General features: G+C 63.1%; 48 protein-coding genes, 2 tRNA genes and 1 pseudogene (1 of these 51 running past the window's edge). 20 read left to right on the top strand and 31 right to left on the bottom strand.

Annotated features, from left to right (window positions below):
* From araD1 to chvE, 4 genes are all read right to left on the bottom strand, one after another.
* Nucleotides 1-506, bottom strand: the 5' portion of a protein-coding gene (araD1, locus tag EOB80_RS27155) for an AraD1 family protein (RefSeq protein ID WP_127319683.1). 487 nt of this gene lie to the left of the window's left edge; 506 of the gene's 993 nt are visible here — the first part of the coding sequence; the start codon lies at nucleotides 504-506; its stop codon lies beyond the left edge, outside the window.
* Between the two features lie 304 nt (nucleotides 507-810).
* Nucleotides 811-2,097: a multiple monosaccharide ABC transporter permease gene (gene mmsB, locus EOB80_RS27150; RefSeq protein ID WP_127330896.1), complete on the bottom strand. Its 1,287-nt coding sequence runs from the start codon at nucleotides 2,095-2,097 to the stop codon at nucleotides 811-813.
* Nucleotides 2,094-3,626: a multiple monosaccharide ABC transporter ATP-binding protein gene (gene mmsA, locus EOB80_RS27145; protein ID WP_127330894.1), complete on the bottom strand. Its 1,533-nt coding sequence runs from the start codon at nucleotides 3,624-3,626 to the stop codon at nucleotides 2,094-2,096. Before mmsA ends, mmsB begins: the two co-directional genes overlap by 4 nt.
* A gap of 120 nt (nucleotides 3,627-3,746) precedes the next feature.
* Nucleotides 3,747-4,817: a multiple monosaccharide ABC transporter substrate-binding protein gene (chvE, locus tag EOB80_RS27140; RefSeq protein ID WP_127266709.1), complete on the bottom strand. Its 1,071-nt coding sequence runs from the start codon at nucleotides 4,815-4,817 to the stop codon at nucleotides 3,747-3,749.
* 313 nt (nucleotides 4,818-5,130) lie between these two features.
* Between chvE and EOB80_RS27135 the strand changes: the two genes are divergently transcribed.
* On the top strand, nucleotides 5,131-6,120 hold the full coding sequence (locus EOB80_RS27135) for a LysR family transcriptional regulator (protein WP_127330892.1): 990 nt from the start codon (nucleotides 5,131-5,133) through the stop codon (nucleotides 6,118-6,120).
* Nucleotides 6,121-6,250: 130 nt separating this feature from the next.
* Nucleotides 6,251-6,487 (top strand): hypothetical protein, encoded by a 237-nt coding sequence (locus tag EOB80_RS27130; RefSeq protein ID WP_127266711.1) that lies wholly within the window; start codon nucleotides 6,251-6,253, stop codon nucleotides 6,485-6,487.
* Nucleotides 6,488-6,489: 2 nt separating this feature from the next.
* Here EOB80_RS27130 and EOB80_RS27125 read toward each other — a convergent pair.
* From EOB80_RS27125 to EOB80_RS27100, 6 genes are all read right to left on the bottom strand, one after another.
* Nucleotides 6,490-6,563, bottom strand: a tRNA-Gly gene (locus EOB80_RS27125).
* Nucleotides 6,564-6,640: 77 nt separating this feature from the next.
* Nucleotides 6,641-8,554: an acyltransferase family protein gene (locus tag EOB80_RS27120; RefSeq protein WP_127330890.1), complete on the bottom strand. Its 1,914-nt coding sequence runs from the start codon at nucleotides 8,552-8,554 to the stop codon at nucleotides 6,641-6,643.
* A gap of 196 nt (nucleotides 8,555-8,750) precedes the next feature.
* The gene (locus EOB80_RS27115; protein ID WP_127330888.1) at nucleotides 8,751-10,232 is read right to left on the bottom strand and encodes a hypothetical protein; all 1,482 of its coding nucleotides are present in this window, start codon (nucleotides 10,230-10,232) and stop codon (nucleotides 8,751-8,753) included.
* Between the two features lie 38 nt (nucleotides 10,233-10,270).
* Nucleotides 10,271-10,705, bottom strand: coding sequence for a GtrA family protein (locus EOB80_RS27110; protein WP_281058096.1), 435 nt, complete (start codon nucleotides 10,703-10,705; stop codon nucleotides 10,271-10,273).
* A 10-nt stretch (nucleotides 10,706-10,715) separates the two neighbouring features.
* Nucleotides 10,716-11,417 (bottom strand): class I SAM-dependent methyltransferase, encoded by a 702-nt coding sequence (locus tag EOB80_RS27105; RefSeq protein WP_127330884.1) that lies wholly within the window; start codon nucleotides 11,415-11,417, stop codon nucleotides 10,716-10,718.
* Complete coding sequence (locus EOB80_RS27100) at nucleotides 11,410-12,399, bottom strand: glycosyltransferase family 2 protein (RefSeq protein WP_174800334.1); 990 nt, start codon at nucleotides 12,397-12,399, stop codon at nucleotides 11,410-11,412. Before EOB80_RS27100 ends, EOB80_RS27105 begins: the two co-directional genes overlap by 8 nt.
* Nucleotides 12,400-12,672: 273 nt before the next feature.
* Here EOB80_RS27100 and EOB80_RS27095 point away from each other — a divergent pair, with 273 nt between their 5' ends.
* Nucleotides 12,673-12,936, top strand: a complete 264-nt coding sequence (locus EOB80_RS27095; protein WP_013533620.1) for a DUF6460 domain-containing protein — start codon at nucleotides 12,673-12,675, stop codon at nucleotides 12,934-12,936.
* 66 nt (nucleotides 12,937-13,002) lie between these two features.
* Here EOB80_RS27095 and EOB80_RS27090 read toward each other — a convergent pair whose 3' ends face one another.
* The gene (locus tag EOB80_RS27090; RefSeq protein ID WP_127330880.1) at nucleotides 13,003-13,908 is read right to left on the bottom strand and encodes a histone deacetylase; all 906 of its coding nucleotides are present in this window, start codon (nucleotides 13,906-13,908) and stop codon (nucleotides 13,003-13,005) included.
* A 246-nt stretch (nucleotides 13,909-14,154) separates the two neighbouring features.
* Here EOB80_RS27090 and EOB80_RS27085 point away from each other — a divergent pair.
* Together EOB80_RS27085 and EOB80_RS34645 are read left to right on the top strand one after the other, a co-directional pair.
* A pseudogene (locus EOB80_RS27085) lies at nucleotides 14,155-15,414 on the top strand (MATE family efflux transporter).
* Nucleotides 15,415-15,714: 300 nt separating this feature from the next.
* Nucleotides 15,715-15,888 (top strand): hypothetical protein, encoded by a 174-nt coding sequence (locus EOB80_RS34645; RefSeq protein ID WP_164748943.1) that lies wholly within the window; start codon nucleotides 15,715-15,717, stop codon nucleotides 15,886-15,888.
* A gap of 8 nt (nucleotides 15,889-15,896) precedes the next feature.
* On the opposite strand, the gene EOB80_RS27080 is transcribed toward EOB80_RS34645, so the two are convergent.
* Together EOB80_RS27080 and EOB80_RS27075 are read right to left on the bottom strand one after the other, a co-directional pair.
* Nucleotides 15,897-16,973 (bottom strand): quinone-dependent dihydroorotate dehydrogenase, encoded by a 1,077-nt coding sequence (locus tag EOB80_RS27080; RefSeq protein ID WP_127330878.1) that lies wholly within the window; start codon nucleotides 16,971-16,973, stop codon nucleotides 15,897-15,899.
* Nucleotides 16,970-17,320, bottom strand: coding sequence for a DUF952 domain-containing protein (locus EOB80_RS27075; RefSeq protein ID WP_164762736.1), 351 nt, complete (start codon nucleotides 17,318-17,320; stop codon nucleotides 16,970-16,972). Before EOB80_RS27075 ends, EOB80_RS27080 begins: the two co-directional genes overlap by 4 nt.
* 187 nt (nucleotides 17,321-17,507) lie before the next feature.
* Between EOB80_RS27075 and EOB80_RS27070 the strand changes: the two genes are divergently transcribed.
* Together EOB80_RS27070 and EOB80_RS27065 are read left to right on the top strand one after the other, a co-directional pair.
* Nucleotides 17,508-17,924 carry a hypothetical protein gene (locus EOB80_RS27070; protein WP_127330874.1) on the top strand — a complete coding sequence of 139 codons (417 nt, stop codon included), beginning with the start codon at nucleotides 17,508-17,510 and terminating at the stop codon, nucleotides 17,922-17,924.
* Between the two features lie 120 nt (nucleotides 17,925-18,044).
* Nucleotides 18,045-18,704, top strand: a complete 660-nt coding sequence (locus EOB80_RS27065) for a response regulator transcription factor (RefSeq protein ID WP_023813893.1) — start codon at nucleotides 18,045-18,047, stop codon at nucleotides 18,702-18,704.
* A 32-nt stretch (nucleotides 18,705-18,736) separates the two neighbouring features.
* Here EOB80_RS27065 and EOB80_RS27060 read toward each other — a convergent pair whose 3' ends face one another.
* Nucleotides 18,737-20,248 carry an MFS transporter gene (locus EOB80_RS27060; RefSeq protein WP_127330872.1) on the bottom strand — a complete coding sequence of 504 codons (1,512 nt, stop codon included), beginning with the start codon at nucleotides 20,246-20,248 and terminating at the stop codon, nucleotides 18,737-18,739.
* 146 nt (nucleotides 20,249-20,394) lie between these two features.
* On the opposite strand from EOB80_RS27060, the gene EOB80_RS27055 reads away from it, so the two are divergent.
* On the top strand, nucleotides 20,395-21,303 hold the full coding sequence (locus EOB80_RS27055) for a LysR family transcriptional regulator (RefSeq protein WP_164762733.1): 909 nt from the start codon (nucleotides 20,395-20,397) through the stop codon (nucleotides 21,301-21,303).
* A gap of 146 nt (nucleotides 21,304-21,449) precedes the next feature.
* Here EOB80_RS27055 and EOB80_RS27050 read toward each other — a convergent pair whose 3' ends face one another.
* The 3 genes from EOB80_RS27050 to EOB80_RS27040 form a co-directional block, all read right to left on the bottom strand.
* Nucleotides 21,450-24,959, bottom strand: a complete 3,510-nt coding sequence (locus tag EOB80_RS27050) for a PAS domain-containing hybrid sensor histidine kinase/response regulator (protein WP_127330870.1) — start codon at nucleotides 24,957-24,959, stop codon at nucleotides 21,450-21,452.
* Nucleotides 24,960-25,085: 126 nt separating this feature from the next.
* Nucleotides 25,086-25,361, bottom strand: coding sequence for a type II toxin-antitoxin system RelE/ParE family toxin (locus EOB80_RS27045; RefSeq protein ID WP_127330868.1), 276 nt, complete (start codon nucleotides 25,359-25,361; stop codon nucleotides 25,086-25,088).
* The gene (locus EOB80_RS27040; RefSeq protein WP_127330866.1) at nucleotides 25,351-25,665 is read right to left on the bottom strand and encodes a hypothetical protein; all 315 of its coding nucleotides are present in this window, start codon (nucleotides 25,663-25,665) and stop codon (nucleotides 25,351-25,353) included. Before EOB80_RS27040 ends, EOB80_RS27045 begins: the two co-directional genes overlap by 11 nt.
* A 142-nt stretch (nucleotides 25,666-25,807) precedes the next feature.
* Between EOB80_RS27040 and mscL the strand changes: the two genes are divergently transcribed.
* Entirely contained in the window at nucleotides 25,808-26,230 is a 423-nt protein-coding gene (gene mscL, locus EOB80_RS27035; protein ID WP_027038576.1) for a large conductance mechanosensitive channel protein MscL, read from the top strand.
* A 112-nt stretch (nucleotides 26,231-26,342) separates the two neighbouring features.
* A complete protein-coding gene (locus EOB80_RS27030) occupies nucleotides 26,343-27,509 on the top strand; it encodes a pyridoxal phosphate-dependent aminotransferase (RefSeq protein WP_127330864.1) in 1,167 nt (388 codons plus the stop codon).
* 335 nt (nucleotides 27,510-27,844) lie between these two features.
* On the opposite strand, the gene hemA is transcribed toward EOB80_RS27030, so the two are convergent.
* Nucleotides 27,845-29,122: a 5-aminolevulinate synthase gene (gene hemA, locus EOB80_RS27025; RefSeq protein WP_127330862.1), complete on the bottom strand. Its 1,278-nt coding sequence runs from the start codon at nucleotides 29,120-29,122 to the stop codon at nucleotides 27,845-27,847.
* A gap of 268 nt (nucleotides 29,123-29,390) precedes the next feature.
* Between hemA and galE the strand changes: the two genes are divergently transcribed.
* The 3 genes from galE to EOB80_RS27010 all read left to right on the top strand — a co-directional run bounded on the left by galE (nucleotide 29,391) and on the right by EOB80_RS27010 (nucleotide 33,569).
* Nucleotides 29,391-30,386 (top strand): UDP-glucose 4-epimerase GalE, encoded by a 996-nt coding sequence (galE, locus tag EOB80_RS27020; RefSeq protein ID WP_127330860.1) that lies wholly within the window; start codon nucleotides 29,391-29,393, stop codon nucleotides 30,384-30,386.
* A 103-nt stretch (nucleotides 30,387-30,489) separates the two neighbouring features.
* A complete protein-coding gene (locus EOB80_RS27015; protein ID WP_127330858.1) occupies nucleotides 30,490-31,740 on the top strand; it encodes a D-amino acid dehydrogenase in 1,251 nt (416 codons plus the stop codon).
* A 2-nt stretch (nucleotides 31,741-31,742) separates the two neighbouring features.
* Entirely contained in the window at nucleotides 31,743-33,569 is a 1,827-nt protein-coding gene (locus EOB80_RS27010) for an alanine racemase (RefSeq protein WP_127330856.1), read from the top strand.
* Here EOB80_RS27010 and EOB80_RS27005 read toward each other — a convergent pair whose 3' ends face one another.
* From EOB80_RS27005 to EOB80_RS26975, 7 genes are all read right to left on the bottom strand, one after another.
* Nucleotides 33,570-34,946, bottom strand: coding sequence for an FGGY-family carbohydrate kinase (locus EOB80_RS27005; RefSeq protein WP_127330854.1), 1,377 nt, complete (start codon nucleotides 34,944-34,946; stop codon nucleotides 33,570-33,572).
* On the bottom strand, nucleotides 34,943-35,260 hold the full coding sequence (gene rhaM, locus EOB80_RS27000; protein WP_127330852.1) for an L-rhamnose mutarotase: 318 nt from the start codon (nucleotides 35,258-35,260) through the stop codon (nucleotides 34,943-34,945). Before rhaM ends, EOB80_RS27005 begins: the two co-directional genes overlap by 4 nt.
* Nucleotides 35,260-36,255, bottom strand: a complete 996-nt coding sequence (locus EOB80_RS26995) for an ABC transporter permease (protein ID WP_127330850.1) — start codon at nucleotides 36,253-36,255, stop codon at nucleotides 35,260-35,262. Before EOB80_RS26995 ends, rhaM begins: the two co-directional genes overlap by 1 nt.
* Nucleotides 36,252-37,226, bottom strand: a complete 975-nt coding sequence (locus EOB80_RS26990; protein WP_127330848.1) for an ABC transporter permease — start codon at nucleotides 37,224-37,226, stop codon at nucleotides 36,252-36,254. The genes EOB80_RS26995 and EOB80_RS26990 overlap by 4 nt, the downstream gene beginning before the upstream one ends.
* Nucleotides 37,223-38,764: a sugar ABC transporter ATP-binding protein gene (locus tag EOB80_RS26985; RefSeq protein ID WP_127330846.1), complete on the bottom strand. Its 1,542-nt coding sequence runs from the start codon at nucleotides 38,762-38,764 to the stop codon at nucleotides 37,223-37,225. Before EOB80_RS26985 ends, EOB80_RS26990 begins: the two co-directional genes overlap by 4 nt.
* Nucleotides 38,765-38,848: 84 nt before the next feature.
* A complete protein-coding gene (rhaS, locus tag EOB80_RS26980; RefSeq protein ID WP_013533599.1) occupies nucleotides 38,849-39,844 on the bottom strand; it encodes a rhamnose ABC transporter substrate-binding protein in 996 nt (331 codons plus the stop codon).
* Nucleotides 39,845-39,899: 55 nt separating this feature from the next.
* Nucleotides 39,900-40,709, bottom strand: coding sequence for a DeoR/GlpR family DNA-binding transcription regulator (locus tag EOB80_RS26975; RefSeq protein ID WP_127330844.1), 810 nt, complete (start codon nucleotides 40,707-40,709; stop codon nucleotides 39,900-39,902).
* Nucleotides 40,710-40,894: 185 nt separating this feature from the next.
* Between EOB80_RS26975 and EOB80_RS26970 the strand changes: the two genes are divergently transcribed.
* The 3 genes from EOB80_RS26970 (at nucleotide 40,895) to ggt (ending at nucleotide 46,436) form a co-directional block, all read left to right on the top strand.
* A complete protein-coding gene (locus EOB80_RS26970) occupies nucleotides 40,895-42,997 on the top strand; it encodes a bifunctional rhamnulose-1-phosphate aldolase/short-chain dehydrogenase (RefSeq protein WP_127330842.1) in 2,103 nt (700 codons plus the stop codon).
* Nucleotides 42,998-43,094: 97 nt separating this feature from the next.
* Entirely contained in the window at nucleotides 43,095-44,387 is a 1,293-nt protein-coding gene (rhaI, locus tag EOB80_RS26965) for an L-rhamnose catabolism isomerase (RefSeq protein WP_164762732.1), read from the top strand.
* Nucleotides 44,388-44,696: 309 nt separating this feature from the next.
* A complete protein-coding gene (ggt, locus tag EOB80_RS26960) occupies nucleotides 44,697-46,436 on the top strand; it encodes a gamma-glutamyltransferase (protein ID WP_127330838.1) in 1,740 nt (579 codons plus the stop codon).
* An 86-nt stretch (nucleotides 46,437-46,522) separates the two neighbouring features.
* Here ggt and EOB80_RS26955 read toward each other — a convergent pair whose 3' ends face one another.
* Entirely contained in the window at nucleotides 46,523-46,870 is a 348-nt protein-coding gene (locus EOB80_RS26955) for a hypothetical protein (RefSeq protein ID WP_032808338.1), read from the bottom strand.
* Between the two features lie 433 nt (nucleotides 46,871-47,303).
* Nucleotides 47,304-49,409 carry a TonB-dependent siderophore receptor gene (locus tag EOB80_RS26950; protein ID WP_164762731.1) on the bottom strand — a complete coding sequence of 702 codons (2,106 nt, stop codon included), beginning with the start codon at nucleotides 49,407-49,409 and terminating at the stop codon, nucleotides 47,304-47,306.
* Between the two features lie 401 nt (nucleotides 49,410-49,810).
* On the opposite strand from EOB80_RS26950, the gene EOB80_RS26945 reads away from it, so the two are divergent.
* The 3 genes from EOB80_RS26945 to EOB80_RS26935 are packed head-to-tail and all read left to right on the top strand — an operon-like array spanning nucleotide 49,811 to nucleotide 53,578.
* Nucleotides 49,811-50,608, top strand: a complete 798-nt coding sequence (locus tag EOB80_RS26945; protein ID WP_245466451.1) for an ABC transporter substrate-binding protein — start codon at nucleotides 49,811-49,813, stop codon at nucleotides 50,606-50,608.
* Nucleotides 50,601-52,652 carry a Fe(3+)-hydroxamate ABC transporter permease FhuB gene (fhuB, locus tag EOB80_RS26940; RefSeq protein WP_127330834.1) on the top strand — a complete coding sequence of 684 codons (2,052 nt, stop codon included), beginning with the start codon at nucleotides 50,601-50,603 and terminating at the stop codon, nucleotides 52,650-52,652. The genes EOB80_RS26945 and fhuB overlap by 8 nt, the downstream gene beginning before the upstream one ends.
* Nucleotides 52,653-52,675: 23 nt before the next feature.
* Complete coding sequence (locus EOB80_RS26935) at nucleotides 52,676-53,578, top strand: alpha/beta hydrolase-fold protein (protein WP_127330832.1); 903 nt, start codon at nucleotides 52,676-52,678, stop codon at nucleotides 53,576-53,578.
* A gap of 26 nt (nucleotides 53,579-53,604) precedes the next feature.
* On the opposite strand, the gene EOB80_RS35570 is transcribed toward EOB80_RS26935, so the two are convergent.
* From EOB80_RS35570 to EOB80_RS26915, 4 genes are all read right to left on the bottom strand, one after another.
* Entirely contained in the window at nucleotides 53,605-53,868 is a 264-nt protein-coding gene (locus EOB80_RS35570) for a hypothetical protein (RefSeq protein ID WP_245466450.1), read from the bottom strand.
* A gap of 453 nt (nucleotides 53,869-54,321) precedes the next feature.
* On the bottom strand, nucleotides 54,322-54,762 hold the full coding sequence (locus EOB80_RS26925; RefSeq protein WP_127330830.1) for a hypothetical protein: 441 nt from the start codon (nucleotides 54,760-54,762) through the stop codon (nucleotides 54,322-54,324).
* Between the two features lie 151 nt (nucleotides 54,763-54,913).
* Nucleotides 54,914-54,989, bottom strand: a tRNA-Phe gene (locus EOB80_RS26920).
* Nucleotides 54,990-55,309: 320 nt separating this feature from the next.
* Nucleotides 55,310-56,203, bottom strand: coding sequence for a helix-turn-helix domain-containing protein (locus tag EOB80_RS26915; protein ID WP_206516848.1), 894 nt, complete (start codon nucleotides 56,201-56,203; stop codon nucleotides 55,310-55,312).
* An 85-nt stretch (nucleotides 56,204-56,288) separates the two neighbouring features.
* On the opposite strand from EOB80_RS26915, the gene EOB80_RS26910 reads away from it, so the two are divergent.
* Nucleotides 56,289-57,560 carry an extracellular solute-binding protein gene (locus EOB80_RS26910; protein WP_127330826.1) on the top strand — a complete coding sequence of 424 codons (1,272 nt, stop codon included), beginning with the start codon at nucleotides 56,289-56,291 and terminating at the stop codon, nucleotides 57,558-57,560.
* Nucleotides 57,561-57,671: the final 111 nt, after the last annotated feature.

The following is a 57,671-nucleotide window of genomic DNA, read 5'->3' as shown; positions in this document are numbered from 1 at the left end:
GGCTCTTCGCCGGCGTCCTTGGCAAAGGCCGGTGACAGGAGTGCGGCGCCTGGCGCCACCGCCATCGTGCCGTTGCCCTTGTAGAACCATTCCGGCTGCACGCCGATCTGGCCATTTGCTGGCTTGCCGCCCTCCAGCCCCATGCGAAACATCTTCATGGAATCGGTGAGCTGCTCCTCGCCGTCGGCGCTCAGCTTCTTGTGCATGGAATCGCGCGTCGCGGCGGAGCCGAGATGCGTCAGCCCGGTGCCGGTCAGGTGCAGATGCGCCGGATCAGGGTGATTGATCGGCGACAGCAGCCGCCCCTTCTTGTAAGCGGCCTCGAGATCGACCGTCTCGCCAAGCCCCTTGCGTTCGATTAGCGCGACGAGGCCGACGCCGGTGCGGGCGGCCTCCATCGCCAGCGAATAGACGCTGCGGGCGCCATTGATGATCCGGGTCTTGCCGCCATTGCGGGCGACGACGCGGATGGTCTCGGCGTCGTCGAGGATCTGGGAGATCAGCATGATGAATCCTCTCTCATTTGCCTTGGCAGGACTGCCAAAACGGCAGACCTTACTCAGCGCGGCCGGGACCTCGTCCATGCCACGGTTTAAATTCTCAGTTCGGATTGCGCTCGCGGGCCTGGTCCCTCAGGGACTTCTGTTACCGGCGGGTTGCCGGCAGCGCCGCGATCGTATGCCTCCTGCTTGCCTCGCCTAGAGCAGTTCACCGTTTCACGGAAACGGCGAACCGCTCTAACTCATTGTCTTGGCGCAATTCCAGGCGGAAAACCGTTTCACATTTTCCTGGAATTGCTCTTAAGCCCGTTCAAGCCTTGTTCTTGTTGTAGACGTCGAAGATCACGGCACCGAGCAGCACCAGGCCTTTGACCACCTGCTGCCAGTCGACATTGACGCCCATGATCGACATGCCGTTGTTCATCACGCCCATGATGAAGCCGCCGACCACCGCGCCGATGACCTGACCGACGCCGCCCATCGCCGAGGCGCCGCCGATGAAGACGGCGGCGATGACGTCGAGCTCGCTGCCGAGGCCCGCGGCCGGCACCGCCTGTCCCAGTCGCGCCGCGATGATCAGGCCGCCGAGCGCCGACAGCACGCCCATATTGATGAACACCATCAGCGTCAGCCGCTCGGTGTTGATGCCTGACAGCTGCGCGGCCTTGGAATTGCCGCCCATGGCATAGATGCGGCGGCCGATGGTCATGCGCTTGGTGACGAAGACGAACAGCGAGATCAGCACGCCCATGACGAGCAGCACCACCGGCAGGCCCCTGTAGCTGGCGAACTGGTAGACTAGGAACAGCGCCAGCGCGCTGCCGACCAGCGTCTTGACGACGAACAGGGCAAAGGGCTCGGCCTCATAGCCATGGCGTTCGCGCTTGCGGCGCGTCCTCACCCCGAAATAGGCGTAGGCCAGCACAGCGATCAGGCCTAGCACGATCGTCGTCATGTGCAGCGTCAGGCCGCTGCCCATGATGGTCTTGCCGGCCGCGTTCACCGTGGGCGGGATCAGCGTCAGCGGGCCGATGACATCCGGGATGAAGCCGGAGCTGAGCGCCTTGAAGCCATCGGGTAGCGGCCCCACCGAGGATCCGCCGCCCAGCAGGGCCTGGCAGATGCCGCGGAAGATCAGCATGCCGGCCAGCGTGACGATGAAGCTCGGTATTCGGTGATAGGCGATCCAATAGCCTTGCGCGGCGCCGATCGCGCCGCCCCCGATCAGGCAGATGATCGAGACCACCAGCGGGTTGCTGAACGGACCGAGCGGCCAGATGACCATCATCATCGCCGCCAGCGCGCCGATGAAGCCCGCCACCGATCCGACACTCAGGTCGATATGGCCGGAGACGATCACCAGCAGCATGCCCAGCGCCATCACGATGATGAACGAGTTCTGCTGTACCAGGTTGCTCAGGTTCACCGGCTTGAACAGCGTTCCGTTCGTGGTGAACTGGAAGAACACCATGATGGCGATCAGCGCCAGGATCAGGCCGTATTCGCGCAGGTTCGTCGTCAGCGCCGAGACGGCGATGCGTGGGCGCTGCTCTTCGGCGACGTTGCCCTGCGGGGCGGGGGCGCTTTCGGTGCTCATGCTGCTTTTCCTTCTCCACGAACGATGGCGCGCATTATTTTTTCCTGGCTTGCTTCCGCGGCGGGCATTTCGCCCACGATGCGCCCTTCGTTCATGACGTAGATGCGGTCGGTGATGCCAAGCAATTCCGGCATTTCCGACGAGATGACGACGATCGCCTTACCCTCAGCCGCGAGACGGGCGATGATCGTATAGATTTCGTACTTGGCGCCGACATCGATGCCGCGCGTCGGCTCGTCGAGGATCAGCACGTCCGGGTCGGCGAACAGCCATTTCGACAACACCACTTTCTGCTGGTTGCCGCCGGAGAGATTGCCGGTCATCTGATAGACGCTGGAAGCGCGGATATTGGTCTTCTTGCGATAGTCGTTGGCAACGGCGAGCTCGCGCATGTCGTCGATCACGCTGTGGCGCGAGACGCCGCCAAGATTGGCCAGCGTGATGTTGTGCTTGATATGGTCGATGAGGTTGAGACCGTAGGTCTTGCGGTCCTCTGTGACGTAGGCGATGCCGTGTTGGACCGCCTTGCTCACCGAGGAAACGTCGACCGGCTTGCCCTTGAGCAGCACCTCGCCGGAGATGCGGCGGCCGTAGGAGCGGCCGAACAGGCTCATGGCGAATTCGGTGCGGCCAGCGCCCATCAGCCCGGCAATGCCCACCACTTCGCCCTTGCGCACGTTGATGTCGATGCCCTTGATCACCTGCCGCTCGGCATGGATCGGGTGATAGACCGACCAGTTCTTCACTTCGAACACGACCTCGCCGATGTCAGGCTCGCGCGGCGGATAGCGGTCGTCGAGTGAGCGGCCGACCATCGAAGTGATGATGCGGTCTTCAGAGATGTCCTTCTTGGCCAGCGTCTCGATGGTGCGCCCGTCACGAATGACCGTGACCTTGTCGGCGACCCGGTTCACCTCGTTGAGCTTATGCGAGATCAGGATCGAGGTCATGCCCTGCCGCTTGAATTCGAGCAGAAGGTCGAGCAGCGCCTGGCTGTCCTTTTCGCTGAGCGACGCCGTCGGCTCGTCGAGGATCAGGAGCTTGACTTCCTTGCTCAACGCCTTGGCGATCTCGACCAGCTGCTGCTTGCCGACGCCGATATTGGTGATCAGCGTCTTGGGGTCCTCCTTGAGGCCCACCTTCTTCAACAGGGCGCTGGTGCGCGCCTCGTTGGAATTCCAGTCGATGATGCCGTATCTGGCGTGCTCGTTGCCGAGGAAGATGTTTTCGGCGATCGACAGCATCGGCACCAGCGCAAGTTCCTGGTGGATGATGACGATGCCCTTGCGCTCGCTGTCATGGATGCCTTTGAACTGGCATTCCTCGCCGTTAAAGATGATCTGGCCGTCATAGGTTCCTGAGGGATAGACGCCCGACAGCACCTTCATCAGCGTCGACTTGCCGGCGCCGTTCTCGCCGACCACGGCATGAATCTCGCCTTCCTCGACGCTGAGGTTGACGTTCGACAGCGCCTTCACGCCGGGGAACGTCTTGGTGATGTCGCGCATCTCCAAAATCGTCGGGGCCATGGGACAACCGCTCCTTGAGAGGTCGGCAAACATTGCCGGCGAGGTCGGCGACAATACCGGGCTCGCTGGTGAACGAAAAGGGGCCCTGCGTTGCGCAGGACCCCTGACTTTGTAACCGGGTTACTTCAGTTCGTCGGCCTTGATGTAGCCGGAGTCGACGACCAGCGCCTGGTAGTTCGACTTGTCGACCTCATGCGGCGTCAACAGGATCGAGGGGACGACCTTGACGTCGTTGTTGTAGGTCTTTTCATCGAGGCCGTCCGGCTTGCCGCCCGAGAGCACCTTGTCGACGAGCTCGACGGTGGCCTTGGCCAGTTCGCGGGTGTCCTTGAACACGGTCGAGTACTGCTCGCCCGTGATGATCAGCTTGACCGAGGCGGTCTCGGCATCCTGGCCAGTCACGATCGGCCAGGGCTGTGCGTCCGTGCCGTAACCGACGGCGCGCAGCGAGGCGGTGATGCCGCGCGACAGGCCGTCATAGGGCGACAGAACGCCATCGACGCGGCTGCCGTCCGAATAGTTGGCCGACAGCAGATTGTCCATGCGCGCCTGGGCGGTGGCGGCGAGCCAACGCAGCGTGCCGACCTTGTCCATGCCGGTCTGGCCGGACTTGATCTTGATCGAGCCGTCGTCGATCAGTGGCTGCAGGACGGAGATCGCACCGTCGTAGAAGAAGAAGGCGTTGTTGTCGTCGGGCGAGCCGCCGAACAGTTCGACGTTCCACGGCTTGGTGTTCGGGAAGCGCTCCTTGAGGCCCTTGACCAGCGAATTCGCCTGGATCACGCCGACGCCGAAATTGTCGAAGGTGGTGTAGTAGTCGACATTGGCGGTCTTCTTGATCAGGCGGTCATAGGCGACGACGACGACGCCCGCGTCAGCGGCCTTCTGCAGAGCATCCGACAGGGTGGTGCCGTCGATCGAAGCAATGATCAGCGCCTTCGGGCCTTTGGTGATTTCGTTTTCCAGCTGGCTGAGCTGGTTGGGGATGTCGTCCTGCGCGTATTGCAGGTCGACGGTGTAGCCGAGAGCCTCGAGCTGGGACTTGACGGCGTCGCCGTCATTGATCCAGCGCTGCGAGGTCTTGGTCGGCATCAGCACGCCGACAAGACCCTTGTCGGCTGCGTGCGCCGAGTAGGTCATGGCAGCGATGCCAAGGGCCGCGACGGCGGCCAGTGTCTTGATGATTTTCACTTTAACTCTCCCTGTTTGATGGACGCGGCACCCCGGGGGTCGCGGGCCGCGCAATCGTGCAGAAGCGCCAAGGGCACTGCTGCCGTCATATCGATCTCCGGTATCCTCCCATGGCCCCGAGACGCTGATTCAATCGATACGATTTTTCTCGTCAGCGACCGTCACGTCTTGGAACGCGCGGAGGGTGTGGGTCTTTGCCATAACTGTCAAATGCGATCTTTGATGGTTGCTATATCATGGTTGGTATATGTATTGGGACGTGACGGGCTGACTCCAAGGTCGGCCTTACACGAGCAGAAGGCAGGGAAAAGCGATGGCGCGGCCCGGGAATCCGACAACAGCTTCAAATGGTCACAGAGGAGCACCGGGCGATGGCGAAACCCTGCTGCGCAGCGGTCTCAGTCTGCGTCACATGCGCATGATCGTCGCGCTAGACGACCACAGCCGGGTCAGCGCGGCAGCCCAGGTTCTGAACATTTCGCAGCCGGCGGCCTCGCGCATGATCGCAGAGATGGAGGCGGTGCTGGAGGTCAAGCTGTGCGAGAGGCTGCCGCGCGGTATCACCTTGACGCCATACGGCAAGGCTTTGGCCAGGCGGGCGCGCTCGATCCTGCTGGAGATGCGCGAGGTGGACCGCGAGATTTCCGAGCTCAAGGCGGGCAAGGGTGGTTCGGTTTTCCTGGGTGCCGTGACCGCGCCGGCAATCGAGCTGGCGGTGCCGGCAATTCGTGAAATCCGCCGCATCTATCCGCGCATCGAGATCACCATGCAGGTCGAGACCTCCAATGTGCTGGCACGCGAGCTGATCGCCACGCGCCATGACTTCATCATCGCCCGCATCCCCGACGATCTCAATCCGCGGCTGTTCGAGTCGCGCGTCATCGGCGTCGAGAAGGCCTGCCTGATCGTGCGCCGGGGCCATCCGCTCACCAAGGGCGAGGCGGTGCGGCTGGAAGAGACCGCCGCCTATGACTGGGTCTTCCAGTCTGGCGGCTCGCCCTTGCGCCAGGCCATGGAGAGCAACTTCCTCAACCGCAACATCGCTTTGCCGGACCGTATCCTGAACACCAGTTCGCTGCTCCTGACCCTGGTCATGGTCGCGCAATCCGATGCCATCGCACCGGTCTCTGTCCAGGTGGCGAAATTCATCCAGAACCCTGACGGGCTGGCCGGCGCCATCGACGTCGTCCAGACCGAATTCGACATCGAGGTCAGGCCCTACAGCCTGATCACGGTCAGGAATCGCGCACTGTCGCCGGCCGCCAAGATGCTGCACGACTTCATTCTGAGGGAAGTGGGATGATGGCTCGCTCGGGTAAGGTTGTCCGGCGAAAGCACCGCCAGGCCGAGGCTGGCGAAAGCGAGCTGGGAACATTATTTCCCGCCGATGCGTTCATGATCTTGCAAGGGACGATTTCTTCTGGAGGCTGAACATGCGCAGCTTCGAAATCATCGATCTGCTTTGCGTGATCGAGGCCTGCAAGCACGATCGATCGGTCGGGAATTTCGTTTCCATGGCTGAAGGCGTTGAAGAATTGCGGGTGTTGACCGGCGATTTCGTTTCATCGGATGACGTGGCAGCAAACGCCCTCGCAACGGTGGCGCTTGCGCGAGGCTGCTCGGTTGTGTTCGACGAACAGGCAGGCGCTGAAATGGTTCTGACGCCTTAGACTGGAGCGGGTAGAGGGAATCGAACCCTCGCGTTCAGCTTGGGAAGCTGACAAGCTACCATTACATCATACCCGCGTGCGCCCTCGTTACCATGAGGGTTAGCCTTCGGGCAATCGCAAAGCGGTCTGTTCTCACGACGGTCGTGCTGCGGATCACGGCGCGCCCGCGGCCGTGAATTGCCGTTTTGCCTCCGCGACCTCATTGCTGGTGGCGAAGCTTGGCCAGTATTTCGAGATGGCCAGCGTCGCGCCGGCGGAAGAGAAGTGGCCATAGTCGAAGTAGAGAAATTCATTGGTCGTGGCATCGGCGTATGAACAACCGGCCGAGTCGCACAGATACGTCAGCGGATCTATGAAATCGGCCCCTTTGGTGAACGGCAGAACCCGTGCGTTGATGTCCGGATCCATAGCCATCGGCCAGGATGTGGTTCCGGCATGCTCCCGTCTCACCAAGAAAGCGATCTTCTGGACGTCGGCGATGAATTCCGGAGACTGGCCGACGGTATAGACCTTGACCCCCATCCCGCGAAGCCGATCGATCGTCTTCTGCAGGCCGTCGAAGCCCCTGGCCTGGTAGTCGGTCCATCGGCCGCTCAGGATCACCGCCTGGATGTTGGCGTCGCGAATGATCGACAAGGCCCGTTCGTTGAAGCGGGTGCAGGCGGGCCGAGCATAGGAAAAATAGGTCAGGTCGGGCGGACAGCCGGCATAGGTGTATTGGATGACATTGGCCTGGATTTTCTGGGCGTTGGGCTCAAGTCCCGGAACATAGTGGGCAGCGAAAGAATCGCCCCACAGCAGCACATTGGTGGCAAAGCCCGTTGTCCGGGTGCAGTCGGCAAGGTTCCAGTCTTCGATGCGGGTCCCGTTTTCGTTGAAACAGATGCCGTTGCGCCAGTCGCCGACCCGGATACGTTCTGTCGAGAAATCCGGAAACCGTTGCGGGAAACCGTTGCCCAGTGCGCCGGCCAAACCACCGGCGCACAGCAGCACGATTGCCGTCGCCGAAAAGGCGAAGATGGGCAGCGGGGCGGTATAGGCTCGTTTGTGGCGGAAGGGTTGCTCGACGTATTTCCAGGAGAATGCCGCCAAGGCGAAACTGGCAACCGTCATCGCGATAATCGTTGGCACACCGACAGTCTTCAGGGAGAGATAATGGACGAAGGAGTTGATTGGCCAGTGGACGAGGTAAAGCGAATAGGAAATGAGGCCGACCCAGACCAGCGGCGCCAACCGAAGCACGCGAGTGGCGACAGGTGCCGGCCTGTCGGCGCTATCCTGGCCAGCATAGATCAGCAGAGCTGTTCCGATGCAGGGGAATAGGGCATTGTAGCCGGGAAACGGATCGCTGTCCGAAATCATCACAAAGCCAAATGCAATGAGGGCAAAGCCGGCGAGGCCGATCAGGTCCGCCGCCAGCCGACTGGCTAGGACCGGAGGCTTCCGCAACATCAGCATGGCGCCCAGCGCCAGCTCCCATATGCGCGTCGGCAAGAGATAGAACCCTGCCGTCGGTGCCAGCGAGGTTGCTATGACTGCCAGGGCAAAGCTGCCGATGGCCATCGGCAGAAGTACGGTCAGCCAGCGCTTCGAGACGTATCGGTAGATCAGATAAAGGAGGATCGGCGCGAAGATATAATACTGCTCTTCCACCGAAAGCGACCATGTGTGCAGGAGCGGCCGCAGTTCGGCGTCGATGGAGAAATAGTTCGTCGTTTTCCAGAAATAGATGTTCGACCAGAAGGTCGAGGCGGCGATCACGCTGAGGCTGAATTCGTGGAGATCCGAAGGCAGAAGGATGAACCAGGCGGCAATGCTCGCGAGCAGGATGACGAAGGTCAGCGCCGGCAGGATGCGCCGTGCGCGGCGCCAGTAGAAGCGGCCGATCGAGAATTGGCCCCGCTCAAGATCATCGAGCAGGCTGCCGCTGATCAGATAGCCCGATATGACGAAGAAGATGTCGACACCGGTGAAGCCGCCGGGAATGGCAGACACGCCGAAATGGAAGAGCACGACAGGCAGCACCGCAACGGCCCGCAGGCCGTCGATGTCGCGCCGGTAGTTCATCCGGCCGGCCCGCGCGCGACCACCAGGATCCGTGCGGCCGCACCCGACACGCTCATGCGGCGATGTCGTCGATCGTGCTGAAAATCCCGGCTCGTCGATCTCACAGGCTTACCCTCAGGCAGCAATTTTGCTGCGCTGCAACATGGGTGTCAAGGCATATATTGCTGTCGCGAAATTCGCCAGGAACGCACCGGGATCAGGCGCCGGGCAGATAGATTACCGCGTAGTCGTCCGAATAGGCCCGTTTCCAGCCCAACTGGTCGAAGAAGGGAATGCGGCTGTCGTCGGCCGATAGCAGCGCCCAATCTATTGCGTATTTCTTCAGGCGGGCTTCGAGGAGCGGCTTGCCGTCGCCGCGTCCGGTGTCGTTATCGCTCTTTGTGAAACCGCCGAGGAACAGCTGGTCCGTCCGTCCGTCGATATAGGTCTTGAACCCGTGGAAAATCAGCGTGCCGCCGAAATTGTAGGAATTCAGCACGTTGCCGGATAGATGATGGCTTTGCGCGAATGCCAGCGCCCCGCTGGCCGATGTCTTCGGACTTGGCGCTACCTGATAGACGCTGCCGAGCACAGCGACCCCGCCAATCAGCAGAACGGCTGCCGTGCCGCAGATTGCGTAGAACCGTCTGGCTAAGAATCTCTCCAGCCCGTCGCGCTTTTCGGCCAGCCACGCGGTGGCTGAAAGCGAGGGATATTGCTGTGCGACCTCTGCCGCCATCACCAGCGGAATCAGCAGGAAGAACAGATACATGAAGCGCACATGGGCGAGATAGACATGCAAGGTGAAGACGACGAACAACGCCTTGGCCCAGCCAATTCGCAATCGGCACACCAATAGCCCGAAAAGCGCCAGCAGCATCACCGCTTCCTGGACGGGACTGTCCGGCGGATTGAACGGTTTCCATTCCATGATCAGCGACACTGCCTCATTGCCGTAAGCCACGGCGAGCGTCGCCAGGATGGCCTGGACCCCGTACGGGTGGATCAGGCTGACCAGCGGGCAAAGCAGGCCGAACGCGATCCACTTCGCCAGCAGGGCCGGTTTTGACAGGCCCGTGCGCGCCAGCAGATCGAGACCGGCGAAAGCCGCGATGACGAAGCTCAAGGTGAAGGTGGCATGCAGGTTCGCCCACAATACGACCAGCACAAGCAGCCACCAGGGCGGCGCCCGTTCTTCCCTTGCCGCACCGAAGAGCACCGCCGTCCAGATGACGATGATCGGGAAGGTGAAGACATGCGGACGCGCCGTGAAGATCGGGTTGATCAGGAACACCGCCGCGAAGGCCAGTGTAATCGCCAGGATCGGTTTCAGCCATGCGCTGAGAAACCACCCCATGAGGAAAACCGTCAGGGAGATCGAGGCGATGATCGCGGTGACGACCCCGTTCCAGCCGCCCGCCCGGTAGGCAAGAGCCAGCAGGACCTGCCCCAGCCATTCCTTGGCAATCCAGGGCTGGCCGGCAAACGTGTAGGAGTAAGAATCGACCGTCGGAAATGTCCGGTTTGTCAGGAAATCGAGACCGACTTTCACTTGCCACCAGCTGTCGGGATCCTGCAGGGTGGCGCCTGCCTGGGCAGCCAACGCACCCGCCATCGCCAAGGCCGCGAGTAGGCAGAAGATCAGCCTGTTCCGCTCGTTGTATGTCGCGGCCGCCACACTGGCCTGAGCGTCGTTCATGATGCGCCGCCTCTGATCGGTTCCGGTGACAGTTGGGTTCAAGGTGTTGGACTGGCGGGCTGCCGCCGAGGCTTGTCGGCCACCCGAACTGTGCGGTTGGTGCTGTCGTCCCCACGTCCCACAAACACGAAGCGGGCCGAGCCAAGATAGAAAACCACCGAATAGACGCAGATTCCCGCGAGGTGGACCAGCGGGTTTTCGACGATGCCTGCCGAACGGGCGGCGATCACGACGGCCAGATTGATGCTGTAGGCGACCAGAAAGACACCCCCGTAGCGCAGCGCGGTTCCGGGCTGGAAGCCATCGGCTCTGCTGAAGGTCCATTGGCGGTTGAGGAAGAAGCCGAGGACAAGGCCGGCGGCATAACCCGTGGCGTTGGCAAGGATGTCGCCCAGACCAAGCGCAAGCCCGGCCAGGATGACCGCGTATCCCAGCGCCGTGTTCAACAGACCGACGGCGCCAAATCGCAGCATCCTCGGGAAGTCAAACGGCAGGCTTGACCACATGCGCAAAATATTGGGCTCCGACAGGTACCTTGGTGAGGAAGCGCTCGAACGGCCTCAGTCTCGCAAGCATCCGAGGAAAGAAGATCCGGTAGACGATCCTCGTATCGGCAAGGCCCGCCTCGGCCATGCGCCTGCGCATCTCGCGCGAATTTATCAAAACCGCGTTTTCGTCGAAGGCACAGTTTCTCACCGCGTGCGTGGTCAGCGGGTTCCAGGGATTGTGTTCGAAGACGAAGAAGCTGCCGCCATCGGCCAGCACCCTGCCGATCTCGGCGAACAGTCCGATCTGCAGGCCCTCGGGAATATGGTGGAAGACGCAGGCCGCGAAGGCCAGGTCGAAGCTGCCGTCGGCAAAGGGAATTGTCTTGCCGTCGAAATGCGTGAAGGCGGCCTGGCCGGGAAAGCGCTTGCTGGCGATGTCGAGCGATTCCCGCGAAGGATCGAGCAAGGTGATCTCCGCATCGGGAAACGCGTTGCGCATATGGCCGAGCGAATTGCCGACGCCGGCGCCGAAATCCAGTATTCGTCGCGGTTTGACACCGGCCCGCAGCAGCGTCGCGGCGACGTCGTCGATCTTGTATCTGGCGAAGAAATCCGGGTTTTCGCCGCTCAGCCTTATGCTTGCGGCATGCTGCTCCTGATATTCCCGCGCAAACTGGTCGAACTCCGCCTCAAGCACGTGCGGCCCTCTTTGCCATCTCCTGCAGGCGATGGACCGGCAATTCGCCGTCCTCCACCGCCTGGCTGCGCGAAACGATCTCGTTGACGAAGTAGAGCGGCCGCCGCTTTGTCTCCATGTACATGCGCCCGAGATACTCGCCGAAGATTCCGAGCACCATAAGCTGGACGCTGCCGAGGATCAGCACGATCGCGGCAAGGCTGGTCCAGCCGGGCAACACGTTTCCGACCGACCATTCGAGCAGCGTGTAGCCGAGCACGACCAGGCCCAGAAGCCCGAACATCATTCCGAGCAGCGAGGCGAACCGCAACGGCACGATGGAGAAGCTGGTCATCGCGTCGACCGCCAGAAGAACCATTTTCTTCAGCGGATAATGGGTGGTTCCGGCAAAGCGGCGGTGCCGCTCATAGGGAAAGGCCACCTGTTTCAGCCCGATCCAGCTCACCATGCCGCGAATGAACCTGTAACGCTCTGGCATCGCGTTCAGATGGTCGAGCGCGCGACGGTTCATCAGCCGGAAATCTCCGGTATTGGGGGCTATGTCGACGTCGACCATCCGGCGCAGCAAGCGATAGAACATGGACGCGGAGGCGAGCTTGAACCAGCTTTCGCCATCGCGCGTCAGCCTCTGGCCGTAGACCACATCGAAGCCTTCGTTCATCTTCGTCATCATCGCGCCGAGCAGTTCAGGCGGATCCTGCAGGTCGGCATCGAGAATGAGAATGCGCTGGCCGCGACAGAATTCGAGCCCGGCGCTCAACGCGATCTGATGGCCGTAATTGCGGGCAAGGTCGATGGCAACGACATGGTCGTCCTTTTCAGCCAGCTGGAGAATGGCTTCGCGTGTACCGTCGGTCGCGCCATCGATGACAAGGACGATCTCGTAGGAAGGGCCTTGTTCAAGGCATGCGGCCGTTACCCGCCGATGCAGTTCGGCCACGCCATCCAGCTCGTTGTAGCATGGGATGACCACCGACAGCATGACGCCGCGTCGCGCGGTGTTTCTCTCCGTCTCCACCAAAGCCTTGCTCCCGCTATTCGATTGGGAATAGCGGCAATTGGTTAGAAAACAGATAAGCCAGCGGGATCGCTGCGGCAGTAGCCGGCAGTCTGCCATGCGCCTGGGCTCGGCTTGCGGCCACACTATGCTCGGTGTCTCGCTATCCCGCAAAACTCCCGGCTTGAAGCGGACAAGCCAAGTGCGTATGTCTGGCTGACGCCCTCTAGCCTGGGTACCTCAATCTGGAGACGGGCCTTGTCCGCATTGACGCGCTTTCTTGGCGACTCGCCGCTCAAGGTGATCCTGAAACTGCTGGTGGTGTCTTTCCTCGTCGGCCTGGTCATGAACGCCTTCGGCTGGTCGCCGATGGATGTGCTCTACGGCATCCGCAAATTCTTCATGGACCTGTGGAATCTTGGCTTCCACGCCATCGACCGTTTCCTCGGCTATATCCTGCTGGGCGCGGCTATCGTCGTGCCGGCCTTCATCCTGTTGAGGCTCGCCAACTACCGGAAGTAGAGCATGATCCCGAACCGCAGGTCCGCGTCAGCGAACCCTGGCACCCGGTTTTTGGACAAGATCGTGCTATCGGGCGTGGCCCGAGGCCACCTCGAACAGGATGGCGTGGCGCGCGGCAAGCGTGGGCACGTCAGTTGAATAGCCACCGCCGATGACGCCACACACCGGAACGCCCCGCGTGCGAAAGTGGCTGATCACCATGTCGTCGCGGGCGCGCAGGCCGTCATCCGATAGCGACAGCCTGCCAAGCCGGTCCTCAGCATGGACGTCGACGCCGGCATTGTAGAACACGATGTCCCAATGGGCTTGGGCGGAGAGCTCCGGCAGGATGGCGGCGAGCCTCTTCATGTAAGCGGCGTCACCCGTGCCGTCGGGCAGCGCGACATCGAGGTCGGAGGCGATCTTGCGCACGGGGTAGTTGCGGTCGCCATGCATGGAAAAGGTGAACACGCGCGGATCATCAGCGAGAATATCCGCCGTGCCGTCACCCTGATGCACGTCGAGATCGACGACCAGGATGTTGCGTGCCGCGCCTTCGGCGAGCAGGACCAGCGCGGCGACGGCGACATCGTTGAAGGTGCAGAAGCCCGCACCTTGCGCGCGCCGAGCATGATGGCTGCCGCCGGCGGTGTTGCAGGCAATGCCGTGGCGCAAGGCCAGCCGCGCCGCCAGCACGGTGCCGCCGGTGGCAAGCTGCGCGCGCAGCGAGACGCGGGGTCCGATCGGAAAACCGATCTCGCGCTCGATCTTCTCGGGCACGCGGCAGTTGACGACCTGGTCGACATAGTCCGTCGCATGGGCAAGCTCCAGCCATGATGCCGGTGCCGGTTCGGCGGTGCTGAGCGCGTCGGGGCCGGCGAAGCCGCGTGTACGCAGCGCCTCCATCAGCAAGGGATATTTGCTCATCGGAAAGCGGTGGTTGACGGCGAAGCCGGCGTCGTAGTCGGGATGATGGACGATCTGCAGAGGCATGAAATCGTATCCGGCTGGCTCACGCCAGACCGGGATTTCGGTTGGCCGTCAAGGGATAGGTGATTGCGCGGTGGCCGGAAAATGGGGCACATCGACGGTTCTATCAAGCCGCAATCAGCAAGGCAGCAATCCTTGGACAAAGGTGCAACACCAGCCGACGCCGGATCCCCTTTCCACGCGGGATCCCCGATTCACGCCGGATCATTTGTCGTCACCAATCGTTCCGTGCTCGCCATCGCCGTGCCGATGACGCTTGCCTATTTGACGACGCCGATGCTCGGCTTGGTCGACACGGCTGTCATCGGCCAGTTCGGCGATGCCGCCTTGCTTGGCGGCCTGGCGGCCGGCGCATTGATATTCGACGTCGTCTTCACCTCTTTCAATTTCCTGCGCTCGGGCACCACCGGCCTTGTCGCACAGGCGTTTGGGCGTGGCGATGCCCTGGAGGAGCAGGCGGTGTTCTGGCGCGCCGTGCTGATCGCGGTTATCGCCGGCATCGTGCTCGCTGCCCTTGCGCCGCTGGTCGCCATCGCCGGGCAAGAGTTCATGGGTGCCGAACCGCGCGTCAGCGAGGCGATGGGCGTCTACATCAGGATCAGGCTGCTCGCGGCGCCGTTCTCGCTGATCAACTACGCCATCCTCGGCTATGTGCTGGGGCGCGGCGAGGGCGGGCTTGGGCTGATGCTGCAATTGGTGCTGAACGGCATCAACATCGCGCTCTGCTTCCTGCTTGGGTTGGAACTTGGCTGGGGTGTCGCCGGCGTTGCCTGGGCGACCGTCACCGGTGAGTTCCTGGCCATGCTGCTCGGCCTGGCGATCGTGATCCGCCGGTTCCGGGCCGCCCCATCCTTGCCGCGCCACCGCCTGCTCGACATGGCCGCCTTCCTGCGCATGATGTCGCTCAACCGCGACATCATGATCCGCTCGTTCTCGCTGCTCGCCGCCTTCGCATTGTTCACCCGCCAGGGCGCGCAGTTCGGCACGGTGACGCTGGCCGCCAACGCCGTGCTGATGAACTTCTTCCTCGTCGCCGGCTATTTCCTCGACGGCTTTGCCACCGCCGCCGAACAGCTGGCGGGCCGTGCCGTCGGCGCACGTGCCGCCGCACCGTTCCGCCAGGCCGTGCGGCTGACGCTGCTCTGGGGTTTCGGACTGGCGGGAGCCGCGACGCTGGTAATGCTGTCTGGTGGCGCCAATCTGGTCGCTCTTGTGACGACATCGTAGGAAGTCCGTTCGGTGGCCGACATCTACCTGCCGTGGGCGGCATTCACCGCGCTGAGCGGTGTGCTGGCGTTCCAGATGGATGGCGTCTTCATCGGCGCGACCTGGTCCCGCGACATGCGCAACATGATGCTGCTGTCGTTCCTGGTTTTCGCGGCCGCGCTGCTGACCCTTGCGCCCGCCTTCGGCAACAATGGACTTTGGGCGGCGCTGCACGTCTTCCTGCTGGTGCGAGGCTTCAGCCTGCTGACGATCCTGCGGCTCAGGGTGCGGACGGCGTTTTAGACGGTGCCCTCCGGGAGGCCCTGCGCCGTCCAGGCAGCGAACGGCACCTGTTCGCGATAGGAATTTTTTCTTGACTCGGTGATCTCAGCTATGGTACATTTTTGGCCATGGTGCTGATTTGCGCCAGTGACCCGCCGCACAGGCGGGTTTTTCGTTTGATGCTCCGTCAGCCAATGCGCCGGCGAGGCTCCGAAGCAACCCGTTAAACCGAGTTCGTTGCCCTGCTGTGCGGTCGGATGCACTTGCACTTTCAGTCGATTTCCAACAGACTTGATGCACCAATTGTTCCAGGGCGAGCTTATGCGAAGCTACCTGCCATATGTCTTGGGCGCGGCGCTGGGATTGCTCGCTGCGTTCATTCTCTCCGCGGTTTCTGGCATCGGCGGCACCGCGCAGTTGCTTCTCTTCGGCGTGTTGCCTGCCATCGGCGGCGCCATTTGCGAGCGGGCCGTCAGTCGCAATCTACGCTCATGAGAGCAGGTTCAGAGTTGCCTGGACGCCCAGAAGTCGAGGCGGCTGCCGCGCAATTCGCAAATCGACTTCAGCCCTTCCTTTTCGACGAAACGGACCATTCCGGAAAGAATACGGCCTGGCAGTGAAGGCCCGGCATAGATCATACCGGTGTAGAGCTGGACCAGATCAGCGCCCGCACGGATCTTGTCCAGCGCCGTATCGGCGGAATCGACGCCGCCGACGCCGATGATGGCGCGGTCCGGTCCGAGCAGTTTGCGCATCTTCGCCAGCACGATGGTCGAACGCTCGAACAGCGGCTTGCCGGAGAGTCCCCCGGTCTCGCGCGCGGTGTCGCTACTGCGCAACGGCGGTCGGGAGATGGTGGTGTTGGAGACGATGACGCCGTCCACCTGCTTTTCGGTGACTTCGGCGGCGATGTCCTCCAGCTCTGCCTCGACCAGATCCGGCGCGATCTTCAGGAACACCGGCGGCTGCGCCGTTGCCGCGGCGCGCGCGGCCATGACCCGCGACAAGAGCTCGCCAAGCTGCTCGCGCGCCTGCATGTTGCGCAGGCCCGGCGTGTTGGGTGAGGAGATGTTGACGGTGAGATAGCTGGCGTATTGCGCAAACCGGGCGACACCGCGCTCATAGTCGCCGATGCGGTCGCTGCTGTCCTTGTTGGCGCCGATGTTGACGCCGACGATGCCGGAGCGGCCCTTACGTGTGGCAAGGCGCTTTTCGGCCGCTGCATGGCCTTCATTGTTGAAGCCCAATCGGTTGATCACCGCATCGTCGGCCGTCAGCCGGAAGATACGCGGCTTCGGATTGCCGGCCTGCGCTAGCGGCGTGATCGTGCCGACCTCGGCGAAACCGAAGCCCAGGCCAAGCAACGCGTCCGGAACCTCGGCGTTCTTGTCATAGCCGGCCGCCATGCCGATCGGATTGGGGAAATCGAGGCCGCAGACGCTGACCTTCAGCCGCGCGTCGAGCGTCGTCCGCGCACCGACCGGCAGGCCGCATCGCAGCGCCGCAATCGACATGCCATGCGCGGTTTCCGGATCGAAGGCGAACAGCAGCTTCTGGCCGAGCCGGTCGAGCACGCTCATTGCCCCTCCAGTGCCGGGAACTGGTGCACACCGTCGGCGCCAAGCGGCAGTGGCCGGACCCACAGCACTGCTTTCAGGTCCAGCACGCCATGCAGATGCGGAAACAGCGCGCCGCCGCGCGAGACCTCGTATCTCAGCGCAGAGCCCAGGCTGGCGCCGTCGATGGCGACCAGCAAAAGGTCCGTCTGGCCGGCAAAGTGCTTTGCCGCCGTTTCCCTGACCTGTGCTGCCGTGGAGAAGTGGATGAAGCCGTCGGCGACATCGATCGGCGCGCCGGTGAAGCGGCCATGCGTTTCGGCCTCGCGCCATGGCGCTTGCGGGGTTATCTTGTAGATAATCTGAGACATGGTTGCGCTATAGAGCAGTTCCAGGAAAAGTGTGAAACGGTTTTCCCGGGAAAAGCGCATAGCGCTTTCCCTTGGGAATTGCGTCAAAAAGATTCCGAACCAGCCATTCGGGAAAGGCCACGCCAAGGGTCTTCCCCATTTCCGGCGCAAACATGCGATATCTGAGGCCTTGGCCATGGAGGACAACATGCGTCTGCAGCACATCTTGATCCCCGCCGCGCTCGTTTCGCTGGTCGCGGCTTCAGCCTATTCGGAAGAGACCGACCGCTACCGCCTGGAAAAGTCCAATAACGGCTTTGTCCGTATCGATACGCAGACCGGCGCCATGTCGATCTGCGAGGAACGCTCCGGCCAACTCGTCTGCAAGATGGCGGCCGACGAACGCGCTGCTTTCCAGGACGAGGTCGACCGTCTCCAGACCTCGATGAAGGCGATGGACGAGCGCGTCACCAAGCTCGAGAATTCGCTCTCCGCCCGCCTCGAATCGAAACTGCCGAGCGAGGAGGATTTCAACAAGACCATGAGCTACATGGAGCGCTTCCTGCGCGGCTTCATGGGCATCGTCAAGGATATGGACAAGGACGACGGCGCTCAGAAGACCTGAGCGCTTCAACCAGGGGAGGCGGCGCGCTGGCTTTGCCGCTTGAAAACAGCGCGCAGCCCCTCATAATCGTCCAATTGAACCCGAAAAGCCAAAAATCATCGGGGATTTGGGGAGGGACATTTGCCGGCAGGCTATTCTTTCGTCATCGCCGACGATCACCCGCTGTTTCGCGGTGCGCTGCGCGAAGCGCTCGCCGGCATCGGCAACGTCGCCGCCATCCATGAAGCCGGCGATTTCGAGAGCGCCAAGGCGCTGGTCGTGGCCAACGAGGACGTCGATCTGGTGCTGCTCGACCTGTCGATGCCGGGCGCCAGCGGCCTGTCCGGCCTGGTCTCGCTGCGTGGCATCCATCCGGCGGTGCCGTTGGTCGTGGTGTCGGCGCATGACGATCCGGCGACCATCAGGCGGGCGCTCGATCTCGGCGCTTCCGGCTTTATCTCCAAGTCGGCCAGCATGGAGGAGATCCGCAGTGCGGTGCAATCGGTGCTTGCCGGCGACATCGCAGCACCAGCCGGCGTCGATCTCGGCATCGAGCGCGATCCCGAAATATCGGACCTCATCAAGCGGCTGCAGGCTCTGACGCCGCAGCAGACACGGGTGCTGGGCATGCTGGCCGAGGGCCTGCTCAACAAGCAGATCGCCTATGAACTCGGTGTATCGGAGGCTACCATCAAGGCGCATGTCTCCGCCATCCTGCAGAAGCTCGGCGTCGACAGCCGCACGCAGGCGGTGATCCTGTTGTCCAAGATCGGCAGCGACCCGCTGCAGCCGGCGGGTTGATCGCCAGGGCGCCTGTTCAATCAGAATAGTGTTCAATCAGAGCACTGAACCTCCGTCCGCCGCACCGGCCGGCCGTTGAAGCTTGCGAAACTGATGGCGGCCATGATCCAGACGCCGATCCCGCCATAGAGCATGACCCAGCCAAAGCCGTTGCGCAGCGCATCCTGGGCGACGGTCCCGGCGAGCCCGGAGATGGGGTTTCCAGCAGCGATAGCTTCGGCGAGAAGACGCAATTGGGCAGCGTCGAGGTCGGGCAGCGCATGCCCGAGATGCGCCAGCACACCGCTGGCCAGGATGAAGCCCATCACCGCGATGTTCAACGCCAATGAAACCATGCGCGCGCTCATGTCGATGCCGGAGGCCATGCCGGCGCGATCGCTCGAAACGGAACCCGTCGTCGTGTTGGTGACAGGTGTGTTGGTTATTCCCAGACCCATCCCCGCGATCAGGCAGCCGGGCAGCATCGTCAGCCAGTCCGGTTGCGCGGCGGCGCTGCCGAATTTCATCAGGATGAACCCGACGCCGATGATGACGAGGCCCGCCGGAATGATGATGCCGGGCCGATAACGCAGCGAAAAGCGCTCTGCCAACGGCGGCAGCACAAGCGTCGGCAGCGTGTAGGCAAGCAGGGCAAGGCCGGTGGAGACGGTGTCATAGCCGAGCCCGGCGTGGAACCAGATCGGCAGGTAGATCATGAAAGGCCAATAGCTGAGGTTCATCGCGGCAGAGCCGACGACGGCGCCCGAAAAGGGCCGGATTCGGAAGACCGAGAAATCGAACATCGGCCGCTGGCTGACCTTCTCGGCAATGAGGAAGGCGATGAAGCTCACTATCGAGATACCGAGGATCGCCAGCGCGGCAGGGCTGGAGAAACCCAGATCCGGCCCCTGGATGATGTAGAAAACGAGGCAGAAAACCGACGGCGACAGCGTCAGGATGCCTGCTACGTCGAGCTTGCCCGCCTGTGGATCCTTCGATTCGTGGACGCCCATCAGAGCGAGGGCGAACGCCAGCGCCGCAACCGGCACGTGGACAAGAAACACCCATTGCCAGCTCGATACCGCGACGATGCCGCCGCCGATGATGGGGCCGAAGCCGAGGCCGGTGCCGAAGATGACGCCCCACCAGCCCCATGCGACGGCGCGTTCGCGCCCTTCCCGGAATTCATGCGACAGCACGGCAAGCTGGCAGATCAGCATCGCACCGCCGCTCAGGCCCTGCAGAAACCGGGCGACGATGAGCGTGGAGACGCTTTCGGCGACGCCGCAGATCAGTGATGTCAGGCCGAAGGCGGCGATGGCGACCAGAAAGACACGCTTGCGCCCGTAACGATCGGCGATCGTGCCGACCGCCATCAGCACCGTCGTGACCGCAATCGTATAGGCGTTCATCACCCATTGCAGTTGCTTGAAGTCGGCGTGCAGCACCTGCTCCAGTGTCGGCAGGATCGCGGGAACGCTTGAAATCTCCAGGCCGAACATCAGGCACGCCAGGCAGGCGGCAAACAGAACGACGATGCCTCGGCGGGTCACTACAGTGGGCATGATTCAACCTTTCGAACGTATTTGTCGGCAATCGGCGAATCCATTGCAGCTCGCCCGGTGCGCGTATGGCCCAGGGTAGGCGAGGCTTGATCATATTAGAATTGCATGGTTGGCTATTTCAGAGACAACAAGTGCGGATAGCTGACATGACGCTGGACGTAGACGCTGTGAAAACATTCGTCGCCATCGCCGATCTTCAGAGCTTTACGCGTGCGGCCGAGGCTCTTGGCAGCACGCAAGGGGCAATCAGCGTGAAGCTGAAGCGGCTGGAAGAGCGCGTCGGCCAGAAATTGATCGAGCGCACGCCCCGGCTGGTGCGCTTGTCGGCGCAGGGCGCGGTGTTTCTCCAGCCCGCACGCGACTTCCTCGCGGCACACGATCGCGCCATTGCCAGCCTGTCTTCGGTGCGCCGCCGCTTCACACTGGGCATCGCCACCCATGTCGGAGGCGCGGAAGTCCCGACATTGCTGGCGCGGCTCAATGCGCATGACCCGGCGCTCACCATCGAAGTGCGGCTCGATGATTCGCGCGACCTGCTGGACGCTTTCGATCGCGGTGAGATCGACGCGGCGATCATCCGCCGGGAGGACGACCGGCGCGATGGTGAAGTGCTGGCGCCCGAACATTTCGGCTGGTACGCCGCGCCCGGCTTCGTCCACCAGGCCGACGAGCCGCTGCGCCTGGCGGCATCCTCGCCATCCTGCGGTATTCGTAACATCACCACCCGCGCGCTCGACGCTGTCGGAATACCATGGACGGAGGTGTTCCTCGGCTGCGGCTCCTTCGCCGTTGCCGAAGCCGTCTCGGCCGGCCTCGCAGCCTCGGTATTTTCCTGCCGGCTTGCCCCGTCCGGCACCATCGAGGTCAGCCGGAAATTCGGGCTGCCGGCGCTGCCGCCTTCCGAGATCGTGCTGCTTTCGACGCTGACGGACGCCAAGTCCCGCGAGGCGCTGAGGTCGCTTGCAATGGCCTTTCGCGAGCATCGTCCGCCTGTGGCTGGCAATGCCGGACGGCTCCGGTTCCGCAGTTCCCAGATGGTCGACGGCCCGGCCTAGAGCAATTCTTGGAAAAGTGTGAAGCGGTTTTCCGTCTAGAATTGCGTTAAAACAAAGAGTTAGAGCAGATCGCCGTTCCGTGAAACGGTGAAATGCTCTAGGACTTCCCCTCGGACACCAAGGGCTGAGACCGAGCGCCTTTGATGCTATTCGGCCGCCGGTGCCAGCGGCCTGACCCTGGCCATCATCGAGCGCAGCACCGCTGGTTTGAGCGGTTTGTTGATCACCGCAATCTCGAGCCCGCCGGCGGCCGTGCGCACCTCATTGGAGCGGTCTGCGGTGACCAGCACGGCCGGCAGGGTGTCGCCATGGAGCGCGCGCAGCCTGACGATGATATCAAGACCGGTTTCGCCGTCGAGATGGTAGTCGGCAAGGACGATGTCCGGGCGGTGTGTCACCACGCTTTCCAGATCCTTTGAACCGGACACGGTGTCGACATTGCAACCCCAGCCTTCGAGCAGGAGCCGCATGCCTTCGAGGATGCGGGCGTCGTTGTCGATGCACAGCACGTGCAGCCCGGCCAGCGAAGCCGTCGCGCGGGCAGGAACCCTGGCGTCGATTTCGCGCCGCGGCTCCTGCACGGCCGCCACGGGCAGGATGACGGAGAAGCGCGTGCCCTTGCCAGGGTTGGAAAAGATCCGGATCTCCAGCCGCAGCACTCGGGCGATGCGGTCGACGATGGAGAGGCCGAGACCGAGGCCCTCGGCCTCGCGCGCGCCCTCGTCGAGCCGGGTGAATTCGCGAAAGACGGTGTTCAGCTTGTCGCCGGCGATGCCGATGCCGGTGTCGATCACCTGGATTTCGGCCATATCGCCGCGCCGCCTGACGCCAACCAGCACGCGGCCGCGGCGCGTGTATTTGATGGCGTTGGATACGAGATTCTGGATCAGGCGGCGCAGCAGATTGCGGTCCGTCGTCACTGTCAGCGATGACGGCATGATGGTCAGCGCGAGCTTCTTCTCGGCGGCCAGCGGCCGGAAGTCGTTGCCGATCTGGCGCAGCAATCCGTCGAGGTTGAAGGCGGTATCGTCCGGCTTCATCGCGCCGGCGTCGAGGCGGGAGATGTCGAGCACGGCGCCGAGAATCGTCTCGACCGATTCCAGCGAGGATTCGATGTTCACGGCGGCCTTGCCGGCAGGCCCTTTGCCGGCCTTTTCGATCAGCGAGGAGCAATAGAGCCGGGCGGCGTTGAGCGGCTGCAGGATGTCGTGGCCGGCGGCGGCGAGAAAGCGCGTCTTGCCGAGATTGGCCTCCTCGGCCAGCATCTGCGCCTGCGCCAGCTCCTCATTGACCCGGGTCAACTCCTCGTTGACCCGGGTCAGTTCGATGGTGCGGGTCTTGACGCGCTGCTCCAGCGATTCATTGGCACGCTTCAGCGCCAGATCCTGTTCCACGCGCCCGGAAATGTCGGCATAGGTGGCGACGATGCCGCCGTCCGGCATCGGGTTGGAGCGCAGTTCCAGGATGCGGCCCGAGGTTTTCAGTTCCATCTGCCATGGGCTGACGAAACTGGTCAGCCGGTTGAGCATGGCCACACGCTGATCGGCGGGGATGTCGCCGCGTTCGGCGAGATGGCGCAGGATGCGGTCGAGCGAGACGCCGACCTGGCCCATCTCGTCGGGCAGGTCGAACAGCGCTCGGTACTGGCGGTTCCAGCAGATCAGGCGGAAATCGCGGTCGAAGACGGTGATGCCCTGTTCCATCTGGTCGAGCGCGATCTGCAACAGGTCGCGGTTGTGCTGCAGCGCCTCGGTGGCGTCGTCGAGCAAGCGGAAGGCATCTCGGGATTCGCGGTCGTGGCGCCGAAACAGCAGCGACAGGATCAGCCGCGCCGACGAGGAGCCGACGGCGCTGGCGAGCAATTGCTCGGAGAAGCGGATGACGTCCATGCTCGCCTGCTCATTGCCGTGCAGCGAGGTTCCGTTGGTTTTTTCGAACGACTGGAAGGAGCGCTCGGTGCGCTCCACGCCGAGATAGCGCCCGATCGTGTCCTTGAGGTCGTTGACGGTGATGGCGGTGCGGAAGCGGCGCAGGCTTGGCATCGGGCCGGCATCGCGCGGCACGAAGATCGACGCCTGGATGCGTTCCAGCGGCACCGATGCCCGCGACAGCGAACCGAGCACGAAGAACACCGCGTTGAGCGACAGGCTCCACAGCACGCCGTGGTTCAGCGGTTCGGCGACGGTGCCGAACAGGGCCTGCGGCCGCAAGGCCTCGAAGCCGAACAGCCCATGCACGATGATGCCGGTATCAGGGGCGGCAAGCGACGGAAACAGCAGCGTATAGCCCCAGACGAGGATGCCGGCGACCATGCCGAGTGCCGCACCCCGGCCGTTGGCGCCGCGCCAGATCAGCCCGCCGATCAGGGCGGGCGCGAACTGGGCGATGGCCGCGAACGACATCAGGCCGATCGACGATAGTCGCGCGCTGTCGGTGCTCTCGCGGTAGTAGAGGAAGGCGATGAACAAGAGGATGAAGATCGCCCCGCGCCGCACATTGAGGATGAGCGTCGACCAGTCCTCGGTCTCGGAGGTCGAGGTCTTGAGCAGGCGGCGCACGAACAATGGAATGACGAGGTCGTTGGAGATCATGATCGACAGCGCCACGCTTTCGACGATCACCATCGCCGTCGCCGCCGACAGGCCGCCGATGAAAGCCGCCATCGCCAGCACATCATGGCCGCTGAACAGGGGCAGCGACAGCACGTAGAGATCGCTGCTGGTTCCGGTGCCGACCAGCGAAAGGCCGGCGAAGGCGATCGGCAGCACGAACAGGTTGATCGCCACGAGGTAGAGCGGGAACACCCATGTCGCGGTGCGCAGTTCGGCCTCGCCGCGGTTCTCGACGATGGTGACGTAGAACTGCCGCGGCAGCATGATGATGGCAAAGCCGCTGAGGCACGTCAGCACCAGCCAGGTGGCGAGCGAAGTGTTGTAGCTCATCGCCTGGCGGACCTGCGCGTTCTCAGCGAGCTTGTCGAACATGTCGGCCGGGCCGCCGAAGATCAGGAAGGTGACCATCAGACCGATCGCCAGGAAGGCGGCGAGCTTGACCACGGTTTCGACCGCCACCGCCAGCACCAGCCCGTCCTGGTGTTCGGTGGCGTCGGCGTGACGGGTTCCAAACAGCACCGCAAACAGCGCCAGGAGCATGGCGACGACCAGCGAGATGTCGCTGACGAAGGGATCGAACGAAGGCGGCGATCCCGTATAGTGCTCGACCATCAGGCTGACCGAACCGGAGATCGCCTTCAACTGCAGCGCGATATAGGGGACCGCGCCGATGGTGGCGATCAGCGTGGCGATCGCCGCGACGGTGAAACTCTTGCCGTAGCGCGCGCCGAGGAAATCCGCGATTGAGGTGATCTTCTCGGTCTTGGCCAGCCGCACGATGCGGTTGAGCAGCGGGAAGCCGAACACGAAGACGAGCACCGGGCCCGTATAGATGCCGAGGAATTCGAGGCCGCGTTCGGAAGAGAGACCGACCGAGCCGAAGAAAGTCCAGGATGTGCAGTAGATAGCGAGGCTGAGTGCGTAGATGAAAGGCCGCCCCCGGCTCGGCTCGGAGATGGCCGAGCGGCGGTCGCCGAGGCTGGCGATGGCAAACAGCAGCGTCACATAGGCGACCGCGATGATGACGATGAACAAGCCCTGCACGCTTGGACTTTCCTCCTCTGCCGTCTTTCTATCCGGCTTGCCCGGACGCAATCACAGCTTGGCGTCCGAGTCCATTGCAGAGCTGCATAGGACGGTTCTCAGGCCGGCGCGTCGGTGTCGATGTCGTTATGGTGAAGATCGCCGCTGGGCGCCGTGGAAGATGCGGCCGACAATGATCTCCTCCGAACCCATACGATAGAGGATGATGTGCTTGCCATGGACGAACTGATGGGTCCTGCCTTCATAGAGCCTGCCCATATTCGGGTAATCGCCGAGCAATTCAAACACCGCGTCGAGTTCACGCAGATACTTTTCGGCCTGAGTGTGGCCGAAGTTTTCGAAGATGTGTCGGTAAATGTCTTTCAGATCGCGTTCGGCGCGATGCGTTATCCTATGGCGCATGCGGGAATTCGGCACGCGCTTCCCGAATAATGTCGTCGATAGACTTGTCGCTGACGGGGCTCTCAAAACCTTCGTCGATGGCCGCCTGAATCGCTTTCCGCTTCTCATCGGGCGAAAGCGCGTCGAACCAATCGCGCTGCTCCTTTGTCGGAGCCGCCCACGGGTAAACGTCAATGCTGATGGTTTCGAGCATGTTCATGAGAATATTATAGGCGAAAACGCCTATGATTGCCAGAAATTCAACGCTGCTCCTGCCGAACCGTGGGTCTCGAACAACTGGACCGGGGTCGGTCTTGGCGAGCAACCTAGCCGGCTCCCGGTAAGGAGAAACCGGTTGCTTTCTCCTTTTTGCCGATGTTGCGTCAGGAGGTTTTTGTTATGTTGTCTCAGGTCGATGTCGCAAGGACGGAAACGGCAGCTCGGCCAGTCACGACAAGGAGGGTCGAATGCTGAAAGAATTCCAGGAATTCATTTCCAAGGGTAATGTGATGGACCTTGCGGTCGGCGTCATCATCGGCGCGGCCTTCGGCAAGATCGTCGATTCCCTTGTCAACGACATCATCATGCCGATCGTCGGTGCGATTTTCGGCGGATTGGACTTCAACAACTATTTCTTCGGATTGTCCTCAGCCGTCAACGCGACCTCGCTGGCCGATGCCAAGAAGCAGGGCGCGGTCTTTGCCTATGGCAGCTTCATCACCGTGGCGCTGAACTTCCTCATCCTCGCTTTCATCATCTTCCTGATGGTCAAGGCGGTGAACAACATGCGCAAGCGGCTTGAGCGCGAGAAGCCCGCTGCGCCGGCCGCTCCGCCGCCCGCCGACGTCGCGCTGCTCACTGAAATTCGCGATCTGCTCGCCAGGCGCTGACCACGGGCGGCATTTGCTGGACCAAAACCCCGGTCGTTCGCGGCCGGGGTTTTCTGTTTTCGCATCTGGTAAGGACCGCTGACGAAAACCGCAGACCAAAACGGACCCGCCAATGACCCTGATCGACAGCTTGCGCACCGAGGCCCGTGCGGCACCCGAAAGCGGCATCGTCGCCGTCGTCAATTACGGCCGCCTGCGCGAAGGCATGATTCCGCTCTGGGCCGGCGAGGGCGACCTGCCGACGCCAGCCTTCATCACCGATGCCGCGTCGAAGGCGCTGGCCGGCGGCGAGACATTCTACACCTGGCAAAGGGGCATCCCCGATCTCAGGCAGGCGCTCTCCCGCTACTATGCCAGGCATTTCGGCAAGACCTTCCCGGAGGAAGAATTCATCGTCACCGGCTCCGGCATGCATGCCATCCAGCTGGCGCTCGACGCGCTCGCCGGCGCGGGCGACGAGGTGGTTTATCTGTCGCCGGCCTGGCCGAATTTCGATGCCGCGGCAGCGATAGCGGGAGCCGTTCCGGTGGCGGTCACGCTCGATCATTCCGGCAATGGCTGGTCCTGCGACGTCGAGAAGATCGCGGCGGCGATCACGCCGCGCACAAAGGCGCTGTTCATCAACACGCCGTCGAACCCGACCGGCTGGACCGCCGATCATGAGACCTTGCAGGCCATCCTCGATCTGGCGCGCGCGAAAAATCTGTGGATCATCGCGGACGAGATCTATTCGCTTTTCCACTATGGCCATGGCCGCGCGCCGTCCTTCCTCGACATCGCGTCGGCGGAAGACTGCATCCTGTACGTCAATTCCTTCTCCAAGAACTGGGCGATGACCGGCTGGCGTGTCGGCTGGATCAAGACGCATCCGAGCTTGCAGCAGGTGTTCGAGAACCTGATCCAGTATTCGAACTCCGGCGTCGCCCAGTTCATGCAGCGCGGCGCGGCCGCCGCCCTTGACGGGGGCGATGCCTTCGTTGCCGAACAGGTGGAGCGGGCGCGCAAGGCGCGCGACCTTGTCTGCGGCATCCTCGGCGCCACCGGCCGCGCTGAGTTTACGGTGCCGCAGGGCGCGTTCTATCTGTTTTTCACTGTCGACGGCATCACCGATTCACGCACCGCTGCCTTCGACATTGTCGACAAGGCCAATGTCGGCCTGGCGCCAGGCACGGCTTTCGGCCCCGGCGGCGAGGCGTTTTTGCGGTTGTGTTTCCACCGCCGCCTCGACCAGGTCGAGGAAGCGGCGCACCGGCTGGCAAATTGGATGAAGGCAGTTTGAGGATTGGGCTGGACAGGAAAGCCGCGCGTTTGAAGATTCTGGACCGCCTCACTCTTCGGCCGCAGTAACGGCATGGATCCTAGGGTCTGCGCCGCGTCGCTTCGCTCCTTGCTCCGCCCTAGGATGACGAAGAGAAAGATGCCTCGGCCAACCTCGAAGGTCGGCCATTGCTACGATGCCAGACTCCAACTCTGTGACTAGCCAGAAGCCCCCACGCTTCGTCATCCTAGGGCGTAGCAGTCGCGAAGCGACGTCGCGGAGACCCTAGGATCCATGCCGTGACGTCGGAGCGTCGCGGCGTTGGAAGCAATCGACAGGCGCAACCAGCAACGGCTTCAGCCGCCTGACTTGGGGACCAGCAGGGGAATGATGCGGTCGCTTTTGGCCACCGAAGGCCGCCCGGCGGAGCCATAGGGGATGCCGAGCGCATCCCAGGTCTCGACCAGCGCATCCTGCAATTCGGCGATCAGCGCATCGGAATGGAACGGCGTCGGCGTGATGCGCAGCCGCTCGGTGCCGCGCGGCACGGTCGGGTAGTTGATCGGCTGGATGTAGATGCCGTGCACGCCGAGCAGGCGGTCGCTGGCCATCTTGCAGGCCTCGGGATCGCCGACCAGAAGCGGCACGATGTGGGTCGGCGAGTCCATCACCGGCAGGCCGGCGGCCGACAGGATCTGCTTGGTTCGGCTCGCCTGCTGCTGCTGGGCGTCGCGCTCGGCCTGCGAGCGCTTGAGATGGCGGATCGACGCGGTCGCGGCAGCCGCGATCGCCGGCGGCAGTGCCGTGGTGAAGATGAAGCCCGGCGCATAGGAACGCACGGCGTCGATCACGGCGCTGGTGCCGGTGATATAGCCGCCCAGCGTGCCGAATGCCTTGGCCAGCGTGCCTTCGATGATGTCGATGCGGTCGGCCAGGCCTTCGCGCTCGGTGATGCCGCCGCCGCGCGGCCCGTACATGCCGACGGCATGGACCTCGTCGATATAGGTCATGGCGTTGTAGCGCTCGGCGAGCTCGACGATCTCTTTGATCGGCGCGATGTCGCCATCCATCGAATAGACGCTTTCGAAGACGATCAGTTTGGCGCGTTCGCGCCCCGCCGCCTGCAAAAGGCCTTCCAGATGCGCGACATCATTGTGGCGGAAGATCTTCTTCTCGGCGCCGGAACGCCGTACGCCTTCGATCATCGAGGCGTGGTTCAATTCGTCCGAGATGATCAGGCAGTTGGGCAAAAGCTTCGCGATGGTCGAGATCGAGGCCTCGTTGGAGACGAAACCGGAGGTGAAGACCAGTGCCGCTTCCTTGTCGTGCAGGTCGGCAAGCTCCACCTCGAGTTCGACCAGCGGGTTCGAGGTGCCGGAAATGTTGCGGGTGCCGCCGGCGCCCGAACCCATCTTGCCAGCGGTATTCTGGAACGCGGCGATGACGTCGGGATGCTGGCCCATGCCGAGATAGTCGTTGGAGCACCAGACGGTGATTTCCTCGGCGCGGCCATTGGAACGCCAGATGGCGCGCGGGAACTTGCCCGCGATCCGCTCCAGGTCGGCGAAAACGCGGTAGCGACGCTCGGCATGGAGCTGGTCGATCGCTTCCTCGAAGAACCGCTGATAGTTCATATAGGCTTCCCAATTTTTGCGCGGGATCATAATCATTGGCCTGTTGGTCGTCCACCTGGCCTTTTTGGTCAAAATGCCACGCCCCGGACCTGTTCCTAACGATCACGGATCGTGGCCTATTCCCTTGATGTGGATCAACTTTGTTTCAGGACGATGCCACTGGCCGGCGATGCCGGTTACCACGGGTTTCAATGGTCATGCGGCGGGCTTTCCAGTAGAGCGGGGGTTGAGACAGTTTCCGATAAATCTTGGATAAGCGAGGACGCGGATGACGGTTTTGGTTACAGGCGGCGCCGGTTACATCGGCAGCCACATGGTCTGGGAGTTGCTTGATGCCGGCGAGGGCGTGGTCGTCCTCGATCGCCTTTCCACCGGTTTCGAATGGGCGGTGGCGCCCGAGGCAAGGCTGGTCGTCGGCGACGTTGCCGACCGGGAATTGGTCGGCTCGGTCATCAGGGAGAACAAGGTCGACGCGATCATTCATTTCGCCGGCTCGATCGTGGTTCCGGAATCGGTCGCCGACCCCCTCAGCTACTACGAGAACAACACCTCGAAGACGCGCACGCTGATCGAAACCGCGGTGCGCGAAGGCGTGCCCAATTTCATTTTTTCATCGACCGCCGCCGTCTATGGCGGGGCCGGGCTGGAGCCGGTGCGCGAGGACGCCCGCCTGTCGCCGGAATCGCCATATGGCCTGTCCAAGCTGATGAGTGAGTGGATGCTGCGCGACGCGTCGATCGCGCATGGCCTGCGCTATACCGCGCTGCGCTACTTCAACGTCGCCGGCGCCGACCCGAAGGGCCGCACCGGCCAGTCGACGCCGGGCGCAACCCATCTGATCAAGGTCGCCTGCGAGACGGCACTTGGCAAGCGGCCGTTCATGCAGGTGTTCGGCACCGATTATCCGACGCCGGACGGCACCTGCATGCGCGACTACATCCATGTCAGCGACCTGGCGGCGGCGCATCGCCTGGCCTTGCAGCGGCTGCGTGCCGGGGGACAAAGCCTCGTCGCCAATTGCGGCTACAGCCATGGCTACTCGGTGCTCGAGGTCATCGACAGCGTGCGCCGCGCCTTCGGCCATGATTTCGAGGTGAAGATGGGCGACCGTCGTCCTGGCGATGCCGCGGCGGTGGTTGCCAATTCGGATCTCGCCCGCGCCGAGCTCGGCTGGACCCCGCAACGCGACGATCTCGACCAGATCGTCGCCGACGCGCTCGCCTGGGAGCGCATCCTGACCGGCAAGAACTCCGCGCGCGGCTGAGCCGGGTTCTCCCAAGGGCTCGCAAGGCGGGCAGCGAAGCGCTATTGAAGGCGTTCGCGGCAAGGCGCGGAGGCGTCGCCGCGAGGAGATCTTGGGGGATGGCATGAAAATAACGGTGCTCGGGGCCGGTGTCGTCGGTACGGCGGCCGCCTATTATCTGGCCAGCGACGGCCATGAGGTGACAGTGATCGAGCGCCATCCGGCGGCGGCACAAGGCACCAGCCAGTCCAATGCCGGCCTGGTGTCACCGGGTGATGCCACCGCCTGGGCCTCGCCGGCGGCTTTGAAGACCTTCCTGCGCGGGCTCTACAACCATGATCTCGGCATCAAGGTCAGGCTGCGCCTCGATCCCTATTTCCTCGCCTGGAGTCTGCGTTTCCTGCGCCAGTGCACGGTGGCGCGCCTGCGCGCCAACACCGACGTCAAGCTCAGGCTCGCGCTCTATTCGCGCGACTGCATCAATGCGCTTTCGGAAGCGACCGGCATCCACTACGACGAGCGCAAGAAGGGCATCCTCTATTTCTTCCGCTCGCAAAAGAGCCTCGACACCGGTACCGACAATTACCGTTATCTTGCCAGGCACGGCCTGCCGATCGAAATCGTCGGCCGCGACCGACTGGTCGAACTGGAACCAGGCCTTGCCGGCGTCAAGGACAAGATTGCCGGAGGCGTCTATTCGCCAACCGACCAGACCGGAGATTCCAAGCAGTTTGTCGACAGGCTGGCCGCCTATGCTGCCGAGAAGCTCGGCGTCAAATTCCTGTTCGGCACGACAGTCGAAGGCCTCGACATCGAGGGCGATCATGTGCGCGCGGTGATGACGTCGGCCGGCCCGGTCGCCGGCGATGCCGTGGTCATCTCGATGGGACCGGAGAGCGGCCTGCTCGGGCGCCGTTACGGCATCGACCTGCCTGTCTATCCGGTAAAGGGCTATACCGCGACGATTCCCCTGGAGGACGAAAGCAAGGGACCGACCATGGGCGGCGCCGACGAGGACCGGCTGATCGGCTATTCCAGGCTGGGCAACCGCTTGCGAATGTCCTCGACGGCCGAATTCACCGGCTTCGACCGAACTTTCAAGCCCGCCGATTTCAAGACGATCATCAGCACCGGCAAGGATCTTTTCCCGGGTGCCGTCGACGAGAAGAAGGCTGTGTTCTGGGCCGGTCTGCGGCCGATGATGCCGAACTCGGTGCCGGTCATCGGCCAGGCTCGCTACAAGAATCTCTATCTCGACACCGGCCACGGCCATGTCGGCTGGACCATGGCCTGCGGCTCGGGGAAATTCCTTGCCGACCTCGTTTCCGGCCGCAAGCCGGAGATCGACCCGCAGGGGCTGGTCTACGGGAGCTAGCGATGTCGGGACCGCAAGTCGCCATCGACCTTGGCCGCATCGAGCGCAATGCGCGCACGATCGTCGAGCGCTGCGCGCTGTCGGGCATAAAAGTGTTCGGCGTCACCAAGGGCACTTGCGGCATGCCGCAAGTGGCGCGCGCCATGTTGCGCGGCGGTGTCGCCGGCATCGCCGAATCGCGTTTCGAGAACATCCGCCGGCTGCGCGACAGCGGCATCAACGCGCCGATCATGCTGTTGCGCAGCCCGCCGATGGCGCGGGTCGAGGAGGTGGTGCGCACCGTCGACATCAGCCTGCAATCGGAACTCGCCACCATCCGCGAGATATCGCGCATCGCCGAACGCATGGGCCGCGTCCACGACATCATGCTGATGATCGATCTCGGCGATCTGCGAGAAGGCATCTGGCCGAACGACCTGATCCCGACCGTCGAGCAGATACTGCAGTTCAAGGGCGTTCGCATTGCCGGCATCGGCACCAATCTCGGCTGCTTCGGCGCCATCATGCCGACGCCGGAAAATCTCGGCCAGCTCGTTGCCCACGCCTACAAGACCGAGCGCCTGTCCGGCAGAAGCCTCGACGTGATCTCCGGCGGCGCCTCGTCGTCGCTGCCGCTGCTGCTCGAAGGCAGGTTGCCGGCCGGCATCAACAACCTGCGGGTCGGCGAGGCGATCCTGCAGGGTGGTGTCGAGACCTTCCGCGACACGCCGTGGGCGGAGCTCGAACCCGATGCCTGCCGGCTGACAAGCGACATCATCGAGGTCAAGCTCAAGCCGTCACGGCCGATCGGCCAATCGGGTTACGACGCCTTCGGCAACCAGCCGGTCTTCCCCGACGAAGGCGACAGGCTGCGCGCCATCGCCAATATCGGCCGTGAGGATGTGCTGGTCGAGGGACTGACGCCGATCGCCAGGGGGATAAGGGTGCTCGGCGCCTCCAGCGACCATCTGCTTTTGGATGTCGCCGATGCCGACCCGAGGCCCTCCGTCGGCGACCGCGTCGCCTTCCGCATGAGCTATGGCGCCATGCTTTTGGCGATGACCTCGGAATATGTCGAGAAGGCCCCGATGCATGATGTCGAGGATTTTTCCGGCCGCAAGATGGTGCAGATCACGGCCGGGCAGGGGGCCGCCGGCATCCTGGCCCGGGAAAGCACCGGCGCCCGGCTGGAAGCGATGAACTTCGACGTGGTGGAACTCGCCGATGTCGAGCGGCCGCCATCGGGGCTGGTCCGGCTGATTGCCGGCGTCGATCGTCGCATCGCCCACAAGGCGCTGACCGCGACGGCGCGCGCGACGCATTCTTTCGGCCTGATCTGGATCGATTCCATCGCCGCCCTGATGCCAGAGGACGAGGAGGGCATCGACCTGCCGGAATGTTCGGTCCTGGCGCGATCGCTCGGGCTCGATCACAAGGCCGGCGCGCTGCAGCCGCAGCTGTCGCCGGAAAATGTCGTCATCGTCGGCCTGCGCCACGCCGATCCGGCCGAGGCGCGGGTGCTGAAGGATTCGCGGGTGTCGGCTTTCACCATGACCGACATCGACGCCATGGGCATGCGCGACCTGATGCATGAAGCGATCCGCATCGCCACCTCAGGCACGCAAGGCTTTCATGTCAGCTATTCGCCGACCGCGACCGAATTCGCCGGCTGGGCTGCGGGCTCCGGCGGGCTGACCGTGCGCGAGACGCATCAGGCGATGGAGGCGATCGCGCTCTCCGGTGGCTTGCTGTCGATGGATGTTTCGGGCCTGACGGCGGATCTGGAGCCGCGGATCGGCACCGACGCGGTCAACTTCGTCATGTCGGCTTTCGGCAAACGGATTCTCTGATCAGCCCTGCGCTTCGACTGCCCCCCGCCATGCGCTGACATAGTCGGCCCAGGCCGAGTCTACAGGCGGTTCTATTCTTTCGCCCTTGCCGTGCGTCGCCGGCCGATCGGATGCCAGCAGCGCGGCGCCGATGCTGGTGCCGGTGGCGGCCTCGGACGCAACAACGGCGCGCGCCGTGGCTGCCGCCAGCATGCCGACAAAGAGCCGGTTGCGGGCAAAGGGGCCTTCGACCGTGGTCGGGCCGTCCGCGCCGATCAACTCGAGGCAGGTTGCCGTCATCAATGCCAGGTAGAACGAGATGGCGGCAAAGCGCTGGCCGCTGTTCAGGCCGTCGGCGTTGACCCATGCCGCGGCATGGTGCGGGAATGGCCCCGAGCCTTGCTGGGTCGACGGCAGCAGCAGCATTTTTCGCGCCAGCACGGCGCCGACATCACCCTCGGTCCACTGCTCCGGCTGATCCTTTGTCAGCACGGAAAACTCGCGGCCGCCCATGAAGCGCGCCGAGGGAACGGGATCGCCGATTGCGTTGACATTGACCAGCGTGTCGCGCGCGGCATCCAGCGCAATCTGTTTGCCGCCGACCGCCATCGACACCACCCAGGTGCCGGTCGAGACGACGGAGAAAGGCGGTTTGTCGGAGAGAAGATGCGGCAGAAGCGAGGCGTTGGAATCATGCAGGCCGCAGAACACCGGCGTTTGCGGATCGAGTCCGGTTCGCATCGCAACGATGGGCAGGATCGGGCCGAGGCGGTCGCTGGCCGGCCGCACCGGCGCCATCAGCCCGCGCCATTCCAGCCTGTCGACCAATGATGAAAAATCCGCCGTCCAAGGGTTCCACAGATCGGTGTGGCAGCCGAGCGAAGTCACCTCGTTGGCGGCGACACCGGTCAGGCGCAACGCCCAGTATTGCGGATACATCAGCATCGCGGCGGCCCTGGCGAATTCCGCCGGGAAGCTTTTCTGCTGCCAGAAGAATTGTGCTCCGAGATTGAGGCCGAGCGGCAGGCGCGGCGTGCCGGTCTCGGCGAAAGGGGGGCGGATCGCGTCATAATCCGGTGCCAGTCTATCAGGGCCATCGAACTCATAGTCGAGCACCGGCAGCACCAGTTCACCCGCCGCGTCGACCAGCACGCCGGTCGCGCCATGGGTGGTGATCGAAATGGCGTCGATGCGCTGTTCGCGGTTGAGACCGGCAAGGCTTTCGAGGATGAATGCCCACAGGGCCTCGACGTCGTGGTGCGGGTAAGGCGCCTGTCGCACCGGCGCATTGGACATGCGGCGCAGCGCCACCTCGCTCAACGTCGCGAGGTCGACCAGCGCCACCTTGGCGTTGGTCTTGCCGATGTCGATGACGGCGATGTGGCGCATCGCACTCATGCCATGTGGAACACGGTTTCCAACGGCACGGCCACCGGCTCGTTGTCCGGCCTGGTTTCCATGATGTCGGCCATTTCAGCCCACCAGCGCTGCATCACCGGATATCCGGGCAATTCGTCCATGCCGTGGTCGTCACGCCGCCACAGAACACCGAACAGGATATTGGTCTCCTCGTCGAGATGGATGGAATAATCTGAGACGCCGGCCTGCTTCAGCAGCGCGACCAGTGACGGCCAGATCTCGTCGTGGCGCTTCTTGTACTCGGCCTTCATGCCGGGCTTCAGCTTCATTTTGAACGCGTATTTCTGCGGCATCAGCGCCCTCCGCGCAATCGCCGCCAGGCGATCGGCAAGGCGATGACGATGATCAGCAACAGACCTATAAAGATCGACATGACGATGCCGGGCACATTGAGCAGGCCGAGCCCGAAGGTCACCAGTCCCATGATGAAGGCTGCGAGCACGACCCCAACAATGCTGCCGGCGCCACCGAGGATACTGACGCCGCCGAGCACCACCATGGTGATGACTTCCAGCTCGTAGCCCTGCGCGATCGATGGCCGCGTCGAGCCGAGCCGCGAGGTGATCAGCACCGAGGCGATGCCCGACATCAGCCCGGTCAGGCAAAACAGGATGAACTTGGTGCGGCCGACGCGCACGCCGGAAAACTGCGCAGCTATCGGATTGTTGCCGATGGCGAAGACGCGTCGGCCGAAACTCGTACGGTGCAGCAGGAACCAGTAGACGACGGCCGCAATGAGGAAGAGCACCAGCTCGAACGACACCACCCACCAGACATAGCCCTGGCCGAAGAAGGCGAAGCTTGCGGGATATCCCTTGTAGGCCTGGTCGCCGAGGATGATGAAGGCGATGCCGCGAAACAGGCTCATCGTGCCGATGGTGACGACGATCGACGGCAGGCCGAGCCTTGTCACCAGCAGACCGTTGAAGGCGCCGCAGCCGAGCCCGACGACGATGCCGATCGCTACCAGCACCGGCGTGCCGGCGCCGGCCTGCACCGCCATGCCCATCATCGTCGACGCCAGCGCAATGATGGCGGCCACCGACAGATCGATCTCGCCCGAAATGATCAGCAGCGCCATGGCGAAGGCGATCAGGCCTTTCTCTGTGAAATTGAAGGTCAGATCGGACAGCGAATACGGGTCGAGGAAATAGGGCGAGGCGAAGCTGTTGATGGCGAAGATGGCGACGGCCACCACGACCAGCAGCGCTTCCCAGGAAAAGATCGCCGAACGAAGCGGCTTGTCGAGCCGGTCGGGAATGTGGCGCGGAGCAGGGATGTCGGTCACGCCTCCACCTTTCTGAGGATGATGCGGCCTTGCTGGCGTTCGCCGCGCGCGTTGAGCACGACGGCCAGGATGATGGCGCTGCCCGAAATCGCCATCTGCCAGAAGGGCGAGATGTTGATGACCGGCAGGGCGTTGGAGATGATGCCCAGGAACAGTGCGCCGAGCACCGCGCCGCCGACCGAGCCGATGCCGCCGGCGATCGAGATGCCGCCGATGACGCAGGCGGCGATGATGTTGAGCTCATAGCCATTGGCGACCTCGACCGACGCGATCACATAGCGCGAGATCCAGAGATAGCCTGACAGGCCGCCGATCATGCCGGAGATGCAGAAGACGATGAATTTCGTCCGGCCGACATCGATGCCAGCATAGACGGAAGCCGTCGGGTTTACGCCGATGGCATAAATCGAGCGGCCGAGCGCGGTGCGCGTCATCAGGACGAAGAACAGCGCAATGACCAGGATGGCGATCCACGACAGCACCGGAATGCCGAGGAAGGCGGCACGCTGAAAGCCGATGAAGTCCGGGCTCATTTTGTCGGCATTGACCCAGGCGCCACCGGACAGGACGAAGGTCGCGCCGCGATAGATGGTCAGCGTGCCCAACGTCACCACGATCGAGGGAATGTTCAGGCGCCACACCAGCAGGCCGTTGATGGCGCCGAGCACCAGGCCGACAATCAGCGCGATGACGATCAGCAGCGGGATCGGGATCGCCGGATGCGCTGCGTTCAGCATCGCCACCACCATGCCGGTGAAGCAGAGATTGGACGCCATCGACAGATCGATCGACCGGGTCAGGATGACCACCATCTGGCCGAGCGCCAGGATCATCAGGATCGAGGTGTCGTTGAACACCTGGCGCAGATTGCCGGGGTCGGCAAAGGCCGGGAAACGCGTCGAAATCAGCCCGATCAGCACGACGATGGCCGCCAACAGCCAGATTTCACGGTATTTGAGGAAAGCCTTCATGCCGTGATCCCCGCTGCCGTCCGAACCAGCGTCTCGGCGTCCAGCCCCTTGTTGTCGTAGACCGCCGCGACGAGCCCCTCGCGCATGACCACGACGCGGTCGGACATGCCGAGGATTTCGGGCAGCTCGGAGGACACCATGATCACCGACAGGCCTTGCGCCACCAACTCGGCCATGAAGCCGTGCACGGCGGCCTTCGAGCCGATGTCGATGCCCTTGGTCGGCTCGTCCAGGATGATCACCTTGGGCGACGTCGCCAGCCATTTGGCGATGACGATCTTCTGCTGGTTGCCGCCCGACAGCGTGCCGACGTCCTGGCTGAGCGAGGAGGCCCTGAGGTCGAGCCGCTCGGTGTAGGAGCGGGCCAGATCGAACTCCTCCGACAGCCGCAGCAGGCCGGACTTCGATGTGCGCTTGAGTGAAGGCAGCGAGACGTTCTGGAAGATCGGCAGGCCGATCACCACGCCTTGCTTGCCGCGTTCTTCGGGCACGTAGACGATCCCGGCATCGATCGAATCCGCCGCCGATTTCGGCGCGAGCGTCTTGCCTTCCAGCGTGATCGTGCCGGCTGATGTGCGGGTGATGCCCGATATCGCCTGCATCACCTCGCTGCGGCCGGCGCCGACCAGGCCGTAGAAGCCGAGGATCTCGCCCTTGTGCAGTTCGAAGCCGATGTCGTTGAATTCGGTCGGATGCGACAGGCCGGAAACGGAGAGCACCGGCGCGCCTATCTCGGCCTTGCGCTGCGGGAAGATGTGATCGACCGCGCGGCCGACCATCAGGCGCACGATCTGGCTCTGGCCGGCATCCTTGATCAGGCCTTCGCCGACCATCTCGCCATCGCGGAACACCGTGTAGCGGTCGGCGATACGGTAGATCTCGTCGAACTTGTGGCTGATGAACAGGATCGCCTTTCCGTCGCTCTTGAGGAACTCGATCAGCAAAAAGAGCTCCTCGATCTCCTTCATCGAAAGCGCGGCGGTCGGCTCGTCCATGATGACGATCTGAGCGTCGATCGACATGGCGCGCGCAACGGCGACCAGATGCTTGTTGGCGATGCCGAGGTCCTTCAGGCGCGCATCGGCGTCGATGTGGCCGGCATGCATGGTGTCAAGCACTTCGCGCGCGTTCTTGCGCATCGTGCGCCAGTCGATGGTGCGCAATCGCGTGCGCGGCGCATGGCCGAGAAAGATGTTTTCTGCGACCGACAAATCGTCGAACAGCACGGTTTCCTGGTGGATGGCGGTGACGCCGTGCCCGAAGGCGGCATGCGCGCTCGGCATGGTGACGGCCTGGCCGTCGATGCTGATCGTACCCTCATCGGGCTGGTAGATGCCGGTCATGATCTTGACCAGCGTCGACTTGCCGGCGCCGTTTTCGCCGATCAGCGCCGTCACCTGCCCGGGGTAGAGAGACAGGCTGACATTGTGCAGCGCGCGCACGCCGGGAAAGCTCTTGGAGATGCCGGACAGCGTCAGGCGTGGAGCCGGGGCCGGAGGCCGCTCCTTCACCGCGCCGTGTTGGGCTGTCGTGTCCATGATCGTATCAAGCCCTGAAACAAGGTTTGTTTAAAGTCGCGGCGGGACGTGAGCCCCGCCGCGTCAGCTCGAGAGGACTCCAGATCAATAGATCTTGGAGAACTTTTCGATGTTCGACTTGTCGAACTGGAAGGGCGGAGCCATCGCAGCCGAGTTGGTGTCGTCGAGCGTGACCTTGCCGACGCGGCCGATCGACAGCGTGGCGCCGGGCTTCGCCTCTTCCTTCTTCACCGCCAGATCATGGGCGAGGTAGACGGCCGAGTAGCCGAGGTCGATCGGGTTCCACAGCGCAACCGCCTGGCTGGAACCGTTGTCGATGAACTTCTTGAACTCCGACGGCAGCGCGAGGCCGGTGACATTGACCTTGCCGATCAGGTTCTCGTCGGTGACGACCTGGGCGGCGGCGACGACGCCGACGGTGGTCGGCGCGATGATCGCCTTGAGGTTCGGATAGGACTTCAACAGGCCCTTGGCTTCGTCGGTGCTCTTGGCCGAATCGTCATCGCCATAGACGGTGGCGACGAGTTTGATCTTGGGGAACTTCTCCGGCAGGATTTTCTTGGCCGCGTCGATCCAGGCGTTCTGGTTGGTGGCGGTCGAGGAGGCCGACAGGATGGCGACCTCGCCGCCTTCCGGCAGGTGGTCGGCGGCAAGCTTGATGATGGTCTCACCGATCAGGCCGGTATCGGACGGGTTGAGGTGAAGCTGGCGGCCTTCCTTCGCGACGCCCGAATCCCACGAGATGACGGTGATGCCGCGTTCCATGGCCTTCTTCAGCACCGGCACCAAGGCGTCGGCGTCATTGGCCGAAATGGCGATGGCGTTGACCTTCTGCGCGATCAGCGAATTGACCACTTCGATCTGCGCTTCGGCGGTCGCCTTGGTCGGGCCGGTGTAGATGATGTCGACATCGCCGAGTTCCTTGGCCGCCTCTTCGGCGCCCTTGTTGGCGGCATCGAAGAAGCCGTTGCCGAGCGATTTCACCACCAGTGCGATCTTGACGTTTTCGGCATAGGCGGCATTCACGAACATGGCGGCTGAGAATGCAGCCGTCACCATCAATTTCTTCAAGAAGCTCATCGAATTTCCTCCCTTGAGCGTTGCATTCCATCGTCGCTGCGAGCGCGAGTTGGCCTCAGGCCTGCAGTGAAGATTCTTCCTTGTTGGTCGCCGATGTGCGGGCGACGATCAGCGTCACCCCCGCGGTCTCCAGCATCTTGGCTTCGCGATCCTCGATGCCGTCATCGGTGATGACGGTGGCGATGCGCGACAGGCCGCACAGGATCAGGCTGGAGCGTTTGCGGAATTTCGAGGAATCGACCAGCACCACCAACTCGTCGGCTTGGTCGATCAGTTTCTGCTCCGCCTGGATCAAAAGCGGATCGCCCTCCATCAGGCCGAGCGGCCCCAGACCCTGCGCGCCCATGAACATGCGGCGCGCATAGAAATTGCGCGTCACGTCATTGTCGAAGGGCGACAGGATGATGTTCTGCTCGCGATAAATGGTGCCGCCCGACAGCATCACCGTGTTCTTGGAGTGCTTGAGCAGGTGCTCGGCGATCGGGAACGAATTGGTGAAGATCGGCATGCGGCGGCCGGTCAGGAAATGCACCATCTGAAAGGTGGTGGTGCCGCCATTGATGATGATCGGTTCGCCGTCCTTGCACAGTTCCACGGCTTCGCGTGCAATCGCCCGCTTCTGCGAGGAGTTGATCGTTTCGTTGACGGAAAAGGGCCGGCCGGCCAGCCCGATGAACTGCGGCGGCGAGATTGCCTCGGCGCCGCCGCGCACGCGGCGCAGGCGCTTCTGGACGTGGAGAGCCGCGATATCGCGCCGGATCGTCGCCTCGGAGGACTCCGTCAGGTCGACCATCTCCTGCACCGTCACCACAGGCTTTTCCTGGACGGCGGACAGAATGATCCTGTGGCGCTCTTTTTCGTGCATGGTTCCTCCCTGCCCGAGCATCTAGGCACCCAAAACGCGCAGTGTCAATCATTTCCGATCATATAAATACATTGTGCAGTGCAATATGATCGATATTGATCGTTTGTGATTGACAAGCCGACCGCTTCCGTGGAAATTCGGGACCAAATGGCCGCGCCTTTTGCGTGCCTTCGGGAGGATTTCTTATGCTCGACAAGCGCACCGGCGCGCGCCTCGCCAATCTGTGGGACGAGGCCAAGGCTCACGCGATGAGCGGGCCGGAACTTCTGGTCTACCGCTCGAACACGCTCGGTTCCGACAAGCGCGTCACCAACTATGGGGGCGGCAACACGTCGTCGAAGATCTGGCAGAAAGACCCGCTCACCGGCGAGGATGTCGAAGTGCTGTGGGTCAAGGGGTCGGGCGGCGACAGCGCCTCGATCAAGCTGGATGGCTTCGCCACGCTCTACATGGACAAGCTGCGCGCGCTCAAAGGTCTCTATCGCGGCGTCGAGCACGAAGATGAAATGGTCGGCTTCCTGCCGCACTGCACCTTCAACCTCAATCCACGCGCGGCCTCTATCGACACGCCGTTGCACGCCTACGTGCCGAAGCCTTTTGTCGACCACATGCATCCCGATGCCATCATCGCCATTGCCGCCGCGAAGGATTCGAAGGCGCTGACGAAAGAAATCTTCGGCGACGCCATCGGCTGGTTGCCGTGGAAGCGCCCGGGCTTCGAACTCGGCCTGTGGCTGGAGAAATTCTGCCTCGAACACCCGGCCGCCAAGGGTGTCATCCTGGAAAGCCACGGCCTGTTCACCTGGGGCGACACTCCCAGGGAATGCTACGAGACGACGATCTCGGTGATCAACCAGGCGATCGAATGGTTCGAGCCCCGCTCCGAGGGTGTCGCTATCTTCGGCGGTGAAGTGGTCAAGGCACTCGACGCCACCGAGCGCCGTGCCATCGCGGCCAAACTGATGCCGAGGATTCGCGGCCTGATCTCGGAGAAGAGCCACAAAACAGGCCATTTCGATGATTCCGCCGCCGTGCTCGAATTCGTCAATTCCAGGGATCTGCGCCCGCTGGCGGCACTCGGCACCTCGTGCCCCGACCATTTCCTGCGCACCAAGATCCGCCCGCTGGTCATCGAATTCGATCCGGCCAAGCCCGATGTCGATGCGGTGATTGCACGGCTTGCCGACGACATCGCAGCCTATCGCGTCGGCTACCAGGCCTACTACGACAGCTGCAAGCATCCGGATTCGCCCGTCATCCGCGATCCCAATGCCGTCGTTTACCTGATGCCCGGCGTCGGCATGTTCACCTTCGCCGGCGACAAGGCGACGGCGCGCATTTCGGGCGAATTCTATGTCAACGCCATCAACGTCATGCGCGGCGCCTCGACCGTCTCGTCCTATGTCGGCCTGCCTGCACAGGAAGCCTTCGACATCGAATACTGGCTGCTCGAGGACCTGAAGCTGCAGCGCATGCCGAAGCCGAAGTCGCTTGCAGGCCAGATCGCGCTGGTCACCGGTGGCGCCGGCGGCATCGGCCGCGCCACGGCCAACCGCCTGCTGCGCGAAGGCGCCTGCGTCGTGCTGGCCGACATCGACGAAACAGCGCTCGCCAGCGCCAATGACGAGTTGGCCAAGGCCTATGGCAAGGATTTCGTCCGCCCGGTGCTGATCAACGTCACATCGGAGGAGCAGGTCATTTCGGGCTTTGCCGAAACGGCGGTCGAGTTCGGTGGCATCGACATTCTGGTGTCGAACGCAGGGCTGGCCTCCTCGGCGCCGATCGAGGAGACGACGCTGGCGCTGTGGAACAAGAACATGGACATCCTGTCGACCGGCTATTTCCTGGTCTCGCGGGAAGCGTTCCGGCTGTTCCGCGCGCAGAAGATTGGTGGCAACGTCGTCTTCGTCGCCTCCAAGAACGGCCTTGCCGCATCACCCAACGCCGCCGCCTATTGCACCGCCAAGGCCGCCGAGATCCATCTCGCCCGCTGCTTGGCGCTTGAGGGCGCGGAGGCGCAGATCAGGGTCAATGTCGTCAACCCGGACGCGGTGCTTCGCGGCTCGAAGATCTGGACTGGCGAGTGGAAGGAACAGCGCGCCGCCGCCTACAAGATGTCGACCGACGATCTGGAGGAGCACTATCGCTCGCGTTCGATGCTGAAGCGCTCGGTCTTCCCGGAAGACATCGCAGAGGCGATCTATTTCCTGGCGTCCGACATGTCGGCCAAGTCGACCGGCAACATCATCAATGTCGACGCGGGCAACGCCCAGAGCTTTACGCGCTAGCCGCTTCGCCCTTCTCCCCATCACTATACGGGGAGAAGGTGCCGGCAGGCGGATGAGGGGCAGCGCTGCCCGCATATATTTTGGGAGGAATCAGCACTTGTCCGAATCCATCATCTCCGCCGACCTCGTCGACAAGGACAACGCAGCGCGCAAGCCCAACCTCGAGCGCGACTACGCCTCGCTCGGCGAGCGGCTCGACCGTCGCGGCATCGCCATCGACGCTATCAGAGACAAGGTCGAGAAATTCGCGGTGGCGATCCCGTCCTGGGGTGTCGGCACCGGCGGCACGCGCTTTGCCCGCTTTCCCGGCGCCGGCGAGCCGCGCGACATCTTCGACAAGATCGAGGACTGCGCCGTCATCCAGCAATTGACGCAAGCGACGCCGACCGTCTCCCTGCACATTCCGTGGGACAAGGCCGACCCGAACCGGCTGAAGCAGGCGGCTTCGCGCTTTGGCCTCGGTTTCGACGCCATGAACTCCAACACTTTTTCCGACGCGAAGGACCAGGCGCTTTCCTACAAATTCGGCTCGCTGTCGCATGCCGATGCCGGCACGCGCCGGCAAGCGGTCGAGCACAATCTCGAATGTATCGAGATCGGCAGGACGCTCGGCTCCAAGGCCCTGACGGTGTGGATCGGCGACGGTTCGAACTTCCCGGGCCAGGTCAATTTCGCCAAGGCGTTCGAGCGCTATCTCGACGCCATGAAAGAGGTTTACGCCGGACTGCCCGCCGGCTGGAAGCTGTTCAGCGAGCACAAGATGTACGAGCCGGCCTTCTATTCCACCGTCGTGCAGGACTGGGGCACCAACTACATGATCGCCAGGGAATTGGGCGACAAGGCGTTCTGTCTCGTCGACCTCGGCCACCATGCCCCCAACGTCAACATCGAGATGATCGTCTCGCGGCTGATCCAATTCAAGAAGCTCGGCGGCTTCCATTTCAACGATTCGAAGTATGGCGACGATGATCTCGATGCCGGTTCGATCGACCCCTACCGGCTGTTCCTCGTCTTCAACGAACTGGTCGATGCCGAACTGTCCGGCACCGAGGGTTTCGATCCGGCGCACATGCTCGACCAGAGTCACAACGTCACCGATCCGATCGAAAGCCTGATGCTGTCGGCGGTCGAGGTGCAGCGCGCCTATGCGCAGGCGCTGCTCGTCGACCGCAAGGCGCTGGAAGGTTTTCAGGACAGTAATGACGCGCTGATGGCGACGCAGACGCTGAAAGCCGCCTACCGCACCGATGTCGAGCCGATCCTCGCCATGGCGCGGCTGAAGACTGGCGGCGCCATTGATCCGGTTGCTGCGTATCGTGCGGCGGGTTACCGCGCCAAGGTCGCGGCGGAACGGCCGGCGGTTGTGGGTGGCTCTGGCGGCATTGTCTGAGGCCGAGCCGGCCCCCTCATCCGGCCGCTTTGCGGCCACCGACCCTCCGGGCGTTCGTTGTTCGAAAAGCCAAGCAGTTGGCTTTTGGCCCGCCGCGCGGACCACGCCTCACCCCCGCTGGGGAGAAGAGACTGACGTCAGCGCTGACAACCTCCTCTCCCCTCGGGGAGAGGTCGGATTGCCCCGAATTGCGCTTCGCAATTCGGTTGGCAATCCGGGTGAGGGGGCTCTTTCTCACGCTCCCTTAATTGTTAGTGGACTCGATCAGTCCAACACGGTCTTCTAGGCGTCCCCACCCGGAGAACCGCCATGCCTCTCAACCGTCGGACACTGATCGCCGCCAGTCTTTCCATCACCTTCGCCCTCGCGCCGTTGACGGGCGTCTTCGCCGCATCGCCGGCGCCAGCCAAGGGCGAGCACGGCATGGTGGTGACGGCCCAGCATCTGGCGTCCGAAGTCGGTATCGAGGTGCTGAAAAAGGGCGGCAATGCTGTCGATGCGGCGGTTGCCGTCGGCTATGCGCTCGCCGTCGTCTACCCCAATGCCGGCAATATCGGCGGCGGCGGCTTCATGACCATCCGCTTCAAGGATGGCAAGTCGACCTTCCTCGATTTTCGCGAGCGGGCGCCGCTGGCGGCGACAAAAACCATGTATCTCGACAAGGACGGCAACCCGGTGAAGGGGGCCAGTCTCGACGGCTATCTTGCGGTCGGCGTGCCGGGTTCGGTGGCCGGTCTGGAGATGGCCCGTGAAAAATACGGCAAATTGTCCCGCCAGGATCTGATGGCGCCGGCAATCGGCTACGCCAAGGACGGGTTCATCCTCAACCAGGGCGACGCCGCCTCGTTTGCCGGCAGTGCCGACAGGCTGGCGAAGGACCCCGCGGCCGCGGCGATATTCCTGAAACCCGACGGCAAGCCCTATGGCATCGGCGAGCGGCTGATCCAGCCCGACCTCGCGGCGTCGCTCGCAACCATTTCCGAAAGGGGGACGGATGCCTTTTACAAAGGCGCCATCGCCGATGCCATCGTCAAGGCGAGCGGCGCCAAGGGCGGCATTCTCGCCAAACCGGATTTCGAGCAATATGCGGTGCGCGAACTCAAGCCCGTGACCTGCACCTATCGCGGCTACGAGATCACCTCCTCGCCGCCGCCCAGCTCCGGCGGCGTCATCATCTGCGAAATCCTCAACGTTCTGGAGGGCTATCCCTTGTCCTATCTCGGTGCCGGTTCGGCCGAGACGGTCCACGTCATGATCGAGGCGATGCGCTACGCCTATGTCGACCGCAATTCCGCGCTCGGCGATCCCGATTTCGTCGACAATCCGGTCTCGAAATTGCTTGATAAGGCCTATGCCAAGGATATCCGCGACAAGATCGACCCGTTCCGGGCCGGCGTGTCGCAGGATCTGATGCCGAAGGGCTTTGGCGAAAGCAAGGAGACGACGCATTATTCGATCATCGACGATGAAGGCAATGCGGTCGCGGTCACCTACACGCTGAATGGCTCCTTCGGGGCCGGCGTCGTCGCCGACGGCACCGGCATCCTGCTCAACAACGAAATGGACGATTTCACCCAGAAACCCGGCGTGCCCAATCTCTACGGCCTTGTCCAGGGCGAGGCCAACGCCATCCAGCCGAAGAAGACGCCGCTGTCGTCGATGAGCCCGACCGTGGTCGCCAAGGACGGCGAACCGTTCATGGTCATCGGCAGCCCGGGTGGCTCGCGCATCATCACGATCACGCTGGAAGCGATCGTCAATGTCATCGACCACGGCATGAACATCCAGGAGGCGATCGACGCGCCTCGCATCCACCATCAATGGCTGCCCGACAAGGTTTATGTCGAGCCGTTCGGCCTGTCGCCGGACACAGAAAAGCTGCTGGCCGGCATGGGATATCACCTCGATCTCGCTGACCAGACCTGGGGGCAGGCGGCCGGCATCCTGGTCGGCGGCAAGAGCCTGGCGGAAATCGAGAAGGGCGGCGGCGCGCGCTTCAACGGCGCCATCGACAGCCGCGCGGCCTCTGGCGAGGCGCTCGGATACTGATAGCTCGGAGGAAAAGCCTGGTGCAGCGTGGCGAGTCGGGTTGATCGCCCGCTGCTCAAGTGGATCGGCTCACACCGATGCGACCGTCACAAGACCAGCGTGAGGGTGGACGCAACCAGCATCAAGGCGGCAATGCCGACGAACAGCGCATAGATACGCGGCCGGTCGAGCAGCAGCGCGTTTCCGGATATCCAGGCGGACGTGGCGCCGCCAAGCGCGAAGAGGAAGCCGTTGCGGTGCCCGAAGACCATCGATGCGGCCATCAGCCCTCCAATGATCAGCGCACCGAACACGATGATCACGGCAACGGCATATCTCTCGAAATCATTGCCGCTTCCCATGCTCGGGCCGATTGCGTTCAAGGTTGGCAGATCGTCCGGATCGAAAGGGTTCGTCGACCCGTATTCGTCTTGACCGGCAGGCTCTCGCATCATTCATTCTCCGTATAGCGGCAACAAACCATCAAGCCTTGCCGAGCGCAACCCGATCGCACTCCCTTCAATGCGTTTGGTACGGTCTTCTACACCTTCTGGCGACGACCGCCGCCGGTTTTTTGATTCGTTGCCTTTTCAGGCAATCCAATCCAGAGCGCGCCGGCCCGAAGGCGGTCGTGGCACCATCATCCTGGAATGCATTCGTGGAGGAAAAATGATGCGGGACGTGGATTGCGCTTCGCGGGCAGCGATTTTCGGCGAGCGGGACGTCGCACGCCCACCGTGACGGTGCGAATCGTCTTGCCGCCATCCGGACGGAGGACAGGACCGCGTCGAATCGCGGCTCTGGACGCGCGTCGTCACAGGTTCATGCGGCGCGCTTCAGATCCTGCATGCCAGATCACTGCCAGCCGAGGCAGCCGAGCGGCATGCATCAGAACTTCATGCTGAGGCTGCCCTTGATGACGCGGCCTTCGCCATAGATGCAGCTGAGGTCGGCATTGCTGCCGGCCTCATAGCAGGTCGAATAGTAGGTCTTGTCGAACAGGTTGGAGACATTGAGCGCTGCCTGCCAGCCATTCTTCTTGTAGCGCAGTGCCGCGTCGACCAGCGTGTGGCCGGGCACGTCAACCGTGTTCGTATTGTCACCGAAGCTGGCGCCGATATAGCGCACGCCGGCGCCGACGCTCAGGCCCTCGAGCACGCCGCTGCCAACCTCATAATTGGCCCACAGCGATGCCTGGTGTTCCGGCACCCTGGCCGGGCGGTTACCGATGACGGCGGCGGCATCGCTGGTTATCTCCGCGTCGAGATAGGTGTAGGCCGCCGTCATGCTGAGGCCGGAAGCCAGATCTGCGTTGGCCTCGATCTCCAGGCCGCGATGGCGGACTTCTCCGGTCTGGACCTGGTAGACGGGATTGGCTGCTGCCGTCGGCACATTGGTCTTGCGCAGGTCGAACAGCGAAGCGGTGATGAAGCCGGGGAAGAAGGTCGGCTCGTATTTCAAGCCGACTTCATACTGCTTGCCCAACGAGGGCAGCAGCGCGTCTCCGGACTGGGTCGGGCCGATATTGGTGGTGAAGGATTCGGCATAGCTGGCGTAGGGCGTCAGGCCGTTGTCGAAGAGATAGCCGATGCCGATATTGCCGGTGAAGGCATGGTCCTTCTGATCGTAGCTGCCTGCACCGTCGAGTCGGTTGAAATTGGTGTGGTCGATCCAGGCCTGCCGGCCGCCGATTGTCAGGACCCAGTGGTCGGCGATCTTGGACTGGTTTTGTGCATAGAGGCCGACCTGGCCGATCGTCTCCACGCGATCCGTAATGATGAGGCTCGGCGGCGTGACAGGGATCGAGTAGTCCGGGTTCTGGGTGTCCAGCGGCGGACCCGCCCCGTAGCCGTTGCGCCCGTCGACCGATTGTCTGCTGTAATCCAGACCGAACAGCAGCTTGTTTTCGACCACGCCGAAGTCAGCCTTGTACTCGGCCTGGTTGTCGACGTTGAACAGCCTTGCCGTCTCATCCACGGTGAACAGCGTGCGCTGCACCGTATGTTCGTCTGCGCCGATGTATGGGCCGCCAAGCCACTCGCCAAAATAGAGCTGCCGGTAGTCGGTTTCCTGCTGCGAGTAGCGCAGGTTTTGCCGCACCGTCCAATGGTCGTCGAACTCATGGCTGAACTGGTAGCCGATCGAACCATGGTTGGCATCGAAGCGGTCGAAGTCGGGCGAGCCGGTGAAGAAATTGCGCGGCAGATTGCCATACTGCGCCGGCAGAAACTGATTCGTCGTCAGCCTGTCCCACTGGTAGTTGGCCAGGATGGTCAGCGAGGTCTGCGCATCCGGCTGCCACTTGAGCGCCGGCGCGACGAAGATGCGGTCGTTGCGGGAATAGTCGGTTTCGAGCGCGCCGTTGCGAACCAGGCCGGTCAGCCGGTAGGACCACACGCCGGCATCGTCGATCGGGCCGCCTATATCCAGCCCGGCCTCGACGGTGTTGAAGCTGCCATAGCTGAGGAAGCCGTCATAGATCGGCTTGTCAGTCGGCCGCTTGGTGACGGCATTGACCATGCCGCCAGCCTCGTTCTCGCCGTAGAGCACCGAGGATGGCCCCTTCAAGACTTCGATTCGCTCCAGCCCGTAGGGCTCGATCTTGAAGCCTGAGAAATCGATCACTTTCTGCGGCAGCCCGTCGCGATAGATCGCCGACGTGCAGAGGTCGAACCCACGAATCAGGCATTGGTCGAAGCGATCGTCGACGCCCCATGGCGAGATGGTGACGCCGGCGAGATAGGACAAGGCGTCCTCAAGCTGCCCTGGCTGGCGATCATCGAGCTGCTTGCGGGTCACCACCGAAATCGAGCGTGGAATTTCCTTCAGCGGCGTGTCGGTTTTCGAGCCGGTGGTGGTGTTTTTGGCGATGTAGCCGTCATCCGGTCCGACCGGGCTGTCGCTCTGTCCCTCGACATTGATCGGGTTGAGCTCGGTCGCGGCTTCCTGCGCAAGGGCCTGGGTGCAAAGCAGGGTCGAAAGCGATGCGACCACGAGGCCCCGGGTCCGGCTTCGCCGCCGCGCCGCACGATATGCACTCAACCGCATCTTGATACCCTCACTGCCCGCAATGCGCGCAGGACCGGTCCGCCTTGCGCCAATTTAAATTTGTTGACTCGGTTAGTCATCTTCAATGTTGACTATGGAAGTCATGTTTCATAGTCAACCGACCATCGGCTGCCGGCAGCCAGATTTTTGAATGCGTCGTTTTGGAGAAAACCCGTGCCTGAAATCCACACCCAGCCGGCTTTCCGCACAGGCGCTGCGCGATGATGGCAGCCCTTGAATCCCACAGGGCTGACCGTCTCCGAGGCCGGATCACCCGGCGCGGCGCGCTGGGACTTTTCGTTCTGCCCTTTGCCGCAATTGCATCGCCATCTGCCACGGCGAAACCGTTGCGCATCGTCTGCCTGGATGACGGCCTGGCCGAGACCTTGCTCATGCTCGGTGTCAGCCCGGTTGCCATTGCCGGTCGCGACATCTGGGAGACCTGGGTGGTCGAACCGCCGCTGCCGCCTGAGATCGCCGATGTCGGAACGCTGCTCGAACCCAATCTCGAATTGCTGCAGCAACTCAGGCCCGACATCATCCTGTCCATGCCGTATCTCGACGGCATCAAGCCGCTGCTCGAACGCGTGGCGCCGGTGACGACGATCGGGCTCTATACCGAGGCCGGGCAGCCCTATCAGCGCGCGCTCGAGGCGACGCGCCAGCTTGCCAGGCTTGTCGGCAAGGAAAGCGAAGGCGAAGCGCTGATCGCGGCGACAGATGCGTATTTTTCGGAAGTTCGCCGGCAACTGGCGCCGCTTTCGGCGCGGCCGATCTATGTCGTCAGCTTCATGGACCCGCGCAATGTGCGCGTCTACGGCAAGAAGAGTCTGTTTCAGGAGGTTTTCGATCGCATCGGGCTCGCCAACGCCTGGACGGCCGAGACCAATTATTGGGGGTTTTCGACCATTGGTATCGACGGGCTGGCGACATCCAGCGACGCGCGCCTCGCCTATCTCGAACCCTTGCCCGAGGGCGCGGGCGGCACGCTGACCGAAAGTCCGGTTTGGAACGCCATGCCTTTCGTGCGCAACCGCTCGATCATGCGTCTTCCCGCCGTCCATATGTTCGGCGCCCTTCCGTCCGCCACCCGTTTTGCTCGGGTCCTGGCGTCGGCGATAACCGGGGAGGCCGCCCGTGGCTGAGGATGCTGCGGCCATTGCCCGAGGGGGGAAGCATGCGTCGGCCGGCCGGGCCTCCGCGTGGAGCTTTTTCAGCAATCAGCCGGTAGGCGCGATCCTGCTTTGCGCGGTGCTGCTCGCGGCAGCGTCAGCGGCAACCGTCTCAAACCTCACCGTGCAGCTGCCATCGGCGCTCTGGCTCCAATCGCTCGCCGCCCCCGACATCGCCGACATGCGGCAGGTGCTCGTCCACTATGCTTTCCTGCCTCGGCTTGCCGTCAGCCTTCTGTGCGGTGCGGCGCTCGGGCTTGCCGGAACCGTCCTGCAGCAGGTTCTGCGCAACCCGCTTGCCTCGCCCGAAACGGTCGGCGTCTCGGCCGGTGCCTATCTGGCGCTGGCGCTGACGACGCTTCTGTCACCGTCGCTGCTTGCCTTCGGGCGCGAATGGGTGGCGCTGGCTGGCGCATTCGTCGCCCTTGCCGCCGTTTTCGCTCTGTCCTGGCACAAGGGCCTGTCGCCGCTTTCGGTGGTGCTGGCGGGGCTTGTGGTCAGCCTTTATGCCGGCGCCATCGGTGCCGCTCTCATTGTGCTGCGGCATGAATGGCTGGCCAGCCTGTTCATCTGGGGCGCCGGTTCGCTCGGCCAGCAGGACTGGTCGACGACGCTGTGGCTGTTGCCGCGCATCGGCACTGCTGCGCTTGCGATCTTCTTCATGGTGCGGCCACTGACCTTGCTTGGCCTCGACGATGAAGGCGCGCGCAGCCTTGGCGTGCCACTCGGCGCCTATCGCTTCGCCGGACTGGCGGCCGCCGTCGCGCTGATCGCGTTTGTCGTTGCCGCTGTCGGCGTCATCGGTTTCGTCGGCCTGGCCGCGGCGACGCTCGCGCGCATCGGCGGTGCCCGGCGGCTGGGCCAGCAACTGGTGATGGCGCCGCTGATCGGCGGGGCGCTGTTGTGGGCTGCCGACCAGGCCGTGCAGATCGCCACCGGGCCGCAAGGCGACCTGCTGCCGACCGGAGCGATTACAGCACTTCTCGGGGCGCCGCTGCTTCTCTGGCTGCTGCCGCGCCTTGCTCTTGGCTCGGAAGTCCCGACCTTGATGGCCGCGCGCCTGCCGCGCGCAAGCCGGCCCGGCCTTATGCTGACGGCGATCGGCCTGGCCTTGCTTTTGCTGCTCGGGCTGGCCCTGCTCTATGGACCGGGCCCGCATGGCTGGACCTTCGCCTTCGGCGACGAGCTGCAGCCTTTGCTGTCGTGGCGGTGGCCCCGCGTGCTTGCCGCGCTGAGCGCCGGGGCGATGCTGGCGCTTGCCGGGCTGATGATGCAGCGGCTGACCGGCAATCCGATGGCCAGCCCCGAAGTGCTTGGCATCAGTGCCGGTGCCGCGCTCGGCATGATGGTGGCGCTGTTTGCGCTCTCGGATGCCGGGCGCCCGGTTCAGACGGCGGCGGCAACCATCGGCGCCTTCGCCGCTTTGCTGGTGACGCTGGCGATCGGCCGTCGTGCCGCCTATGCGCCGGAGCGGCTGCTGCTCGCCGGCGTTGCTCTGACGGCCTTGTTCGACGCGCTGATCCTGGTGCTCACCGCCACCGGCGATCCGCGTGCCATGCTGCTGCTCAACTGGCTGACCGGTTCGACCTATGGCGTCGATGTCGGTGACGCCTTGCTCACCGGTGGCATCGCCGTCTGCCTCTTCGCGCTCGCGCCTTTCTTCATGCGTTGGCTCGACATCCTGCCGCTTGGCCCCGCCGCTGTGCAGGGCCTTGGCATTGACCTGAAGAGGACGCGGCTTCTCGTGCTGCTGGTGGTCGCGGCACTCACCGCAGCCTCGACCCTGATCGTCGGTCCGCTGACCTTCATCGGCCTGATGGCGCCGCACCTTGCCCGTCGCCTTGGCCTCTCCCGTGCGCTGCCGCAGGCCGTGGGCGCGGTGCTCGCCGGCGCGCTGATCATGGTCGCCGCCGACTGGGTCGGCCGCACCGCCATCTTCCCGCGCCAGGTCCCGGCCGGTCTCGTCGCCACACTGATCGGCGGCCCGGTGCTGATGTGGCTGCTGCGCCGCCGCTGACCGTTTTGCCCCTGGAGATATCCATGTCCAAGATATCCATGTCCAGCGCGACGCCAGCCCTGATCGCCGACACGACGGTCCACGATCTTGTTCCGGCGCAGGGCGGCGCCCCCTGGCGGATATTCCTGCATGTGCCGTCCGGGCCGGTGCCCGAGGCCGGCTGGCCTGTGCTCTACATGACCGACGGCAACGCCGTCATCGGCACGGCGGTCGACGCCATGCGCGCGCAGGCCTTCTATCCAACGGGCACCAATGTCGGCTGGGGCGTCATCGTCGCCATCGGCTATCCCGTCGACGGCGCCTACGACCCGCTGCGCCGCTCATGGAATCTCGGCCCGCCGCCGGGCAAGACCTATCCGCCCTTCTACGAGGGCACGCCCGAAGTCCGGACGGGTGGGGCAGCGGAGTTCCTTGCCTTCATCGAGGACGAGTTGAAGCCGTGGGTCGCCAGTCGGATCACGGTCGACGCTAGCCGCCAGGCGCTTTACGGCCATTCTTTCGGTGGTCTGTTTGCGCTCTATGCCCTGTTCACGCGGCCGTCTGCCTTCCAGACCTGGATCGCGGCGAGCCCCGCCATCTATTGGGAAGAGCGTGCCATCGACCGCTTTCTCGAAACCTTCGAGGCCGCCATTCCCGATGGTTTGGCGACGACCGTGATCCTGTCGGCCGGCGAGTACGAGACCGAGAAGCTGGCGCCGTTCCAGATTGGCGCCGAGGACGAGGAAAAGCGCCTGCAGCAGAAGAAGATAACACGCACCGACGAATTCGCGCGGGCAATGGCGCAGCGGCTTGATGCTCTCCCGGGAGTGCGCGCCAGCTTCGAACTGCATGCCGGCGAGAACCACATGTCGATCCTGCCGGTCACAGTCAATCGTGCGGTTCAGGCGGCGTTTGCGGTGAGGGAAAAGGATACCGCCCTTTGCTGAACGCTGCAGCAAGGCGCGTCGCGCTGTCATTCCTGTGAAGGGGAGGCGCTCAATCGGCGATAGGAGACGCCGCCGAAATTTGCCGTCACAAAATCCGTGACGGACATCTTGCGCTTGCCTCCGTCGCTGCAGGCGTAAACCGGCCAACCGGCATCGCTGCATTCGCTGGCAGCGCAGATGCGCGCCAGGCAGTTCCCGATAGTCAGCCGGAAGCCGCCCTTGCCGGCGAAGCCTTGCAACAGGCTGCCGTCTGCCGAGCGCCATGTCCGGGCACGGAATTCCGCCCGCAAAAGCAGTGGTTCGAGAGGGGCCGCAAGGTTGGTTTCGCCGGCTCGCCCCGCGAGCTGCAGACGGAAGCGCGCCATTGCGGTCGCGTATGCAGTCACAAGATCGGCTTGGCGAAAATAGGCGGTTGCCAGGCTTGAGCGGTCAAGCAGATGAGACGTCCACTCGCCTGCCCCTACCGGCCTCACCAAGGCAACAAAGGCAAGAAAGGCGAAGCAAGCTCGTGACATTTCCAGCAGCCATATCTGTCTCGGCGTGCCGGTTTGCCCCCCGGTTGCCCTCCCATAACATCCCGCCAATCGGCGCCCGGCGCAAGCCGCTTGCCAAGGCGGTTCAAAAGGCCGCCGAGCAAGGGCGCCTGGAGCCGAAGACGGTGACCCGCATCGACGAACCTGTGCGGGCGATGGCGAGGGGGTGGCGGTGTTTGCGGCAAGGGATCTTCATCAGCCCAAGGTTCCCTAGCCGATGCGAGCCGGCGGCAGCTCGAACAAAGTGGCGCCGTTCTCCCGGCCGCGCTCGACATAGCCGATAACGCCGAACCATCTTGCGACATCCGGCCCCTGCAGCCAGCTGCGCGAGTGGATGGCGAGGTTGCCGGCGAGCGCCTGGATGTGCCTGATATGCCGCTTGCAGAAACGGACGGTCGTGGCACGGAAGAAGTCCTCCCGTGCGGCGAACAGGGTGTCGGCGGCGTCGCTGTTCTCATGCCAGGCGACGATCGCCACGGCCTTGTCGCCCTCGACAAGCGCGTGCGCGCGGCCCTCCTTCAAATTCATCATCAGATTGTCGTAGGCGATCTTGCTGTCCTTGCCGGCAGCGACGTATTCGTCCGACATCCGCTTGGACAGACCGCGAAAGACATCCTCCAGATCCCCAAGCGTTGCTGCGCGTGCTCTCATTTCACCTCCTGCAGCCCCAACGGGCAGTTTGCCCTAGGGTTGAGGGGTGGCCAAGCAAATTAAATCCGTCGGCGGGCTAATGTGCGCAAAGTGATTCCAGGCGATGCAGGCGGCGACGCGACGGGGGTGCCCAGAATGGACCACGTGAAAATGGTGCCCAGAGGCGGATTCGAACCACCGACACGCGGATTTTCAGTCCGCTGCTCTACCAACTGAGCTATCTGGGCCTGTTCCGGCAAACGAAAACTCGTTGACCGGAATTCATCAAGGCGCCGTGGGGCGCCCTTGAAAGCGCGTGGGTTATAGCACGGGAATTCGGCCTGTCCAGCGCCTAGTGGGCGATTTCAGGCAGGAAAAGCGATGCCGTGCGGTGCCCCGGTTTCCATGCCGCTTGCAGGCCGGAATCGGGCACGGCATGGCACGATGCGGCCTTCGCCATCCCCTGTCCGTGCCGCTATTGCCGGCTGACATGCCGTGGCACTGCGTTCAGCCGGCGATCGAGGCGCACAATGCTTCGCGGCTCAGCCGCACCACTGGTCGCCACCGCCTATCTGACGCCGGTCACGCCGCGTCGAAAATCGGAGGGCGACATGCCGGCGAGCTTGCGGAACGACTTGTTGAAGGCGCTGAGCGAGCCGAAGCCCGAATCCATGGCGACGCGCAGCACATTGGCGTCCTGATGCATCAAAAGCGCCTGCGCATAGCTCAGCCGCAACAGGTTCACATACTCGTTGAGCGTCATGCCGGTGGATTTCTTGAACAGGCTCATTGCATATTTGGGATGGATGTCGGCGGCCGCCGCGATGTTCACGCAATCGATGTCGTAGAGGAAGTTTTCGGCGATGAAATCGCACATGCGTCCGACATTGCGCGACGATTGCTGGTCGAAGGGGCTGCCTGTTTCCTGGTCGGTCGGAGTTGCGGATACCAGCCGGTAAGGCTCGAACCGCACCCGCTCCAGCCGCAGCAGCAATTCGTTGACGGCATGTTCGGCCTTGGCCTGGTCGCCGGACCGGGCGTAGCGGTTCCAGCGCTCGAAATTATGGTTGTCGGACTGGTCGGTGGCTGATGTCACCAGTGTCGCGCCGGTCATCAGCCGGTGCCTTATATCCGTGGGCAGGTGCAGCCGGAAGAAATGCACCAGTGGCAGATGCGCCCCGGCATAGATGGCGTCGTCGGACAAATCGTCCATCTGGTGCGGCAGGCCACCCCAGAACAGGCACATCTCGCCGGCCGAAAGCGAAATCTCGTGGTCGTTCATGCGGTAATGCACGCTGCCGCGCACGATGAAATTTACCTCGACCTGGGCGTGCCAGTGCGGCTTGAGCATCACCAACGGATTGGTGTGAAACATCTGCAGGAGCAGCGGCAGGCCTTCCACGCTGCTGGCCCCAGGCTGGTAGAACGGCCGTTCAGGCATCTTACTTTCCGCCAATTTCATATTCCTTTTGACGGCGACAGGCCTTGCCCACTGCATAGTCTAGCCACGCTCACAGTGAGAGAGCAAATGAAATGGGAGGATTTCAATGCGCATCACAATGACCTGCGCCGCGCTCGCGCTTGCCTTGGGCTCAGCCCCGGCCTTCGCGCAATCCGGCGAAATCACCATCTGGAGCTGGAATGTCGCGGCTTCATCGCTGAAGGCGACCATTGCCGGCTTCAACAAGCAATTTCCCGACGTCAAGGTCACCGTCCAGGATCTCGGCAACCAGCCGACCTATGACAAGTCGATCGCCGGCTGCGCCGCCGGCGGCGTCGGGCTGCCCGACATCGTCACCGTCGAGAACGGTGAGGCCGAGAATTACTGGAGCCAGTTCCCCGACTGCTTCGTTGACCTGCATACGCTCGGCTACACAGCCGACGACCAGAAAAAGTTCCCCGATTTCAAGCGCACCGAGCTGGAAGTGGGCGACAAGGCCTATGCAATGCCGTGGGATTCCGGCCCGGTTGCCGCGTTCTATCGCCGCGATTTCTACGAAAAGGCCGGCGTCGACCCGGCGTCGATCAAGACCTGGGACGATTTCATCGCCGCGGGCAAGAAGATCCAGTCCGCCAATCCTGGCGTCTCGATGACCAATGCCGATTTCAACGGTGACTCGGAATTCTTCCGCATGATCTCCAACGAACAGGGCTGCGCCTATTTCTCCGAGGACGGACAATCGATCACGGTCAACCAGCCCAAATGCGTCGATGCCATGACCAAGGTCAAGGAGATGAAGGACGCCGGCATCATCTCGTCGGCCGACTGGGGCACCAAGATCACCAACAACACCGCCGGCACCGTCGCCACCCAGATCTATGGCGGCTGGTATGAGGGCACCATTCGCACCGAATCTGCCGGTGAAAACGGCAAATGGGGCGTCTATCTGATGCCGAGCCTCACCGCCGACGGGCCGCGCGCCGCCAATCTGGGCGGTTCCTCGCTGGCTATCACCTCGGTGTCGAAGAACAAGGAGGCCGCCTACGCCTATCTGAAATACACGCTCGGAACCAATGAAGGCCAGATCACGATGCTGAAGGAGTTCGGCCTGGTGCCGTCCCTGATCTCGGCGCTCAATGACCCCTACGTCTCGGAAGGTCTGCCCTATTGGGGCGGCCAGGCGGTGTGGAAGGACATTCTCGGCACCTTGCCGAAGGTTGTTCCGAGCCGCGGCACGCAGTTCCAGAGCGACGCCGAAATCATCGTCCGCGCCGTACAGACCAAGTATCTGGCCGGCGGCTACCCCGACGCCAAGACGGCACTCGACGACGCCGCAAGCCAGATCGCCGCGGCGACCGGATTGCCCGTCAAGTCGTGACCACCGGCGGGCCGAGTGATGCGTCCTGCGGGAACGTTGGCGCTGCCCCTCATCCCCCTGCCGGTGTCCAGCCGATAGATGGGTAACAGTTTGAACCGGATAGATAGGTAA

This window comes from Mesorhizobium sp. M7A.F.Ca.MR.245.00.0.0, from assembly GCF_003997415.1.
Taxonomy (GTDB): Bacteria; Pseudomonadota; Alphaproteobacteria; order Rhizobiales; family Rhizobiaceae; genus Mesorhizobium.
This window is presented reverse-complemented; position numbering and strand designations above follow the sequence as displayed.

Bases quoted from the DNA above. Each gene is read 5' to 3' on its own strand.
- mmsB (WP_127330896.1), bottom strand. From the start codon at position 2,097: ATGAGCACCGAAAGCGCCCCCGCCCCGCAGGGCAACGTCGCCGAAGAG.
- mmsA (WP_127330894.1), bottom strand. From the start codon at position 3,626: ATGGCCCCGACGATTTTGGAGATGCGCGACATCACCAAGACGTTCCCC.
- EOB80_RS27135 (WP_127330892.1), top strand. From the start codon at position 5,131: ATGGCGCGGCCCGGGAATCCGACAACAGCTTCAAATGGTCACAGAGGA.
- EOB80_RS27130 (WP_127266711.1), top strand. From the start codon at position 6,251: ATGCGCAGCTTCGAAATCATCGATCTGCTTTGCGTGATCGAGGCCTGC.
- EOB80_RS27120 (WP_127330890.1), bottom strand. From the start codon at position 8,554: ATGAACTACCGGCGCGACATCGACGGCCTGCGGGCCGTTGCGGTGCTG.
- EOB80_RS27115 (WP_127330888.1), bottom strand. From the start codon at position 10,232: ATGAACGACGCTCAGGCCAGTGTGGCGGCCGCGACATACAACGAGCGG.
- EOB80_RS27110 (WP_281058096.1), bottom strand. From the start codon at position 10,705: ATGCTGCGATTTGGCGCCGTCGGTCTGTTGAACACGGCGCTGGGATAC.
- EOB80_RS27100 (WP_174800334.1), bottom strand. From the start codon at position 12,399: ATGCTGTCGGTGGTCATCCCATGCTACAACGAGCTGGATGGCGTGGCC.
- EOB80_RS27090 (WP_127330880.1), bottom strand. From the start codon at position 13,908: ATGCCTCTGCAGATCGTCCATCATCCCGACTACGACGCCGGCTTCGCC.
- EOB80_RS34645 (WP_164748943.1), top strand. From the start codon at position 15,715: ATGCGAAGCTACCTGCCATATGTCTTGGGCGCGGCGCTGGGATTGCTC.
- EOB80_RS27080 (WP_127330878.1), bottom strand. From the start codon at position 16,973: ATGAGCGTGCTCGACCGGCTCGGCCAGAAGCTGCTGTTCGCCTTCGAT.
- EOB80_RS27075 (WP_164762736.1), bottom strand. From the start codon at position 17,320: ATGTCTCAGATTATCTACAAGATAACCCCGCAAGCGCCATGGCGCGAG.
- EOB80_RS27070 (WP_127330874.1), top strand. From the start codon at position 17,508: ATGCGTCTGCAGCACATCTTGATCCCCGCCGCGCTCGTTTCGCTGGTC.
- EOB80_RS27060 (WP_127330872.1), bottom strand. From the start codon at position 20,248: ATGCCCACTGTAGTGACCCGCCGAGGCATCGTCGTTCTGTTTGCCGCC.
- EOB80_RS27055 (WP_164762733.1), top strand. From the start codon at position 20,395: ATGACGCTGGACGTAGACGCTGTGAAAACATTCGTCGCCATCGCCGAT.
- EOB80_RS27045 (WP_127330868.1), bottom strand. From the start codon at position 25,361: ATGCGCCATAGGATAACGCATCGCGCCGAACGCGATCTGAAAGACATT.
- mscL (WP_027038576.1), top strand. From the start codon at position 25,808: ATGCTGAAAGAATTCCAGGAATTCATTTCCAAGGGTAATGTGATGGAC.
- EOB80_RS27030 (WP_127330864.1), top strand. From the start codon at position 26,343: ATGACCCTGATCGACAGCTTGCGCACCGAGGCCCGTGCGGCACCCGAA.
- hemA (WP_127330862.1), bottom strand. From the start codon at position 29,122: ATGAACTATCAGCGGTTCTTCGAGGAAGCGATCGACCAGCTCCATGCC.
- galE (WP_127330860.1), top strand. From the start codon at position 29,391: ATGACGGTTTTGGTTACAGGCGGCGCCGGTTACATCGGCAGCCACATG.
- EOB80_RS27015 (WP_127330858.1), top strand. From the start codon at position 30,490: ATGAAAATAACGGTGCTCGGGGCCGGTGTCGTCGGTACGGCGGCCGCC.
- EOB80_RS27010 (WP_127330856.1), top strand. From the start codon at position 31,743: ATGTCGGGACCGCAAGTCGCCATCGACCTTGGCCGCATCGAGCGCAAT.
- EOB80_RS27005 (WP_127330854.1), bottom strand. From the start codon at position 34,946: ATGAGTGCGATGCGCCACATCGCCGTCATCGACATCGGCAAGACCAAC.
- rhaM (WP_127330852.1), bottom strand. From the start codon at position 35,260: ATGCCGCAGAAATACGCGTTCAAAATGAAGCTGAAGCCCGGCATGAAG.
- EOB80_RS26990 (WP_127330848.1), bottom strand. From the start codon at position 37,226: ATGAAGGCTTTCCTCAAATACCGTGAAATCTGGCTGTTGGCGGCCATC.
- EOB80_RS26985 (WP_127330846.1), bottom strand. From the start codon at position 38,764: ATGGACACGACAGCCCAACACGGCGCGGTGAAGGAGCGGCCTCCGGCC.
- rhaS (WP_013533599.1), bottom strand. From the start codon at position 39,844: ATGAGCTTCTTGAAGAAATTGATGGTGACGGCTGCATTCTCAGCCGCC.
- EOB80_RS26975 (WP_127330844.1), bottom strand. From the start codon at position 40,709: ATGCACGAAAAAGAGCGCCACAGGATCATTCTGTCCGCCGTCCAGGAA.
- EOB80_RS26970 (WP_127330842.1), top strand. From the start codon at position 40,895: ATGCTCGACAAGCGCACCGGCGCGCGCCTCGCCAATCTGTGGGACGAG.
- ggt (WP_127330838.1), top strand. From the start codon at position 44,697: ATGCCTCTCAACCGTCGGACACTGATCGCCGCCAGTCTTTCCATCACC.
- EOB80_RS26955 (WP_032808338.1), bottom strand. From the start codon at position 46,870: ATGATGCGAGAGCCTGCCGGTCAAGACGAATACGGGTCGACGAACCCT.
- EOB80_RS26935 (WP_127330832.1), top strand. From the start codon at position 52,676: ATGTCCAAGATATCCATGTCCAGCGCGACGCCAGCCCTGATCGCCGAC.
- EOB80_RS26925 (WP_127330830.1), bottom strand. From the start codon at position 54,762: ATGAGAGCACGCGCAGCAACGCTTGGGGATCTGGAGGATGTCTTTCGC.
- EOB80_RS26915 (WP_206516848.1), bottom strand. From the start codon at position 56,203: ATGAAATTGGCGGAAAGTAAGATGCCTGAACGGCCGTTCTACCAGCCT.
- EOB80_RS26910 (WP_127330826.1), top strand. From the start codon at position 56,289: ATGCGCATCACAATGACCTGCGCCGCGCTCGCGCTTGCCTTGGGCTCA.